Here is a 56767-nt window from a genome sequence, read left to right on the forward strand (position 1 = left end):
CCGACCGCCTGGCCGGCGGCGTGGCCGCGTGGCTGACCGCGCGCGGCCTGCCGCCCGGCTCACGCGTCGCCATCGCTGCGCTGAACCGAGCCGAGTACCTGCTGGCGTACTTCGGCATCATGCGGGCCGGTCACGTGGCCGTGCCGATCAACATCAAGCAGTCGCAGGAGAACATCGACTACGTGCTGCGCGATGCGGACATTGCGCTCGCGTTCGTGGATGGGCCCCGCCGCGCCGGTTTCGAGGCTACCGTGCCGGTGCTGGATTTCGACGACGCCGGCCCGCAGGGGTTTGCGGCGCAGATCGTCCCCACCGCGTTCACGAGTGCCACGCCCGCGCGTGAAGACATCGCGCAGATGCTGTACACGTCGGGATCCACCGGCAAACCCAAGGGCGTGCCGCTGACCCATGCCGGACAACTGTGGGCGCTGACCGCCACGTCTGGCCCCGCGAATCCGGACGCGCCGCAAGCGCGTTATCTGCTGGCGCAGCCGCTCTTTCACATGAATGGTCTCTTCATGTCCAAGCGCGCATTTGCCAGCAACAGCCTGCTGGTGATCCAGCCCGGGTTCGACGTGGCCGCCTACGCCGATGCGCTAGCGCGCTATCGCATCACCATCCTGACCGCCGTGCCCACGATGTTTGCGCGGCTGGTCAAGGATCCCGCCTTGCTGCAGGACCGCGACCTGTCGGCGCTGGAGCGCGTGATGCTGGGCTCCGCGCCAATGACGACGGCTCTGTTCGACCGCATCCAGTGTGCTCTGCCGCACGTGCGCATCACGCACGGCTATGGCACGACCGAGGCCGGTCCCGCCGTGTTCGGACCGCATCCCGACGGCTTGCCCACGCCGCCGCTGTCGGTCGGCTATCCGCTGGACGCCGCGCAGGTCCGGTTGACGGGCGGCGCCAGCCCGGACGAAGGCGTGCTGGAAATGAAGAATCCCGCTGTGCTGGGCGGCTATCACAACCTGCCTGAGAAGAGCGCGCAGGTGCTGAACGACGGCTGGTACTACAGCGGCGACGTGATGCGCCGCGACCCCGACGGGTTCCACTACTTTGTAGGCCGCGCGGACGACATGTTCGTCTGCGCGGGAGAGAACATCTATCCCGTTGAAGTCGAGAAGCTGCTGGAATCGCACCCCGACGTGCGACAGAGCTGCGTGGTGCCACTTGCCGACGAAGAGCGCGGCCACATCCCGGTCGCGTTCGTCGTGCGGCGTGCAGGCAGCACGCTGGACGCCGACACGCTCAAGCAGCACGCCCTCGATAACGGCCCGGCTTACCAGCACCCGCGCCGCATCCGCTTCCTGGACGACCTGCCGTGGGCGGGCACCAACAAGGTCGATCGCAATGCCTTGCTGCTGGAGGCGCGCGCATTGGAAGCCCGGCATGCCTGGACACAACCGGAAAAGGAGGCCGCATGAGCGCCGCACCGGATTCCCTGGCGGGCAAGACCGCCCTCGTCACCGGCGGCAGCCGGGGCATTGGCCGCGCGATCGCGGTGGCGCTGGGCCGCAGCGGCGCGCTCGTCGCCGTGCACTACAACGCGCGGGCCGACGCCGCCCATGAAGTCGTCGGCCATATCCAGGCGGCCGGCGGTCAGGCGTGGACGTTGCGGGCCGACCTGGCGGACCCGGAGGCGGCCGAGCGGTTGGCGCAGGATGCACGCGCCAGCCTGCGCGAACGCACCGGCGACGAGGGCCTGGACATCCTCGTCAACAACGCGGGCGTAGGCCTGCGCGCCCGGCTGCCCGAGGTGACGCCGGCGGACTTCGACCGCGTGCTGCAGGTGAATCTGAAGACCCCGTTCTTTCTGATCCAGCATTGCCTGCCGTTCGTGCGCGATGGCGGCCGCATCATCAACATCTCGTCGATGGGAACCCGCGCCGCGTATGCCGAAATGAGCGTCTACGCGCCGGCCAAGGCGGGCCTGGAAGCGCTGACGCTGCTGCTGGCCAGCGAACTGGGCGCACGCGGCATCACCGTAAATGCGGTCTTGCCCGGCGCAACCGCCACCGACCTGAACCAGCGCGCCCGCGATCCGGAACTGAGCCGCGTCATCGCGCAGAGCATCGCGCTGGGCCGCGTCGGCCAGCCCGAAGACATCGCGGACATCGTGGCATTCCTGGCGTCCAACGAGGGCCGCTGGGTCACGGGACAGCGCATTGATGCAACGGGAGGACAGCGGCTGTAGCCACGCGCGATACCGGCGCGGCAACGCTGCAGGGCCGTCCGGGACGCCGGCATACCCATATACATATGTGATATCGGTATTTTTCACGCGGCCGCATGTCTCTTAGGATTTCAGCGTTCTTCTTCCCTACGCTGGAATTGCCTTGTCACGCCTTACTCCTCTGGATCCCGCCAAGCTGGATCCCGCGACCGCCCAACTCTTCAATCAGCTTCTGCAGGACTACGGCCCGTACGCGAACATGCTGAGCGCGTTCGCGCCCCGCCCGCCGGCCTTGAAGCACTTCTTTTCGTACCTGGTGCAGTCGCGCGAAGACGGGCTGATCTCGCCGCGCCACCTGGAAATAGCGCTGCTCACCGCGTCCAAGGCGCATGCCTGCCATTACTGCGTCACCCTGCACACCCCCAAGCTGGCTGCCCACGGCATCTCGCAGGAAGCCATCGACCGCCTGCTGGAACCGCAGGTGCCGGGCCTGGACGAGAAGGATCTGGTGGTCCGCGACTACGCGGTGCTGGTCACACTGACGCCGGCACAGGTTAGCGATGCGTTTTACGCGAAGCTGCAATCGTTCTTCAGCGAGGAGCAGATCGTCGAGCTGACCATCCGCATTGCGCTGTGCAGCTTCTTCAAGCGCTTCAACGAGGCGCTGGAAGTGCCGCACGAAGACGTGGTGGCCCTGGAACTGGAGCCTGGCGCAGCTTGAGGCGGCGTGCAGTCGTTTCGCCATGAGCCCTACCCCACCCCTCAAACTTGAGATCCGCAATCTCTCCAAGCGCTTTCACACCGACACCGGCCCGGTGCAGGTCCTGGACGACATCAGCCTGAACGCCGCCAGCGGCGAGTTCGTCAGCATCATCGGCCCTTCCGGCTGCGGCAAGTCCACGCTGTTCAACATCCTGACCGGCCTTCTGGAACACGACGCCGGCACCATCGCGCTGGACGGCCGACCGCTGCCCAACCTGCGCGGCCGCGTCGGCTACATGCTGCAGCGCGACTTGCTGATGCCGTGGCGCACCGTGCTGGACAACGTCCTGGTCGGCCTGGAAATCCGCGGCGCGCCCAAGGCCGAATCCGTCGAACGCGCACGCGAGTACCTGGACACCTTCGGCCTGTTGCCCTTCCAGGACATCTATCCGAAGGCGCTGTCCGGCGGCATGCGACAGCGCGTGGCCCTGGCGCGCACGCTGCTGCCAGATCCGGACGTGCTGCTGCTGGATGAGCCCTTCTCGGCGCTGGATTACCAGACCCGCCTGTTCCTGGAATCGATGCTGGCCGACACCGTCAGCAAGCAAGGCAAGACCGTAGTGCTGGTGACCCACGACATCGACGAAGCCATCGCGCTGTCCGAGCGCATCTTCGTCCTCAGCGCCCGGCCCGGCCGACTGAAAAGCGAGCATCGCATCGAGCTTGGCACCCGTTCGCCGCTGCATGCGCGCCACGACAGCCGTTTTCCCGGCTACTTCGACCTGCTGTGCCAGGAACTCGACATACAGACCGCCCGCAAGGACGGCACCCACGCATGACCCAGACCTCCGCATCTCTTGCCCAGGGCGTCGCTTCGCCCGCGCCCGCACTTCCGCGTCCGGGCGTTCGCGTTCCCGTCCTGGCGACGCAGCTTCTCATTCTTGCCGTGCTGTTTGGCGCGTGGGAAGCCGCCGTGCGCACCGGCGCCGTCTCGGGATTTCTTTTTGGATCCCCGGCCGGCGTGGTGCAGGCGGGGTGGAAACTGATCGTGTCCGGCGAACTCTGGGAGCACGCCAACTACACGCTGTGGGCGTCGGCCGCAGGCTTTGTCGTCGGCACCGTGGTGGGCACCATTCCGGGTCTGGCGCTGTGGTATTCGCCCTATGGCGCCAAGGTGGTCGAACCCTTTCTGGTCGCGATCAACAGCGTGCCGAAGATCGCCTTCGCACCGCTGGTGATTCTGTGGTTCGGCACGGGCCTGATCTCCAAGGTGGCGCTGTCGATCTCGCTGACGTCCATCGTCGCGCTGCTGGCCGCCTTTCAGGCCGCCAAGGACGCAGACCCGGACATTCAGAAGATGCTCGTGTCGCTGGGCGCCACCAAACGGCAGATCTTCGCCAAGGTCGTCGTGCCGTCGGCGCTGCCCGCCATCATCGCCACATTCCGCATCAACATCGGCTTCGCGCTGGTGGGCACGGTCGTGGGCGAATTCATCTCGTCCAAGTACGGCCTGGGCCACATCATCTTCGTCGCCTCGTCGCTTTATGACCTGAACACGGTCTGGGTCGGCATCTTCTCGCTGATGGCGCTGGGCTTCGTCCTGTACGCCGGCGTGGACATCGCCGAAAAGCGCCTGTTGCGCTGGAAAGACCAGACCTACGCCACTCAATTCAAACTGTGAAGCGCACATTGCGCCGCTGCAAACCCATGAAAATCCGTACCACCCTGCGCATCGCCGCCGCCGCGGCCGCCTCTCTGCTGTCCGTGTCGGCGATGGCCAATGACAAGGCCGTCGTCTCGGCCGCGTTCAAGTCTGTGTTCTACCTGCCGGTGTATTTCGCCGAGGAACACGGCTACTTCAAGGACGAAGGCTTGGACGTGCGCATCGACGTCGCATCGTCGTCTACGAACGCGCTGGCCGCCGTCATCTCCAAGAGTGCTGACTTCTCTCTGCACGGCCCCGAATGGACCGCAATCTCCTTCGGCCGCGGCGCGCCCGTCAAGGTGGTGGGCGGCACGCTGAACCGCCTGGGCGTGTGGCTGACCTGCAAGCCGGCCTTCGCGTTTGACGGCTTCAAGAGCCTGAAAGGCGCCACCATCGCCACCGGCGCCATGCCGACCACCAGTTCATCTGCGTTCATCAAGCTGGTCAAGAACGCCGGCCTGGACCCCAAGCGCGACGTGAACCTGCTGGAAGTGCCGCTGGGTAACGAGATCGGCCCGCTCAGTTCCGGCCAGGCCGATTGCGCGGTGCTCTACGAGCCGGGCGCCTCGCAGGCGCAGGCACAGGGCTTCAAGGTGGTTTCCGCGTTTTCGCGCGAGATCGGCCCGTACACGTTCTCGGCCATCTCCACGCGCCAGGACATTGCCCCCCAGGTCTCGCAGAAGTTCGTCTCCGGCATTGATCGCGCGCTCAAGGCGATCCGCAAGGACCCGGCCGCCGCCGTGGCCAGCGGCCTGAAGCTCTTTCCCAACCTGGATCCCGCCGTCGTGCGCGCGTCGGTGCAGCGCCTGATCGACGACGGCGTGTTCGCCGATTCCGTTGCGGTGCCCGAGCAGGCGTTGAAGGACGCGCTTCAGACCCAGATCGACCTGGGCAATCTGGACCGCATCCCTGCCGATGGCAAATGGCTGGATCTCGGCTATGCGGATTCGATAGCCGGAAAGACGTACTGACGCGCAGTCAGAAGCGGTGGCGCATACCCACCGCGTACTGGGACTGATGCCAGGACGGATCGTCCCAGGCGCCCCGCATATAGCCGTAGATGGCGTACACGTTGGTGCGCTTGGACAGGTCGTACACGTAGCCTGCCGAATAGATCTGCTGGGAATGCGTGGCGCCATCGCGTTCGAGCGCACCGCCGCCGGGCAGGCTGCCCTGCCACGATGCCATCACGGTGCTCGCGCCCGAGCGCCAGGCAGCGCCCGCCATCACGCCATGCACGGTGCTGCCCGGAAAGTAGACGCGCTGCCCGGGTGACGGCACGGCCGGAATGGTGGAGCCGTTGCGCATCACCGACCAGCCGGCATAAAGCGTGAACGCATCCACCGTCGCGCGGCCCGCAAGCGTGTACGCGTACGGACGGCGGTCGGCCCCGGCGTTCGCCATGGCGGCCGATTGCACCGTTCCGTCCGCCCAGCTCGCGCCCTCATAGGTTGCGGCGATCGAATAGCCCGGCTGATCGAACACAACGGCGGCGCTGTACAGCTTGTTGGTGGACGCGGTCTTGAATCCGCCCCCGCCGTCGTAATCCATGCTGGCATCTACACCCGCACGCAGGCCGCCCACGGAGGGACTCCAGTACGACACCGTGTTGTCGGCGCGATTGGCGTTGTACGGCAGCAGCGCGGTCTGCGCGCCGGTGATCAGATACGACGCCAGGAACGCATCGTAGTCCGCCAGCGTGGCGGACGACACCGAGGTCTGCCGCCCCAGCCGAAGGTCGCCGAAACCGCCCGACACGCCCACCCACGCCGCGCGTCCAAACAGGCGTCTGCCTTGCGCCGAGTTGCCGTTGTTGGCCAGAAAGCCGCTTTCCAGCTGGAAGTTCGCGCGCAGGCCATTGCCCAGGTCTTCGCTGCCGCGCAGCCCCCAGCGCGAGCCGGACTGCACACCCGACTGCATGTTGATGGCCGTGCCGCGTTCCTGCGTGGAAAACCCCGCGATGCTCAGGTCGACGACGCCATACAGCGTCACCGCATTTTGCTGCGCGTCGGCCGCCCATGGCGCCATCAATGCCGCGACGCCCACGGCAAACTTGCGTGCTGCCATCGCCTGCCTCACAGGTACTTGAGCCAGGCGATATCGCGGCGCGCGGCCTTCAGGCGTCCGAACCAGCGCACGGGCCAGAACAGCGCCACGGCCAGCAGGATCGAAATCAGCCACACCGACGCCATGCCATCCACGCCGAAATACTTGCCCTGGTTCAGGCCCCAGATGGCTTCGCCGCCCAGGTACAGCGCCTTCAACACGTACAGGTGCAACAGGTAGAAGAACATGGGCGCGGCGCCAAACACGCACAGCGCGCGGACCCAACCGGCCGATTGCGCGCGTTCGATCAGGACCAGCAAGCACAGTCCCAAACCCAGTGTCAGCAGCAGGAACATCAGCGACGGCGGGTATTTGGTGATGTTCACAAAGCTCATGACGGTATGGAGCGTGTCGTCCTGCACCGCCCACTTTTGCGACTGCCCGTAGCCATTGAGCGCGCGCAGGACCACAAAGCCCGCCACCGCCGCCAGCCCGGCCGTCCACAAACGGCGCTGGCGCACGGCGGCGTCCGAACCCGGCTGGAACCACGGTCCGGCCGCGTACCCCAGCGCAATCGCGCCGATCCACGGCAGCAACGGGTACGACGTGCGCAGGCGCAGCGTGTCGCTGACTTCGATCCAGCCGCGATCATGCAGCACTGCCCACGGCACGTGCATCACGTGGCCGGCGGCAAAGTGCACGGCATCCAGCGCGTTGTGGCCGGCGACCAGCACCACGCCCACGACAATGAGCGCCCAGCGCGGCAGCCACAGCAAAGCGGCCAACGACAGCATGGACAGGCCGATCACCCAGATCACCTGCAGGTACACGACAGACGGGGGAAACTGAAAGGTCCACGCGAAGTTCACGACGATGACTTCGAGGGCGATCAGGAATGCGCCCCGCTTGGCCAGAAACGCCGCCGTGGCGCTGCGGTCACCAGCCTTCGCGCCATACAGCCAGGCCGACAGGCCCGTCAAAAACACGAACACCGGCGCGCACAGATGCGCCAGCAGGCGCGAGAAAAACAGGTCCGGCGGCGTGGCGGACACGTCCATCGGGTCGCCAACCTGGTGATGCAGGAAAAAGGTCTCGCGCACGTGGTCGAGCAACATGATGACGATGACCAGGCCGCGCAGCGCGTCGATGGAACGCAGCCGGGAGGCGGCGGGAGGGGAAATGAGAGAAGCCATGGAGGAATGCGGGAGATGCTTGGAATGCCGGTCGCACGCCGGGAGGCGCGCGGCGCGAAAAAAGCCAGAATAGTAATGTAATAACATTACTGTTCCAAGACAAATCGCCCGGCTCGTCACCCACCCGGCGGTTGGCCAACCTGCACGATCGTCCGAGTGCGCCCCCGTTCCAGCGTCTTAACAGGATCTTGAGACACGCCTCCCTAGAATCCGGAACGATTCTCATTGAGGCACTCAAGATCGTCATGGCGCAACAACAAAAAACACACTCCCAGGGCGCGTTCGCCCTGAAAGCCTTGGGCATGGCGCTGGGCGCCGCCGCCTCCACGCAGGCCCACGGCCAGACGCCCCCGGCAGACAACGCGGTACTCCTGGCGCCTGTCACCGTGCAGGCCGATGCCCCGCCCTTCAAGGCCGATCGCGTGCAGTCCGGCAAGTTCACCGAGCCGCTGCTCGACACCCCGCAAAGCATCACGGTCGTGCCGCGCGCGGTGCTGGAAGAGCAGCAGGCCAAGAGCCTGCAGGACGTGCTGCGCAACGTGCCGGGCATCACGTTCAGTTCGGGCGAAGGCAATCTCGGCTGGGGCGACATGTTCACGATCCGCGGGTTTTCGGCGGAGCAAAGCATTACGGTGGACGGCATCCGCGACGCGGGGCTGTCCAGCCGCACCGACATCTTCAACCTGGAGCAGGCGGAGGTCTTCAAGGGCACGGGTTCCATCGAATCCGGCATCTCGGCCGTGGGCGGGAGCGTCAACCTGGCCAGCAAGGAAGCCCGGCTGGGCTCGTTCTACAAGATGTCCGGCGGCTTGGGCACGGACCACTACCGGCGCATCACCGCAGACCTGAATCAGGAACTGACGGACAGCGCCGCCCTGCGCGTCAACCTCATGCGCCATCACAACGGCGTGGCCGAGCGCGACGTGACGGAGTTTGACCGGTCTGGCGTCGCGGCCTCGCTGGCGATGGGCCTGGGTTCGCCCACCCGTGTCACGGTGAACTACCTGCATCAGGAAGACGACAACATCCCCGATGGCGGCGTGCCGATTCAGCGCGGCTCGGGCGGCAAGCGCATGCCCAACGTGGCACGCAATGCCTGGTACGGCGACCCCGGCTTGTACACGGAGCAGACGCGCACCGATCAGGCAACGATGAAGGTTGAGCATGACTTCACCCAAGCGGCGCGCGTGACCAACATCAGCCGCTGGCAGCAGACCGACCGCATCGGCGTGCTGGCCCCGGCGCGCTTCAATTCCACGTCGCGCACGTCGTACGGCTACGTGGGCGCCGGCCCGCTGGTGCAGAGCGCGGACGGCATTGCCTCGTACAGCGGTTTCACGCCGCTGCGCGATCCCTCGCCCTATGCCCAGTTGCGCGGCAACGACTTCGGCACGTCCAAGCGCTACACCATCCTGGCCAACCAGACCAACCTGAACCTCGACTTCCATACCGGCGGCATCAAGCATGCCGTGGTGACGGGCGTGGAGTTCTACAAGGAAACCTACGGCGACCATGCGCGCACCATCCGCGCCCCGTCCGTGAATCCCGTGCTTGACCTGCGCAACACCGGCGGCGTGGACATGGGCGGCGTGGATACGCTGAAGGGCGATTCGGGAAACAAGGCCGAAGTATTCAATGCCGGCCTGTACGCCGCGGACACCGTGACCTTCAACCCGCAATGGATGCTGCAAGGCGCCTTGCGTTACGACCGCTACCGCGTCACGCAAACGGCGGGCGCCGCCACGCAACGCGTCACCGACGGCGCCTTCAGCGGCCGCATCGGCCTGACGTACAAGCCCGTGGAGAACGGAAGCGTCTACGTTTCATACAGCCAGGCCGCGCAACCGTCGGCCATGGGCGCGTCCACCAACAACAACATCTATGGCGCCACCGGCTCCGACACCTACAAGCCGGCCGTTGCCCGCACGTGGGAACTGGGCACCAAGTGGGATGTGGCGGGCGGGGACCTGTCGTTGACGGGCGCGATCTTCCGCACGGAACTGACGGACTCATGGGAATACGGGGACGACGCCACCGATGTCGTGCGCGCCCTGCCCGCCAAGCGCGTGGACGGCATCGAGCTGGGCCTGTCGGGCAACATCACGCCGCGCTGGTCCGCCTTTGCCGGCGTCAGCGCCATGAAGAGCCGCATCACCAAGGGCGCGAACCAGGGCGAAGAAGCCAAGAACGTGCCGGACCTGACGTTCAACCTGTGGGCCACCTACGCAGCTACGGAAGACCTGTCGCTGAGCTATGGCGCGCAGTACGTGGGCAAGCGGCGTTACACGGACAACAAGTACGTCGGCGGCAAGAACAACAACAGTTCCACCGTATCCGGTCCGTACGGCACGCATCCGGTCTGGGTGCGCGACAACGAGAAGGCGCCGTCCTACTGGCTGCATTCCGTGGCGGCGCGCTACCGGCTGAACAAGAACGTGACGCTGGGGGTGAACGTGGACAACCTGTTCAACAAGTTCTATTACAGCCGCATCGGCGCCTCGCTGGATGGCTTCCAGCTGTACGGGGTGCCGGGCGCGGGACGCACGGCGCTGTTCACGGCCGACGTCGCGTTCTAACCCGCAGGAGCCGGCGCGGGGCCGGCCAGGTCCACCCGGAACTGGCTGCCCTGCCCGGGCCGCGATTGAAGCGACACGCGCCAGCCCTGGTGCTCGCAGATGCGTTGCACCAGCGACAAGCCCAGCCCCAGATTGCCGTCGTCCGGCTGATCGCCGCGCACGAAGGGGTTGAAGATGGAAGCCTGCCGTTCCACCGGAATGCCAGGACCGTTGTCGTTCACTTGAAGGTAATCAGCCCCTGCCGTGACGACGATGCTGGCCTGCGGGCCTGCGTACTGAAGCGAATTGCGGATCAGGTTGGACAGCACCGCGCGCAGCAGCGGCGCGGGGAACAGCAAGGCCGCTTCCGGGGCACCCGATGCGTTCAGCGTCAACTGCATGCCGCGCCGCTGCGCCACCGGCGACCAGGCGGTCAACTGGCCGCGCGCGGTGTCCGCGGCGCTTTCGCGCGGAAACAGGCCGGCCGCGTCGCCGCCGCGCGCCAGCATCAGGTAGGTGTCCAGCCGCTCGCCCATGTCGGCCGCGGCTGCCTCGATACGGCCAAGACGGGCCTGTCCTGCCGCGTCCAGCGTCTGTTCTTCGCGCAGCAGCTCGCAGGAACTGGAGATCACCATCAGCGGCGTACGCAATTCGTGCCCCACGTCGGCCGTGAAAAGCTGCTCTCGTCTGAGCGCCTGTTCGAGCTGGTTGTAGGTCGAGTCGAAGGCGGCCGCAAGCTGGCCGATCTCGTCCGGCGGATAGTCTTCGGCCAGCCGGGTCTGCGGCGGCTGCGCGCCGCGCGTATTGACCTGGGCGGCCAGCCGCGCAAGCGGGCGCAGCAGACGCCGCGTTGCCAGGATGCCCAGGACAAACGCCAGCGCCAGGCTGGCCGCCAGTCCCGTCACCGCGGTCCAGTGCGACGCCGACTGGTTCTGCTCGTACTCGGTGTAGTCGCGCAGCAGCATGTAGCGCTGGCCCTTGAAGTCGTCGACCATCACATGCCAGACGCGATCGTTGCGCTCGATCTTGTGAAATCCCGGCGCCAGCGGGCGCAGCCAGTCAGGAAACGCCGCGCTGCCCGGATCGCCATGAAAGAAGCGATTGGGCCGCCCGGGATCGATGCCCGCCAGGAAATCGCCCCGCACCCGCTCCACCGCCATGCCCATGTCGATGCGCTGAAGATGCGCCTCCAGCTTGCCGACGCTCCACACCGACAACCAGGTCAGCAGGCCCGCCACCAGCAGCGCCAGGGCGACATAGGTCAATACGAGATGGCGCGCCAGCCCGCGCCGCGCCGCGCGTCTGCCCCGGTTAACCATCGTTCGCGGCCCGCAGCTGGTAGCCGATGCCATGCACCGTGTGCAGCAGCGGCGTGTCGTAGGGCTTGTCGACCACGTGGCGGATCTGGTGGATGTGGGTGCGCAGGCTGTCGCTGTCAGGCGGCGAGTCGCGCCACAGCGCCTCTTCCAGCCGGGCGCGATGGACCACTGCCGGGCTGGCGCGCATCAGCAGGGTCAGCAGTTGCAGCGGAGACGGCGGCAAGCGCAGCGGCTGGCCCGCCCGCGCTAGCGCCAAGGTGCCGGTGTCCAGCGTCAGGTCGCCCACGCGCAGCACGCGGGCCGCGCCCGCCCCGCTGGCGCGATGCAGCAGCGCCTTGACCCGCGCGGCCAGTTCGGCCAGCGCAAAGGGCTTGACCAGGTAATCGTCCGCGCCTGCGTCAAAGCCGGTCAGGCGGTTATCCAGCGTATCGCGGGCCGTGACCATGATGACGGGGGTGTTGCACGCCGCCTCGGTGCGCAGCCGGCGGCACAACTCGTAGCCGTCCAGCCGCGGCAGCATCAGGTCCAGCACGATCAGGTCAAATTCGCCGGACGCCGCCATCGCATAGCCGCGCTGGCCGTCTTCGGCGCAATCGACGATGTAGCCGCGCCGCGTCAGGTGATGGGTGATGTTGGCAAGAATGTCGGGGTCGTCTTCGATGACGAGAACGCGCATGGCGGGATCGCTCGGCGAATAACAATCAATCTCACATTGTAGGGGCGCGGCCAAAAGCGCGGCGGCGATGCGGCGGCATTGCCACAGCCGCTGCGCGTCTTAACGAATTCTTGAGGAGGGTTGGCGGACACTGCCCGGCGATAAGAATGGTTCGCGTTACCTGCACCCCGCGGCTGACGCCCCTGAAGGATTCGCCATGCGTTCGATTGCCCTTTTCCGTGCGGCCGTGACCGCCGCCGCCCTGATCTGCGCCCTGCCCGGCGCCCATGCCCGCGAGGTCACCGACCTGGCCGGCCGCGTCGTGACGGTCCCCGACCACCCGAAACGCATTCTGCTGGGCGAGGGCCGCTTCGCTTTTGCGATGGCGCTGCTGGACCGGCACGATCCCGTGGCGCGCGTGGTCGGCTGGCAGGGAGAGCTGAAGCAACAGGATCCCTATTCCTGGAACCAGCTCGTCAAGCGCTTCCCCAAGGCGGCCGATGTGCCGCTAATCGGCAAGACGTCGGAGGCCAGCGTCAGCCCGGAAAAGATCGTCTCGCTGCGGCCCGACGTGGCGATCTTCAGCGTCAGCGGCCATGGGCCGGGCCGCAACAATCCGATGATCCCGGCGTTGCAGGAAGCCGGCATCCCGATCGTTTTCATCGACTTCCGTCAGCACCCCGTGCGCAACACCGTGCCCAGCATGCGCATCCTGGGCCAGGCGCTGGATCGCGAAGCCGAGGCGGAAAGCTACATCGCCTTCTATGAAGACCACCTTGCCCGCGTGCGCACGGTCGTGGAACCGGTGCCGCAGGCGCAGCGGCCGCGCGTCTTTGTGGAGATGCTGGCGGGCGTGTGGCCGGCCTGCTGCCACACCACCGGCAACGGCAGCTTCGGCGACCTGCTGGAAGCCGCGGGCGGCGTCAATGTCGCGGCGCCCGTGCTGCCCGGCGCGATCGGCGACGTGAGTCTTGAGTTCGTCATCGACGCCAAGCCGGATGTCTACATCGCCACCGGCAGCCGTTCCGAACCCGGCCGTCCGGGCCTTCTGGCCGGTCCCGGCGCCGATCCGAAGGTATCCGCCGACAGCCTGACCACGCTGCTGGACCGCGACGGCATCCGCGATCTGGACGCCGTAAAGCAGCATCGCGCCTACGGCATCTGGCATGCGTTCTACAACTCGCCCTACAACGTTGCCGCCATCGAGGCGATGGCCAAATGGCTGTACCCCGAACGCGCCGCCGCGCTGGATCCGCAAGGCACGCTGGACGCGCTGTACGGCCAGTTCCTGGATCTGGACAACGCGGGCGCCTTCTGGACGTCTCCGGCCGCATCTGCAAAGTAGTCCGCCATGACCGGATTCGCCCCCGCCGCCGCATCGCCCGCGGCGTCAGTGCCTGACGACCCCATCGCCGCGTACCGGCGCGCGGTGCGCAAGCGCCTGCTGCTGACCGTTGTACTGGTGCTGGCCATCGTGGCCAGCCTGCTGGCTGATATCGCGAGCGGACCGGCCTCGCTGTCCTTGCCCGAGCTGCTGCACACGCTGCTGCACCCCGATGTGTCAGACACCGGCACGCGCGTCATCGTCTGGCAATTCCGCTTGCCCTATGCGCTGATGGCGTTGCTGGTCGGCGTGGCGCTGGGCCTGGGCGGCGCCGAGATGCAGACGATGCTGGACAACCCGCTCGCCAGCCCCTACACCCTGGGCGTCTCGGCCGCAGCGGCGTTCGGCGCGTCGCTTGCCATTACGTTGGACTGGCATCTGCCCGCGCTGCCGGCCGGCATGACGGTTTCCGTATCGGCGTTCGCCTGCACGCTGCTGTCCGTGCTGGTGCTGGAACGCGTGGCGCGCTGGCGCGGCGGCTCGACGCTGGGCGTGGTGCTGTTCGGGATTGCGCTGGTGTATTCGTTCCAGGCGCTGGTAATGCTGCTGCAATTCGTCGCCAGTGAGGAAGCCCTGCAAGGCATCGTCTTCTGGACGATGGGCAGCCTGGCGCGCGCCAACTGGACCACCGTCGGCGTCATGGCCGCAGCGCTGGTCCTGGCCATTCCGTTTTCGATGCGCGACGCCTGGAAGCTCACCGCCGTGCGGCTGGGCGAGGAACGCGCGGCCAGCTTCGGCATCGACGTCAAGCGCCTGCGCCTGGTCAGCCTGCTGCGCGTGAGCGCGCTGGCGGCGCTGGCCGTCTCGTTCGTCGGCACGATCGGCTTCGTCGGCCTGGTCGCGCCGCACATCGCCCGGCTGCTCTTGGGCGAAGACCACCGCTACTACCTGCCGGGCAGCGCGCTGGCCGGCGCGCTGATCCTGTCGCTGGCATCCGTGGCGTCCAAGACCGTGCTGCCCGGCGCGCTCATCCCGGTCGGTATCGTGACCTCGCTGGTCGGCATTCCCTTCTTTCTCACCATCGTCGTGCGCGCCCTCAAGCGCGCCTGACGGCATCAACCGCAACTAGGAGACACCCCGATGAAATTCCGCCTGACGCTGACGCTCGCAGCCCTGATGATCGCCGGCACGGCCCACGCCGCCCCCGCTTGCTCGATCGACGTCGAAGGCCGTCCCGGCAAGCAATTCGGCCCGGACCACATCGTCGTGCCCGCGACCTGCCAGGACTTCACCGTTCGCCTGATTCACACGGGCAAGAACAGCAAGGAAAAGGCCGGCCACAACTGGGTGCTGACCAAGACGGAAGACATCGACGCGGTGATGGTCGACGGCATCAAGGCCGGCGCCAGCAGCGACTTCCTGGCGCCGGGCGACGCCCGCATCCTGGCCAAGACGCCCATGCTGGGCGGCGGCGAAACGGCCACCGTCACCTTCCCCGTCAGCCGCCTGCGCGCGGGCCAGTCGTACACCTACTACTGCTCGTTCCCCGCGCACGCGCAGCACATGCGCGGCACGCTGGTGCTGCAACCCTGACGATGACGAAGCTTCGCATCCAGGCCCTGTCCGCCGGCTATGGCGGGCGGCCGGTGCTGCGCAACGCCAGCGCCGGCCCCATGCCCGAAGGCGCCGTCACCGCGTTGCTGGGGCCGAACGGCAGCGGCAAATCGACGTTGCTCAAGACGCTGGCCGGTTTGCACCCGGTAATGCAAGGCGTGATCTGGCTGGACGGAGAAGACCTGGCCAACGCCAGCCCGGCCCGCCGCGCCGAATGCGCGATGTACATGCCGCAGGCCCTGCCGAAGGGCGTGCACATGACCGTCTTCGAATCCGTGCTGGTAGCGGCACGATCCGGCCGGCATGGGCAGCCGGGCCATGCGCTGATGGAAGACGCGATGGCGGTCATCACCGAGCTGGGCATCGCGCCGCTGGCCAGCCGCCACCTGGACGAACTGTCCGGCGGGCAGAAGCAGCTGGCGTCGCTGGCGCAGGCACTGGTGCGGCGTCCGCGTCTGCTGCTGCTTGATGAACCCTTGTCGGCGTTGGACCTGAACTATCAGTTCCACGTCTTGGACGTGCTGCGCCGACAGACGCGACAGCACCGCCTGATCACGTTGGTGGTGCTGCACGACTTGAACATCGCGCTGCGGCACGCCGACCACGCGCTGCTGCTGCACGCTGGCGCGATCGAAGCCGAGGGCCTGCCGGGCGATGTCGTGACGCCCGACACGCTGCACCGCGTGTACCGCGTGCGAGCGCGTGTCGAACATTGCCCGCAGGGCCAGGCGCAGATCCACGTGGATGGGCTGTCCGAACGGTCAGCCACTTAGGTTTCCAACACTCGCGCAGCTGCCTTGACCCGCATGGCCTCGCGGGCCGATGCCCCGGCCGGCGCAGACGCACCGGTATATAGTCACCCCTTGTGCCATTCAGGGAGTCCGCCGTGACGAGCCGCCGCGCCTTTGCATTTCTGCTCAGCCTGCTTGCCGCGCCCTCTGGCGCCGCGATCGTCTACAACAATCACGGTCTCGTCGTCGACGTGGCAACTGGCAGCCGCAGTGACTGGAACACCGGTCAGCGCCAGACCACGCGCGCCACCAGCATCACCTTCCAGGGCAAGCCCTTGTGCGGCACCGACGTCGGCGCGCTGCTCTATCCTGGCAGCAATGCGCGGCAGGCTCGCGCGTTCTTCTGCCCCGGTCCGGTCGCCATGCTGGAAACCGATGCGGTGCTGGCGTTCTTCACCAGTTCCAGCGCCAGCACCGTGCTCGCGCATCTGCAGGTCGTCAACGGCTCACTACGTGTGCAGCGCCTGCCGCTTTCCGACAAGCCGGACCGCGACAGCATCCACGGCACGCGGTTCGAGGACGCGCGCCTGCCCGGCTGGACGCGCGTGAACTCGGCCTGGAACGAAACCGTGATGATTCGCCACGCGCCGCTGAACGCGCTGAATCTCGGCCCCGGAAAGCTGCTGGACATTGCCGGCGACGTGGCCTATCTGGTTATCCCGCCGGGCCGTAAGGTCGTCGTGCTGCAGCCAGCCGCCCGCGTGAAGGACGCGCACGGCGATCTGCAATACGTGCCAGAGATCACCAAATTCGTGGATGCGCCCCTGGCGTTCCGCGCGGTGCGCATGAGGGATGGGCGCGAGGTGGCGCGGCTGGATTTCGACGACACGTGCGTGGGTCTGCCGGCCCTGCAATTCGAAAGGTCCGACGCAAAACCCGCTTCCAGCGCCACGCCCGCCATCGCGTTTGACGACGTGCCGGCGTGGCGCGCAAGCGCTTTGGAACTGACCCAGACGAATGGCCGCGCGACGCTGCGCTTGAAACCGGGCGTGCAATTGCCGCGCAAGCCGGGCTGCCAAGCCGGCGGAACGCCCGGTTGAACTTCAGATCAAGAACTGCCGGTAAGCCTCGTTATCCGTTTCTTCGGCGTGCGCATAACCGAGCTGCCGCAAGAACCCATCCAGCGCTGCATCATCGGCGACCGGCGCCTGAATGCCCACCAGCGCCGAACTGAAGTCCGTGCCTTGATTGCGGTAATGGAACAGGCTGATGTTCCAGTTGGGCGCCATCGCCGACAGGAACTTCATCAGCGCGCCCGGCCGCTCGGGAAACTCAAAGCGAAAAAGGCGCTCGCCGCCCGCCAACGGCGAACGTCCGCCAACCATGTAGCGGATGTGCTGCTTGGACACCTCGTTGTTCGTCAGGTCGCTGGCCGAGAACCCTTCTGCCTGCAACGCGGCCAGGATTTCGGCGGCTTCGCCGCGCCGCGCAATCTGCACGCTGACAAAGATGCGGGCGGTACGCGCGTCTGCGATCCGGTAATTGAACTCCGTCACGCTGCGCTGGCCGATCACCCGGCAGAACCGGCGGAAGCTGCCACGCTCTTCCGGGATGGTGACCGCGAACACCGCCTCGCGCGCCTCGCCCACTTCGGCGCGGTCCGCCACAAAGCGCATGCGGTCAAAATTCATGTTCGCGCCCGACGTGATCGCCACCAGCGACTGCCCGCGCGCGCCTTCGCGCTCCACGTACTTCTTCAACCCCGCCACCGCCAACGCACCCGCGGGTTCCAGCACGCTGCGCGTATCCAGAAACACATCCTTGATCGCCGCGCAGACCGCGTCCGTGTCCACCAGGATCACCTCATCCAGATATTCGCGGCACAGACGGAAGGTTTCCTCGCCCACCAGCTTGACGGCCGTCCCGTCCGAGAACAGACCGACATCGGCCAGGATGACCCGCTCGCCCACGCGCAGCGATTGCGCCATCGCGCAGGAATCCTCGGTCTGCACGCCGATGACCTTCACGCCGGGATGCACCGCCTTCACATAGGTCGACACGCCCGCCGCCAGACTGCCGCCGCCGATCGGCACGAAGATGGCATGCAGCGGCTCGGGATGCTGGCGCAGGATCTCCATGCCCACTGTGCCCTGCCCCGCGATCACGTAGGGATCGTCGAACGCGGGCACGAACGTCAGGCCCTGCTCCTGCGCCAGCGTCTGCGCATGGGCGTAGGCGTCGTTGTACGAATCGCCCGCCTGCACCACCGTCACGGTCGGGCCGCCATGCGCGCGCACCGCGTCCACTTTCACCTGCGGCGCCGTCTGCGGCACGACGATGATGGCCCGCACGCCCAGCTTGGCCGCCGAAATCGCGACGCCCTGCGCATGGTTGCCGGCCGACGCCGTGATGACCCCGCGTTCCAGCGCGGCGCGCGGCGTGTTGCGCATCTTGTTGTAAGCGCCACGCACCTTGAACGAGAACACCGGCTGGTTGTCTTCGCGCTTGAAATGAACGGTGTTGCCCAGCCGGGTGGATAGCCCACGCGCCAGGTCCAGCTCGGTTTCACGGGCAATGTCGTATACCCGGGCGGTCAGGATCTGCCGCAGGTACTCCATCGGCGTGGCGGCGCCGGCCTGGAATGCCGAGGGTGCGTGGGAGGATGAATCGGACATGTTTTCTCTGCTTGGGTTGCTTGCCCGGCAGAGGCGGCCACAAAAAACCCGCCTCGTGGGGCGGGTGGCTTGTGACTGTTGCGGTCGCGCGCTAACCCACCATTCCAGGAATGATGGTAATAATCAGCGAAATGCGGACGGCGCGGAAATTCATGGGGCGTACTTTCCTCCTATCGCCCGGCTTTGTCAAACGCCGATTGCCGGCGCTTTGATGCCAAATTCCGCCCGCCCGTGCAATACGTCCCCCAAAAACCGTCATAAGCATATTGCGGCGCCATCAAGAAATAGAACCATTTCCCGGCGCAATGCGTAGCACGGTATTACAATGGAAGGTTCGTGGCGGTCGCACCTTCCAAGGCGGACCCGGATACGGCCCATTTATCGGCCGGCCGGTCCAGCCAAACAATAGGACGGGCGGCAGTCATGTTGGTGGGACGGCTTGCCTGCGCGTCCCGCCATACGAACCCACTCTCGACAACATCTACCGGCGTACGCCGCATAGCATGTTCGGGTTTGCGCGTTAATCGCCTGAGCCGAACAGATTCAAGGATCATGTCTCTTACTCCGAAGATTATCTATACCCTCACCGACGAAGCTCCGGCACTGGCAACCCGTTCGCTGCTGCCCATCGTCCAGGCATTCGCCAAACCCGCAGGCATCACGGTCGAGACCCGCGACATTTCGCTGGCAGGCCGCATCATCGCCCTGTTCCCGGATTACCTCGACGACAGCCAGAAGCTGTCCGACGCCCTGGCTGAGCTGGGCGCTCTCGCGGTCAAGCCCGAAGCCAACATCATCAAGCTGCCCAACATCAGCGCCTCGATGCCCCAACTGAAGGCGGCCATCAAGGAACTGCAAGACCAGGGCTACAAGCTGCCGGATTACCCGGACGCCCCCGCCAACGACACCGAGCGCGACGTCAAGGCCCGCTACGACAAGGTCAAGGGCAGCGCCGTCAACCCGGTCCTGCGCGAAGGCAACTCCGACCGCCGCGCTCCGCTGTCGGTCAAGAACTACGCCCGCAAGCACCCGCACAAGATGGGCGCCTGGACGTCCGACTCCAAGTCGCACGTCGCCCACATGAGCGAAGGCGACTTCTACGGCACCGAAAAGTCGGCCCTCATCGCCGACGCCGGCGACGTCAAGATCGAACTGACCGCTGCTGACGGCACCAAGACCGTCCTGAAGGAAAAGACCCCGGTCAAGGCCGGCGAGATCATCGACGCCGCCGTGCTGTCGACCGCCAAGCTCAAGTCCTTCCTGCAGGCCCAGATCGACGACGCGCGCGCCAACGGCGTGCTGTTCTCGGTCCACCTGAAGGCCACCATGATGAAGGTCTCTGACCCCGTCATCTTTGGCCACGTGGTCTCCGTGTTCTACAAGGACGTCCTGGCCAAGCACGCCGACGCCCTCAAGCAGGCCGGCTTTGACCCCAACAACGGCATTGGCGACCTGTACGCCAAGATCCAGTCGCTGCCCGCCGACCAGCAGGCCGCGATCACCGCCGACATCGACGCCGCCTACAAGACGCTGCCGCAACTGGCCATGGTGAATTCCGACAAGGGCATCACCAACCTGCACGTGCCCAGCGACGTCATCGTCGACGCGTCCATGCCCGCCATGATCCGCGACTCCGGCAAGATGTGGAACGCCGAAGGCAAGCTGCAGGACACCAAGGCCGTCATTCCGGACCGCAGCTATGCCGGCGTGTACCAGGCCGTCATCGACGACTGCAAGCGCAACGGCGCCTTCAATCCGGTCACGATGGGCAGCGTGCCCAACGTCGGCCTGATGGCCCAGGCTGCCGAAGAATACGGTTCGCACAACAAGACCTTCGTCATCCCGGCCGCCGGCACCGTCCGCGTCACCGACGCCGCTGGCGCCGTGCTGCTGGAACAGGCCGTCGAAGCCGGCGACCTCTGGCGCATGTGCCAGACCAAGGACGCCGCGATCCAGGACTGGGTCAAGCTGGCCGTCACCCGCGCTCGCGCCACCAAGACGCCCGCCGTCTTCTGGCTGGACGAAAAGCGTGCCCACGACGCCCAGGTCATCGCCAAGGTCAAGCAGTACCTCAAGGACCACGACACCAGCGGCCTGGACCTGCGCATCCTCGACCCCGTCGAAGCCACCAAGTTCTCGGTCAAGCGCATCCGCGAAGGCCTGGACACCATCTCGGTCACCGGCAACGTGCTGCGCGACTACCTGACCGACCTGTTCCCCATCATGGAACTGGGCACCAGCGCCAAGATGCTGTCGATCGTGCCGCTGGTCGCCGGCGGCGGCCTGTTTGAAACGGGCGCGGGCGGCTCGGCCCCCAAGCACGTGCAGCAGTTCCTGGAAGAAGGCTTCCTGCGCTGGGATTCGCTGGGCGAATTCATGGCGCTGGCCGAGTCCCTCGACCACCTGGGCCGCACGTACAAGAACCCCACCGCCCAGATCCTGGCCAAGACGCTGGATCAGGCCACGGCCAAGTTCCTGGACGAAAACAAGTCGCCCGAGCGCAAGGTCGGCGGCCTGGACAACCGCGGCAGCCACTTTTACCTGGCGATGTACTGGGCCCAAGCCCTGGCCGCCCAGACCGAAGACCGCGCCCTGGCCGCCCAGTTCGCCCCCGCCGCGATCGCGTTCTCCGAAGGCGAAAACAAGATCCTGGACGAACTCAAGGCAGCCCAAGGCAAGCCCCTGGACATCGGCGGCTACTACCAGCCGAACGAAGCCAAGGCCAGCCAGGCCATGCGCCCCAGCGCCACGCTGAACAAGGTGCTGGCCTCGATCGGCTAAGCCCACTGCCCTTGCTGGCCAGTGTTTGCTGGCTGGCGGGCATGTGAAAAACCGGCAGTCCCGTTGGGGCTGCCGGTTTTTTTTGGCGGCGGGTTATGGAGGGGGCTTAATAAGTTTTCTGACCCCTGCAACATCCGCGACTGCTAACTATCGCCAAAATCCGACTGACTTACGGTCTGCCAGACCACCTCCTTCGCCTCTTCCGAACGTATGTTCTAGCGAACGCTCGCGTGAAGAATGCGCGACACAAACATACCCGTTACGGGTATACTTCGGAGTGTTCGTCGATGGTGATTTTGAAGCGAAAGGATTTTTCCCGGTGGCAAGTTACGGAAAGGCTCTCTGATGCCGTGCTGTGCAGCGCAGTCCGTGAAATGGAATGCGGTCTTATCGACGTGGATCTGGGCGGCCACCTTTATAAGATGCGTATTGCCCGTCCCGGGGGAGGCAAACGCGACGGATACCGCACGGTGTTGTCCGCGTGTATTGGGAGCCGATACGTGTTCCTGCACGGTTATCCGAAAAACGACAAGGCCAACATCACCGCCTCTGAGAAAAAAGCCCTGCAATTCGCCGGCAAGGTCTTTCTCAGCCTGACGGAATCCGCCCTTTTCAAAGCGCTGCAGGCAGGCGTATTGTTGGAGGTGAACTGTGACCAAACTCATTGAATCTTTGCGCGACGATCTCGCCGCGCTTTACCGGGCCGGGGCTATAGACAAAGTCACGATGCGCGACTTTGACGCGATCTGTCCGGCGCCCGTCCGCCACTTCAGTCCGGGCGACATCAAGCGACTCCGCGAAGACCTACGGTTTAGCCAACCTGTCTTCGCCCTGCATCTGCACACCAGCGCTTCGACCGTCCGGAAATGGGAGCAAGGCGACACGCGTCCGACCGGCCCGGCCCTTAAACTTCTGAACATCCTGGCGGACAAAGGCCTGCAAGCCATCCTTTGATGCGCCTGATGCGCCTTTACCGACGAGGCGCAGATCCCGACATCAGCCTGTCCAACCGCAGTCTCCCCCGCTCATCCGTCAGACGGCGCATCGCCCCATAAGCCGCGCCCATCGCCGCCATGCCGCTCGCGCCGCACAGCAGAAACATCAATAGGATCTGATACTTGGCCGCGTCCACCGGATCCATGCCCGCAATGATCTGCCCGGTCATGATGCCCGGCAAGGTGATGATCCCGGCCGCCGACATCTGGTTGATGCTGGGCACGATGCCACGCCGAACCGATTCGCGCAGCAAGGCCGAAAACGCCTGATGCACGGTCGCGCCCAGCGCCAGGCGCGCTTCGATGCCCAGCCTTTCGCGGCGCACGCCCGACAGCATTCCGTCCAATGCCAGACTGGCCGCATTCAAGACGCTGCCCAGCACGATGCCAACCAGTGCAATCGTGTACCGCGGATCAAACCAAGGGTCCGGGCGCAGGGCCGTGTTCAAAATGAACATCGCAGTGACGAGCGTGGTGCTGACCACCGCCAACGTCCCGACCCAGCCGTTGCCATGCCCGGCCAGGCGGGCCTTCGGCCGGGCCGCGACTTCGCGTGCGGCCAGCGCCATCATCACCGCCACCACCAGCGCCGTCAGCCACGGCGCGGCATGGGCGAACACAATGCGCAGGATCTGACCGACCAGCAGCAGTTGCACCACCGTGCGCACCGCCGCCCAGAGCACCTGCCGTTGCAGATTCAGGCGCAGCGCAAAGGAAATGCCGGCGCTCAGCAGCACCAGCAGCGACGCGATCACCAGATCCAGCGCCTGCAGCTTGATCACGTCCATAGCGGCTCCATGTGGCCTTGCGTCATTCGCCAACGCCGGCGCGCCAGGCGCTCGGCCTGCTCGGCGCTGTGCGTGACGAGCAGAATGCCTGCCCCGGCCGCCAGGACGCGTGACAGTTCCGCCTCGACTAACGCTGTCGCCTCCTGATCCAGTGCGGCGGTCGGCTCATCCAGCAGCAGCACGCGTGGGTTCTGCATCAGCGCGCGCACCAAGCCCATCCGCTGGCGCTCGCCCGTGGACAGCTCATGAACCAACGCGTCGAACTTGACCTCAGCCAGCCCGAGGCGCGCCATGATGGCGATCGCGCTCGCGCGGTCCGCGTAGTGCGCGGACACATGGTCATCCCACCATCCGGCCTCGGCCTGGCAATACACCACCAGACGTCGCCACTCGAAACCCCGCATGGCAGACCGGCGACGCCCGTCCAGTTCCGCTTCACCATGCCCGGGATCCAGATCCGCAATCTGCCGCAACAGCAGCGACTTGCCCGATCCCGACGCGCCGACCACAGCCGCGCACTCGCCCGCCGCCAGATCCAGGCTAACGGGCGCCAGGCGCTCGCTGTACAGGCCTCGAAGCCTGAGCAACGGCGGCGCGTCAGAAACAACTTGCGAGGAAATCGGCACGGATGGCATGGGTAGGCATCATATAGAAAAGCCCGCGGCAAGGCGGGCTTCACGGTATGCGGCGGCGGCTCGGATCAGAGCATATGCGCCAGAAACTCACGGCTGCGCGCATGCTGAGGCGCGGCAAAGAACTCGGCGGACGGCGCTTCCTCGACGATGCGGCCATCGTCCATGAAAATGACCCGATGCGCCACTTCGCGCGCAAACCCCATTTCATGCGTCACGACCAGCATCGTCATGCGCTCGTCAGCCAGCTGCTTCATGGTGCGCAGCACTTCGCCGGTCAGCTCCGGGTCCAGCGCCGACGTCGGCTCGTCGAACAGCATGATGTCCGGCTCCATCGCCAGCGCCCGCGCAATCGCCACCCGCTGCTTCTGGCCGCCGGACAGGCGCGTCGGATAGTTGTCGCGCTTGTTCGACAGACCCACCTTGCGCAGCAGCTCTTCCGCCTTCGGCACGATCTCCGCGCGCGACATACCCTTCACGGTAATGGGCGCTTCGATGATGTTCTGCAGCACCGTCATGTGCGGGAACAGATTGAACGACTGAAACACCATGCCCATCTTGCGGCAGATGCGGCGCACGTCGCCGTCGCTGGCGTACTGGCTGCGGCCACCCGGTACAGACGCAGCCATCGTCTCGCCTTCGATCTGGATGCTGCCTTCGTCGATGGTCTCAAGATGATTCAAGCAGCGCAAAAATGTGCTCTTACCAGACCCCGACGGGCCGATCACCGCCACGACCTCGCCCTGCTCCAGGTTCAGCGACACGTTGTCGAGCACGCGATTGGAACCGAACGATTTGACGATATTGCGGGCTTCGATCATGACCGGACGCTGGCTAAGCCCGGCCGGGGAATTATTGGTCATATTTTGCATAGCGCTTTTCCATGTGCTGGAAGAACCACGTCAGGAGCAGCGTCATCAACAGATAGAAGGCAGCGGCGACGAGGAACGGCGTGGTTGTGAAATCGCGCTGCACGATGCCCCGCGCGGTGCGCAGGATGTCGTTCAGCGCCAGCACGTAAATCAGCGACGTGTCCTTGACCAGGGTGATGGTCTCGTTGCTCATGGGCGGGAGCACGCGCTGCACCATCTGCGGGAGCACGATGCGGCGCAGCGTCTGCAGGTACGTCATGCCCAGCACCTTGCTGCCCTCGTACTGCCCCCGATCCACCGACTGAATACCGGCGCGGAAGATCTCAGCAAAATACGCCGCGTAGTTCAGCGCAAACGCCACCACCGCCGCCGGAAAATCCGGCAGCCGAATGCCGATCACCGGCACGAACGGCAGCGCGAAGTAGATGAACAGCATCTGGAGCATCAACGGCGTGCCGCGCATCAGCCAGATATAGCCATTGACCGCGCGGCTCAGCAGCGGCCACTTCGAGATGCGAGCCAGGGCCAGCACCAGCCCCAGCGGCACGGCCAAAGCCAGCGTGATGAAAAACAGCGTCAAGGTCACTTTCGCGCCTTCCGCCAAGGGCCCCAGAAGGGAGAGTACGTAGTCCATGCAGTGGGTTCGCGCCGCGAGGGCAAGAGAGAATCATGGGCAAGCCCGCCTGGCCTTGCGGCACTGCGGCGGGCTGCGAACTGCAACGGCAAAGGCGCCGCGGCCGGCTAGGCCATGGGCGCCCTTGCGCTTACTTGATGATGTTGGCGCCGAACCACTGGGTGGCGATGCGGCCGGCAGTGCCGTCCTGCTTCATCGAATCCAGCGTCTTGTCCAGCTTTGCCAGCAACTCGGCGTCGTCCTTACGCACGCCAACGCCGTAGTCTTCCGTACCGAAGTTCTCTTCCAGCACGCGGTATTCGCCCGCACGCTTGCTGATCAGGTAACGGCCAACCACTTCGTCCACCACGATGGCGTCCAGACGGCCAGCAGCCAGGTCCATCAGCGCGGTCACGTTGTCGCCGAACTTCTTCACTTCCTTGATCTGCGCGGCAACTGGATCCTTCGCGATGGCGTCGGTGGCGCTGCTGCCGTCCTGCGCGCCGATGACCTTGCCAGCCAGATCATTCTTGACCTTCACCGGCGACGTGTTGCCCACGATGATGATCTGGTGGTTGGCCATGTACGGCGCGGTGAAGCTGATGTTCTTCTTGCGCTCTTCGGTAATGGTCAGACCGTTCCACAGCACGTCGACGCGCTTGCCGTTCAGCTCGGCTTCCTTGGCGCTCCAGTCGATCGGCTTGAATTCCACTTCAATGCCCAGACGCTTGCTGGCTTCCTTGGCCATGTCGATGTCAAAACCGACGATCTGGTTGCTGGCGTCGCGAAAGCCCATGGGCGGGAAGTTGTCGTCCAGCCCAACAACGACCTTCTTGGGCGTGGCCGGCGCTTGGGCGCCAGCGGCGGGCGCGTTGTCGCTGGGACCGCAGGCCGTGAGCAAAGCGGTTGCGGACACAAGAAGTACAGCAGTCAGTTTTTTCATCGTTGTGAGGGCGCGAGGCGCAGGATTGAAGAAAGCCGGGAAAGCGGGCGGTATGCCGCGAGGCGGTATTTTAGCGTTGTTGGGGGGATTTGCTGGCGGGGCGGTGTTACCAAGGCGTTCCACTACTGGACGGGAGCCCCACAGAATCCCCCTGCTCGACCGCCCGGCACAGCCACCCCAGCTCGTCCTTGATGCGCAGACGCAGGGCGTCGGCCGCGTCGGGTTCCCCATGCACGATGAAAGTCTCTCGCGGCGCGCGGGAAAATCCACTCAGCCAACGCATGATCTCATCGGCATCTGCATGTGCGGACAACATGGACAGGTTGCTAACTTCGGCACGCACGGGCACGTATTCCCCATGGATCTTTATCGTCTGAGCGCCGTCTAGCATCGCAGCACCGCGGGTGCCCATCGCCTGGAAGCCGGCGAACAGGATGGTATTGCGTGGATTGCCAGCATAGTGCTTCAGATGGTGGACAACCCGTCCCCCCGTTGCCATGCCGCTCGCCGACAGGATGATCTTGGGCATGGGCGATCTGTCCAGCGCCTTGGACTGTTCAACGTCGCTGACGCAAGATGCAACGTTGTAGGCAGCGATGGCGTCTTGACGCGCGAGCCGCTGATCAGCGTCGTGCCGCAGATAGATTTCAACGGCTTCGCTCGCCATCGGACTATCCAGATATATTGGCAGGCTGCGGGCGATGCGCCCCGCCTGCTTAAGCCGCCAAAGGTGATACAGGAGGAGCTGTGCACGACCCACGGCGAACGACGGAATCAACAGGGAGCCGCCGCGCGCGACGGTGCGCTCGATGATGTCTGCCAAGGCATTGAGCGCGCTTTCCCTGCTGTGGCGCCGATTACCATAGGTCGACTCCACGATCAAATAGTCCGCCTCGCTCACGGGCGCGGGCGGAGGCATCAGAGGATCGTCATATCGGCCAAGATCCCCCGAGAAGGCCAGTCGCATGCCGGAGTGCGCGATTTCCACGACAGAGGCGCCCAGGATATGGCCGGCACGCGACAGGCTGAGCCGTAGGCCAGGCGCCAGTTCGGTCATCGTGTCAAACGGGATCGGACGAAAGGCGGCGATGGCCCGATGCGCGTCGGCGACGGTATAGAGCGGCAGCGCCGGCCGATGTTTTGTCAGACCATGCCGGTTCATATAATCGGCATCAGCCTCCTGCAGGTGGGCACTGTCCAGTAGCAGCAGCTGGCATAGGTCAAGAGTGGCATTAGAACCATAAATGGGGCCATTGAATCCTTCGCGCACCAGCCGCGGCAAGTATCCCGAATGATCCAGGTGCGCGTGCGACAGCACCACGGCCTCGATGCTGGAGGCCGCAACGGGAAACGGGGCCCAATTACGCAGCCTGAGTGTCTTGACGCCCTGGAATAGTCCGCAATCCAGAAGGATGGATCGCCCGTCCATGCTAAGCAGGTGACGCGAGCCGGTGACAGTGCCGGCAGCGCCCCAGAATTGCAGCCGAAGCTTGCTTTCCATGGCTTTTCTCCGAGGTCTTTTTTCCGAAATCTTCGCTGTATGGCGTTGGTGAGAAGGACCAGACGCAGTGTTTCCTTCAGGTCTTCGACTGCAGTTGTGCTGCCGTCGGGAGGTAAGAGCGTCCGTCTCGGCATCCTGCAAGACTTGCCTTCAGCGTAGAGGGGGGATTTGTGCGCAACTTGACCGGAGTCAATTTCAACCGCAGGACGCGCGCGATGATGGCAGTAAGTGCAGGGTCAGGCGGCCCTGGCATCCACTTCTATCGGAGGCGCCGTGAAAAACGTACTTATTCCCGTGGACGGATCAGGCAATTCGGTGCGCGCCGTGCGCTATATGGTCGACCATGTCCGCGAACACGGCCCTTGCTCCATACACCTGCTCAACGTGCAAATGCCCATAGTCTCCGGAACGGTATTGGCCTTCGTTCAGCCGGAAGCGATCCAGGAATACTACGACGACGAATCGAAGGCGGCCCTGGCGGAATCGGAGGTTCTGCTGGACCAGTCAGGAATTCTCTATCAAAAGGCGGCTCGGGTCGGCAACGTCGCCGAGACCATCAAATCCTATGCCACCGAGCAGGGTTGCGACCATATCGTCATGGGGTCGCGCGGAATGGGCGCCGCCGGCAGCCTGCTACTGGGTTCGACCACCTTGAAGGTGCTGCACACGGTTCACATCCCGGTGGTGCTGGTCAACTAGGCCGATGAGCCATGGCCCCGCCGGATCGTCAGCGCACGCTGATCTCGATCAGCCTGGACCTGATCAAGGATCCCATGTTTGCCCTGCTGCTCGCGGGGGGAGGGCTTTATTCGATTCTGGGAGCCTGGCATGAAGCCGCCTTGCTGCTGCTCTTCGTCCTGGTCATCTTCGCGCTGACTGTCGGGCAGTCCCTGCGTACGTCGCACGCATTGGAAGCGTTAGGACGCCTGGCGGCGCCCCGCGCCCTCACACTGCGCAACGGCAAGCGGTGCTGGGTGGCCTCGGCGGACCTTGCGCGCGGCGACACTGTGCTGCTGGCGGAAGGGAACCGCGTCCCGGCGGATGGTCATCTCATCGACGGCGAAGGTCTGCTGGTCGACGAGTCCGCACTTACCGGAGAGTTCCAGCCGGTGTTCAAGCGGATACAGACCACGCCCGGCAGCGGCGCCGAAATGCTTTGCGGGGCGTTGGTGCTGTCGGGAACGGGCGTCATGCGCGTGGATGCCGTCGGGGACGACACCAGATTGGGAGCGTTGGGTCAGGCCATGCGGCAACTGACACCCGAACGCGCCCCCCTGGAATCACAGACCCGCCATTTCATCCTGCGGTTCATGTGGGTTGGCTTTATCCTTTCCCTGGCCACGTGGGCCTTGTATGTCTACATGCGGGGAGGATGGTTTGAAGGGCTGTTGGCAGGCATCGCGCTGGCGATGAGTCTGCTTCCGCAGGATTTCCCGGTCATCGTGACAATCTTCTCCGCGATGGAAGCAAAGCGCATCGCGGGCGACGGCGTACTCGTCCGGAAGCTGAGCGTGGTCGAGACGTTGGGCAAGACGACTGTGTTGTGCGCCGACAAGACAGGCACCATGACAACCAACACGATGGCCGTGCGGCAACTGTACATCGGGTCCATCAGCATGGACACTTCCGATCTTGTGGCCGTCACCGGCGCCAAACCAGTACCCGAGGTCTGTAACCTGGCTGAAACGCTCGCGCTGGCAAGCGTGCCCGATTCCGGCGACGCGATGGAGGACGCCTTCCGCAGCTTCGCCTCGGAACTGGTGGGCCGTCCGCCCGCACCAGGCTCCCTCAAGCTGACGAAAGCCTATCCGTTCTCTGGCGCTCGACTGGCCGTCGTCCACGCCTGGACAGCCGCACCGGAGAACCTCATCCGGATCGCGTGCAAGGGCGCGCCGGAAACCGTGTTCAAGCTTTGCCAACTGACGCCGGACCGCAAGGCGGAACTGGAGGCCGAGGTCCGCCGCATGGCCGGGGAAGGCCTTCGTGTGCTGGCGGCAGCCAGCGCACGAAGGCCGAATTCGCCGCTACCCGATAACCCGGAAAATATCCCTCTGCAGTTTGCCGGTCTGGTCGGTCTGGAAAACCCGCTCAAGGAAGGCGTGAGCCGATCAGTCGCCGCCTGCGATGACGCGGGCATACGCGTGCTGATGCTGACGGGAGACCACCCCGCCACCGCCAGGGCCATCGCCCGCCAGGCTGGCATACCGGCCGACCTCGTGGCCGAAGGTGATGTCCTGGAGCGGGAAAGCGACGAATGCCTGTCCGAACTGGTCAAGCGCGTATGCGTTTACGCCCGTGTGAAGCCTGAGCAGAAGCTGCGCCTGGTCCAGCTCCTCAAACAGCAGGGGGCAATCGTCGCAATGACCGGGGACGGCGTCAACGACGCGCCCGCGCTGCGCGCGGCGCACGTCGGCATCGCCATGGGCGGGCGCGGCACCGATGTCGCGCGGGAGGCGGCGGACCTGATCCTTACCCGCGATGATTTTTCCGACATCTTGAATGCGATCCGGCAAAGCCGCCGATTGTTCGACAACCTGTCCAAGGCCATCGTCTATATCGTCGCGGCGCATGTCCCGATAGCAGGGCTGGTGATTTTGCCCCTCCTGATGGGTTGGCCGGAACTGCTGCGCCCAGCTCATGTGGCATTCCTGGAGATAGTTATTGGTCCCCTGTGCGGACTGGCATTCGAAACCGTCGCAGGAGAGCCGGACCTCATGCGCCGCCCTCCTCTGCCCGTGGCAAGGCCGCTCTTTTCATTGACGACGTTCCTGCTCGGCTTTGCCCAGGGGCTGGCGCTTCTGGCATCGGTGGGGATTCTCTATGGGTGGCTGCAACAAAGCCAGTCGCCTGCAGATAGCGCTCGATCCACCGCCTTCTGCGCCTTGGTTTTGGGCAATCTGGGTCTGATGATCAACAACCGCACAACCCACCAGCGCCATGCCGGCGTGTGGGACGGAGCGACCCGACTTGCAATAGCGGCAACGCTGGTGCTGCTCGTGTTGACTGTGGAATGGCCAGCTCTGCGTCGCCTGTTCGAATTCGGCCCCTTGGACGTCAGAGGCTGGGCAGCGGCCTTGCTCGCGGCGGCGACGGTGTGGCTGGTCGCGCGGCGACTGCGCCCACCAAGCCACCCGCTGACGACACCAAAAAAGCTGCACAGCAAGGCAGCACGATGATTCCCTTGCTTACGAATTGGCGCATGCTTGATCAATACCAAGGATCTCTCCCTTCCATGGCAGGAATGAAGGCCGCCAGCGCTCATGGCCCTGGGTTGCATGACCCCAACGCCAGGGCATTGCCACTCATCTGCACATAGAGGTGGGAGCGAGGACCTGCAGCCATTCCGGGAAAGTTGGCCGCGAATTGAGTTTCGTCAAGCATGGCTGGGCACGCGATCCTAACCTGAACAGGTCGCACCCGGCGTATGCCGCTGAGGTGTCTTTATTGCCTTTCCGGAGGAACTGGTCATGCAACCCGATTACGCACCCTATGTGGCACTGTACAAGTACGGCCTGAATACTGCGCTAGCCATGGCCGAAAACTACTTCGACAGCGCCCGGCAGCTACGCGCCCTGCAACTGAAAACCGACAAGGAAATGCTCGCCTTGGCGCAGCACGTGCAAGCGGAAATCGAATCCATGTCCACGGTGGCAGCAGTTTGCTCCTATCAGCAGAAACTGACCGCCGAATTGCTGGGACGTGAGCTGAACTACCTGCGCGAGATCGAGAAGATCGCACGCGCCGCATCCACCTCCGCGTCCGCCGCCTTGAGGGACAGCAAGAATCCTTGGCAGGAACGCGTCTCGGAGGTTGCGTTCGGCGCCGGCCAGTTTCTGGCCGGCGGCAACGCGGCAAGCTCCGCCGGCGGCAACAATGCGTAGCGTAAAGAATTGGCAAACTGCAGAAGGACCGTTGTGGGCGATAAACCAAAGGAAAGAAGCGCTGATCGCGCAGGTTACGGGCGGTGGCTCGCCGGCCGCGTTCGCGCTCGCGTTCGCCGATTGGTGGATGCACCTTTGCACCGCGCCCGGCAAGCAGATCGAACTGGGGATGATGTGCGGCGCTGAAGCCGCGGTGCTGTGGCGGCGCGCCGCCCTTCCCTGGACCGGTGTGAACCGGACCGCATCCGCGCCAGCCGTCGACAACGCGCAAGCGCTGCAGGCCTGGCAGCGCGAACCGTTCAACCTGTGGTGGCACACATTCCAGTCGGCACGGCGATGGTGGATGAACGCCACCAGGGATGTTCCCGGCGTCGCTGCCCATCATGCGGATCTGATGTCGTTTTGCGGCGCCCAGTGGTGCGATATGTTCTCGCCAGCCAACTTCGCGTGGTCCAATCCTGTCGTGGTGGAACGCTCCCTGGCCGAAGGCGGCCGCAACCTGATTGCCGGCCAGATGAATTTTCTCGCCGATCTGCAGCGCAAGCTCAGCAATGCCCCCGAGGAAGGTGCGGAACGCTTTCAGGTTGGCAAGGACGTCGCTATCACGCCCGGTGCGGTCGTCTTCAGGAATCATCTCATCGAGTTGATTCAGTACGAGCCTTCGACGACCACGACGCACCCCGAGCCGATACTCATCACCCCTGCGTGGATCATGAAGTACTACGTGCTGGATCTGTCGCCGGGAAATTCTCTGATCCGGCATCTGGTCGCGCAGGGCTACACGGTCTTTTGCATCTCCTGGCGCAATGTGGATTCTCGGGACCGGGACCTGTCGCTGGACGATTACCTCCATATGGGCTTCATGACTGCGTTGGACGCGGTTTGTCGCATCACGCCAGGCCGCCGCGTGCACGCCGTGGGCTACTGCCTGGGCGGTACCCTGCTGTGCATCGCCGCCGCCGCGATGGCAGGAAAAAAAGACGACCGCCTGGCCACGCTCACACTGCTGGCGGCGCAAACCGACTTCACCGAACCGGGCGGACTGGGCATGTACATTGATGCCAGCGAGGTGTATTTGCTGGAAAGTCTGATGTGGGCCCAGGGCTACCTGTCAGCCGGCCAGATGTCCGCCGCATTCCAGTCGCTGCGGCCCGTCAGCGATACGGCCGCGCGCGCCGTGCGCAGGTATCTGCTGGGCGAGCGTACGGCGCCTAATGACCTGATGGCATGGAACGCGGACTCCACGCGCATGCCTTACCGCATGCATGCTGAGTATTTGCGAAAGCTCTTCCTGAACAACGAGTTGGCGGGCGGCCGCTATCAGGTCGACGGCCGCATAATCGCTTTGCGCAACATCCGCGTGCCCATCTACGCCCTGGGCGCCGAGAACGATTGGATCGCGCCATGGCGGTCCATCTACAAGATTCACTATCAGACCGACGCCGACATCCGCTTCGTCCTTGCCAGCGGCGGCCACAATGCAGGTGTCGTCAGCGAGCCCGGGCATCCGGGGCGCTGGCACCGCGTAAGGGAAGGCGCAATGGACAGCCTGCGCGTCGGTCCGGACGAATGGGCGGCCGGTAGCAGCCTGCACGCCGGGTCCTGGTGGCCCGATTGGCATGCCTGGCTCGATGCCCACTCCGGTCCCGCGCAGCCGGGCCTGCCTCCCCTGGGCGCCCCTTTAACCAACCGCGCCGCCTTGACACCTGCTCCCGGCCGCTTCGTACTTCAGGATTGAACTTCAAGGCGGCCATTTCAAGGAATCAAGACTGCCGTTGCTTGGATGCGGCCCATTCGAACGTCATCCAACGCTTCGTTTGCCGATTCAAGAGGATATAGGCGCACGTCGCACTGCACGTCGGAAGCGACGGCAATATCGAGGAACTCCCTTCCATCAGCACGGGTCAGGTTGGCCACGGACACAAGCTGGCGCTCCCCCCACAGCAGTCGATATGGAAAAGACGGAATGTCCGACATGTGGATGCCGCCGCACACCACGCAACCTCCCTTGTGTACCGCTTTCAGCGCGACAGGAATGAGATCACCCACCGGCGCGAAGATGATGGCGGCGTCCAGTTGCTCCGGCGGGACACTCAAGCTATCTCCCGCCCATACGGCACCGAACGCTCGGGCCTGCTGTTGGGCAGGCAGATCCCCTGCCCGTGTGAAAGCGTAGACGTGCCGCCCCTGCCAGGCACAGATTTTCCCCACCACCCGGCCCGCAGACCCGAATCCATAAACGCCAAGCCGCTGCGCTGATCCCGCCGCCCGCAGCGCACGCCAGCCGATCAACCCGGCGCACATCCATGGCGCCATGGAGGCCGCGCTTCGCTCACGTGGTACCGGGAATAGGTATCGTGCATCTGCGATCAGGTGCGACGCAAAGCCCCCAGCCCGCGTGTAGCCGGTGAACTCCGCGAAATCGCAGAGGTTTTCTTTCCCTGACGCGCAATAGCTGCATTGACCGCAGGCCTTTCCCAACCACGCCGCGCCAACGCGCAGCCCCATCATGCATGGGTCGACACCAGAGCCCGCCTGCTCTATGACGCCGATCACCTCGTGCCCGGGCGTAACGGGATAGCGCAGGCCCGGCAGCTCGCCATCCACCACGTGCAGATCCGTGCGGCAGACGGCGCACGCCTCGACCCTCAGCCGGACCTCGCCATTGCCTGGAACGGGTGTAGTGCGACGCTCCAATGTCAGGGGCTTGCCAGCGGCCAGTTGCGACATGCTTTTCATGTAATACCCGATCAAGCCGGCACGACGGCAACCTTCAGAACGTTGTCCCGCTGGTTTGCGAAAAGATCATATGCATCTGCAATCCGATCCAGCGTGAACCGGTGCGTGACCATCTTCGCCAAATCCAGGCGCCCTGAATCCAGCACGCTCATGAGGCGGCGCATACGCTCCTTTCCGCCGGGACAGAGCGCGGTGTTGATCCTATGGTCGCCCAAACCAGCCGCGAACGCGGACACGGGAATCTTCAGGTCGCTCGAGTAAACGCCCAGGCTGGACAAGGTCCCCCCCGGCTTCAGTACGCGCAATGCGGATTCAAAAGTGCTTTGCTGCCCCAACGCTTCAATCGCGCAGTCCACTCCTCTGCCGCCCGTCAGCCGCAAGATTTCCTCGACGACGTCGCACTCATGGAAGTTCAGGACGATGTCCGCGCCCCACAAGCGGGAAACCTCCAGACGCTGCGCATTACCGTCCACGCCGATGACCGTTGTCGCCCCCAGCAGCCGGGCGCCTGCCGCCGCGCAAAGCCCAATCGGGCCTTGCGCGAAGACGGCCACCGTGTCGCCTATGCGGATATTGGCGTTCTCTGCCCCTTTGAACCCGGTCGACATGATGTCCGGACACATCAGCACCTGCTCGTCGCTCAAGCTGTCCGGTACCGGCGCCAGATTGGCCTGCGCATCGGGAACCAGCAGGTACTCGGCTTGGGCGCCATCGATCAAGTTGCCGAAACGCCATCCCGCGGTGGCGCGGTACCCATGGCATCCACACAGGCCGCTGACCACCAGATAGCTGCCATCCTGGGAAGGGGCGCCGTCTTGAGCAGCGTAGGAATTGAAGTTCGGACAGATGGCGCCGGCGATCACGCGCTGGCCCTCTGCATAGCCCGTGACGGCGCTTCCCAGCTTTTCGATGACGCCAACCGGTTCGTGTCCGATGGTCAGACCTGGCTTTACGGGATACTCGCCCTTGACGATATGGATGTCGGTGCCGCAAATGGTCGTGGTCGTGATTTTCAAAAGCGCGTCATTCGGGCCGACGTCCGGGATGCGCTTTTCCCGTATTTCAATGCGCCCTTTCCCGGCAAACACAACTGCTTTCATCATGGAGGTCATGGGAAGTCTCCTGTGCTGAAATGAGTCAATCGTCAGTGGGAAAACAAGACCGGCACGGTCATCGCAGCCAGCAGCGAACGCGTGGCGCCGCCCATCACCCATTGGCGCATGCGGCTGTGTCCATATGCGCCCATGACGATCAGATCCGCGTCGAAATCCGCGGCCGCATTTAAGATGGCGGAGCCCACGTCTATGTCCCTCGTGCTGCGCGATACGTGTTCCAGTTGAGGGAAGCCGTGGCAGGCGCAATACGCCGCCAAGTCCTCGAACGGCACCTCTGTGTTCCCGCTCTCACCCTCCCTATCCGTCGTCAGAATGGCCAGGGCATTCGCACTGCGCAAAAGCGGCGCAGCGTCGGCGATCGCACGTGCGGCCTCCCGTCCACGGTTCCAGCAATACAGCACACGGGCACCCGCCCCATTAAACTTGCCGGCCGACGGCAAGACGATCACGGGCCGCCCTGCGGACATCAATACTTGCTCGACGAAGTCATTGCCGACAGCCGCTTGCACGTCTTCCGGATTCTGTTGACTGATGATCAGGACATCGGAACAGCGGGCATGGCTGACGACACATTCCGCCGGCTCACCTTCCCCCTGCCGCCATGATGCCGCCACGGCGCTGTCGCGCGCGGCCTGACTGAACGCCAGCTCCACCGCAGTGCGCGCCTTTTCATTGATCTGCCGGGCTACATCCATTGCCCGGACCCAAAGACCTGCTTCGTCGTAGAAATAACCGGGCGAGACGAAACTGGCGAATATTCCAGTCAGATGCGCGCCATTGGCGCGGGCAAGTTGCAGGGAGAATTCGACCCGCCGAGAACAATCGAACCCGCGGTCAAGATGAACGGCAATTCGGCAGTACATGATTACCTCCACGGAAAGCGAAGGGACTTGCTGGACGGGGTCCGCTTCATTCGATCTGCAGCGTTCTGTTCTTGCTTCCGGCGATCTTGGGCAAGGTCAGGATCAGGACGCCGTTCTCGCAGACGGCCTTGGCAGCCGCCTGATCAATGGCGCTGGCCAGCGACACGGATCGTTGAACCTGCCCCCAGAAGCGCTCCTGGCGTATGACCTTCCCCGCCTCTTTCGTTTCGCTGCGCCTTTCCTTGTTGGCTGAGATCATGACGTTGTTGCCATCGATCTCTACCGAAATGTCCTTCTTGTCTATCCCCGGAACGTCAGCCTTCAGGACATATGCGTCCCCTGCCTCGGTCACGTCGATGTCCATGCGAGGTGTTTGTTCCTCCGGGTTCTGCCGGATCGGCCGCAGGAACGCTTGAAATACGTCGGCAAATGGATCATTGGTGAATGGGCTGTATTGCGTCACGCGCGACATGGTTAGCTCCTTTTCATGCTGATGAAAGGCAGGTGACCTCACCCGCCTTTCCATGCTGCTCCTGCCTGTGACGCCCAAATTGACCTTTGTCATGCAGAAATCAGGGACAAGAATTCAGTCCTTACGTAAATCGCCACGGCGTCGTCGAAGGAAAATCGCTCGATTGACCAATATCAACGAGCCTTGGCTCCGCAGGCTCAACATGGAAACGTCGAATTCGACCAACGAGTTGCACCTTGACGTCCTGGAGAGCGACATGCGCGCGCGAAACCTTATGACCCCCGACCCATACTGCGTCACGGCGAGAACGCCGGTTTCCCAGATCATGCGGGCGATGTTGGACAAGAACATCAGCGCGGTGATGGTGATGGGCGATGATGGAAAACTGGTCGGACTCGTCAGCGAGGGCGATCTGGTCAGGCGCCAGGACAGCACGCATCAAAAAAAGATGGACCATTGGCTGGCGCTCCTCGCCGAAGGCGAGGCCTTGAACTTGGAGTTCCTGCACAGCCTTCAACTGGGTGAGCAGACCGCTGCATCTGTCATGAGCAGTCCCGTCATTACGGTGGAAGAAGACACTGAACTGGCGCAGATCGCCGACCTTATCCTCAAGCGCGGCATCAAGCGCGTGCCGGTTACCCGCGGCGGAAAACTCGTTGGTGTGGTGAGCCGCAGGGACATTCTGCGCGCGCTGCTGGACCAGGAAAATTGAGCATCCAGGGAGAGGCATCATGGAGCGCATAGGAATTTTTTATTATTCGCGCATAGGCACCGCCCGCGCCACTGCGGAGCGCCTTTCATCCCTCAGCAACTGGCCGGCATATGAAGTACGTGACGCCGTCCCAAGATTTGGATTGAGCGGCGATTGGCGCTGCATTGTCGACAACCTGCTTAAGCGCTGCCCGGATGTTCGCTATGACGGGCCGCCCGTAGACGACTTCGACCATGTCATTCTGATCGCCCCGGTCTGGCTTCGATCCTTGGCCGCCCCCATGCGCGCCTTCCTGAAGATGCAGGGACGCCTCATCAAGGCCTACTCCGTCATTTGCGTCATGTCCGGCATCGGGGGTTTTCGCGCGGTGGACGATATTGCCACCCTGGTCGGTTCCAAGCCGCGCTCGATCCTGCTCCTGAAACAATACGACGTGCTGGCCGAGGAATGTGATGCGTCCCTTTGCCGCTTCCGCGAGCAGACACGCGCGGCGGCGCCTGCCGCATGGGACGATCCGGTATTGCCTGCCGTCGATTGAACAGCCTCTTGCCGATTCGCTAGTACTTTCAGATTAGCTTGCTCTCACCAGTGCGCCGTGCGGGAATGTGTGCTGCAATGATTTGCCACCTGTCTCGGGGATGGCAAATCGCACGCTCCCGCAATGAAGCAATCGCTTAACGCGCCGCCGCTGCTGGACATCATCCAATCCGCCACCGAACCGATCATCACGATAGACGAGCGCATGCGCATCGTGATGTTCAATCCGGCGGCCGAGCGTGTATTTCTTTGCCGTGCGGACGAGACCATCGGCGCGAACCTCGACACTCTCATTCCCGCCCGGTTTCGCGCCGCCCATTCCAGGCATGTCGACCGGTTCAAGCAAACCGGCATTTCCGAACGCCAGATGGGTTTGGGCGCACCGCTCTGGGGCCTGCGCGCCAACGGCGAAGAATTTCCCATGGAAGCCTCCATTTCTCAAACGCACTCGGAGGCGGGCGTGTACCTGTCCATCTTCCTGCGGGACATCACCGAGCGGCAGCGGGTCGATCAAGCGCTGCGCGCCTCCCGTGACGAACTTACTCGTCTTTCAAACGCACTGCTGCATGTCCGGGAGCAAGAGAAAAAGCATATTGCACGGGAGTTGCACGATGATCTGGGTCAGACACTGACCGCGCTGACCATGGAACTGTCCCAGATGGAAGCGGGCTTCGCGCCTGACGACACTGCCATGCGCGCCCACGTGCGTGCCATGCGGCGGCTGATAAAGAAGACATTCGCTTCGTTGCGGCGCATCGCCTCTGACCTGCGGCCCGTCATGCTTGACGACCTTGGACTCGCCGCCGCGGTCGAATGGCTGGTGGCGGATTTCGTTTCCCGGTACGGCATCGACGTGGAGGCGGAAATCGACATTGGCCCGCAGGAACCTGGTAAACCGGTCGCGACAACGCTGTTTCGCGTCGTCCAGGAAGCGCTTACCAACATTGCCAAGCATGCGCAGGCCAGCAAGGTCCAGGTGCGACTCTGCTGCACCGAATCGATATGCGAATTGACCGTTCAGGATAATGGCGCAGGCACGTCGCCTGAAGCCCTGGCCAGAAAACTTCCCTTATCGCTGGGCCTGCAAGGCATACGGGAACGGGTCCGCCTGTTGAATGGCGAGGTCACGATCCATACACAAAAAAGGGCCGGGTTCCGCCTGAATGCGCGCGTGCCTGCGTACCCGCCGCAATCCCGTTCGGAGGCAGCATGATCGCTGTCATGCTCGCCGATGACCACACGCTGCTACGCGCAGGGCTGCGGCGCCTGCTGGAGCATGCAGGCGGCATCTCGGTGGAGGGCGAGGCGAGTAACGGCTTGGAAGCAGTAAAGCTCCTTGGCCAGCGTCCCTGGGACCTGCTGGTGCTGGACATGTCCATGCCCGGCCGGGACGGCGTGGATCTGATCCGGCAGATACGGCACGAATACCCGAAAATCCCGATACTGGTGCTGACCATGCATGGAGAGCAGCAATACGCCGTACGAGCGATCAAGGCGGGGGCATCGGGATATCTGACCAAGGACAGCGCCGCGGAGGAGCTGGTCGTCGCGGTTCGCAAGGTCGCCGCCGGAGGCAGGTACCTGAGCCAGTCCTTGGCGGAAAGCATCGCTTTCGAACGGCAAGTAGATGCCGACACCCTTCCCCATCTACTGCTGTCCGATCGAGAATTGTCCGTATTCCGTTACCTTGCCTCGGGCCTGAGCAATTCGGACATCGCCCGGCTGCTGTTTCTAAGCGTCAAAACCGTCAGCACCTACAAGTGCCGCATCCTGGTCAAAATGCAGTTGCGCAACCAGACCGATCTGGCGCGGTACGCAATCCGGCACCGATTGATCGACGACAAGGATACGCCGGAAGGTTGACCTGCCGCCGTACAAGCCGGCGTGCCAACAGGGTAGGAAATTTCCTACAGCGGTAGGTAAAACCCACGCCAATCTGACGAGAAACGCTGATAGCGCGCCGCCGCCCCGCCAAGCATACTGAGGCCGCATATCCGCTCGGGCCTGCACCGCCACGCCCACGCAGATCCGGCAGTCCGACCCAGTGAGGTGCGCCATGGAAACCCTCTCGCCGACTTCCGCAGCCCAACCGCCCTTACCCGCAGAGGCGATGGGCAAATGTGAAACCTGTGCTCTCAACCGCATCTGCCACGCGCGCCTTGACGCCGAACCGGTCCCGGTGGGCATGCCCCGCGCCCGGCGACTCGTCCGGCAGGGCGAAGCCATTTATCGCGCGGGCGACGCTTTGCATAACCTGTACCTGTTGCGATCCGGTTCGGTGAAGATCCGAGCCACTAATCCTGCCGGCCTCGAACAGATCACCGCCTTTCCCGTTGCGGGCGCCGTACTTGGGCTAGATGCGATTGAGACTGGCACTCACACCAGCGATGCGATCGCCCTCGAGGATTCCCTCATATGCATACTGCCCTTCTGCGACCTGATGAGGAATTGCAGACAGGACTTCATCGCCGCCCAGCAGTTCAATCGGCTGATCTCCCACGACATCAATGAGAGCCGTGACTTGCTGATGGCCCTGGGATGCATGACCACCGAGGAACGGGTCGCGCACTTTCTGATAGGAATCTCCGAGAAAATGTCTGCCAACGGATACTCTCCCCGCGAATTCATCCTCAAGATGACACGCCAGGATATCGCCAGTCATCTGGGCATGAAGGTGGAGACCGTGTGTCGCGTTTTGGCGCGACTGCAAACTGCAGCCGTGGTCCGAGTGCACAGAAGGCAACTGCAAATCCGCAACATCGACGCGCTCCGCGAGATTAGCTGCGGATGAATGCACATTAGCCGCACCGTGTGCCGCTTGACCAGCATTCAGCCGACGGCCAATTTGTCCTGCACGTCGACAACCCCTGGAACAGCCCAGGCAGCTCGCTCCGCGGCGCCACGTTCAACCCAGCTATCGACCCGCCCGCTCAACACGACCTTATGATCCTGCACACTGACCTCCACACGCTTTGCTTCAACCAGCGCGCTGCGCAGCAGCGCTTCTTCGATCTTGCGCTTGATGTCGCCCGCATGCACAACAGGAACCACTTCGATCAAGTTTGATATGCCGGTCACCCCTGAGAGTTTGTGGACCGCGTTCTCGGCAGCCTGCCGTTGAAAAAACCACTCAACCGTACCATTCAATGTCACCCACCCCTTGTTCACGGTCACCTGCACCTTGCGGTCAGGGATCGTCGAATCCCAGGCAATAATATTTAGCGCCCGAGCGGCAATCTGATCGTCCGCGAGTTGTTTGTCAGCGGCCCTCCTCACCTCTATCTCTTGCGCGATTCCGCGAACTCCTCTGACCCGCTGAACCACGTCTTCGGCGGCCAGCTTCTGCGCAAATGTGCTGACATGTCCGGTCAAGGTCACCACGCCGCTTTCCGCCACTACACCTATATGCTCATCTTCGACACTGGGCTCGAACGCCAGCGCTTTTAGCACTCTATCCCGCAGTTCCGTATCGCTCATGATGACCTCCTGAGTTTCCGATTTCCCGTGTTTTGGGCCAGGCCTCTGGGCATATTGAGCGCTGTTTGCGAAATCCTGTTGACTTTTGTCATCCGGATTTGGGGTCGAATTTCAGTCAGCCGCCATCGCCAGGACGTGCCGTCTTCCGGCGAAATTCATGACAACAATCAATGTTTCGCCCGCGAGGCCGCCGATACTGAGCGTCAACCCCAACACTTCGCGGAGTTGCACCATGTATCAGAAAATTCTAGTTCCTATAGACGGGAGCCCGACATCCGAGTCGGGCCTGAGGGAAGCGATCCGGATCGCTCAGACCACGCACGGTCGCCTGCGCCTGATTCATGTCGTCGATGAACTCTCGTTCGCGTTTACCGCCGATGCTTACAGCTATCACGCAGGTCAACTGCTGGACTTGGTCAGAAGGAACGGTGCAGAGGTACTCGAACACGCATTGGCGCAAGTCAAGGCGGCGGGAGTGGAAGCAGACACCGTGCTCCACGAGAATCTCGACAGGACCGTCAAACAGCGAGTACTGGACGAATCCCTGTCATGGAAGGCAGACCTGATAGTTATCGGAACGCATGGACGCCGAGGGCCGAGCCGACTGGTTCTTGGAAGCAGCGCCGAGGGCATCATGCGTGGCGCTACCGTGCCTGTGCTGCTCGTGCGGGCTCCTGCAGGCGATGCATAGGCCTCTAAAACGTGCGGGCATTACCCTCCAGGCCTCACGCCCGCGCGTGCCCTCACGCCGCCCGGACCAGCAAGACCGGAACAGGAGACAGTCTTGTAACGCCTTCAGCGCTACTGCCGATCATCGCGCGCTGGACACCCCGCCGCCCATGTGTACCCATCACGATCAAGTCCGCCGGCCAGTCTTGCGCCGCTTCAATAATCCGCTCTTGCACCGGCAGTCCCAGATCGTCAGCAAGGATTGTTTCAGCCGGCACTTCCGCCGATGCCGCGCGCTCTCGCGCCTGGTTCAGGATCTCCTGGCCACCTCGCCGCAGTGTCTCGATGAGTTCTCCCATGTAGTATCCCGCATAGGGATTGGCGGTGAGTGAGATTGATTGATCATCCAGCACATGAATAATGCGCAACGTTGCATTGAATGCCTTTGCAATCTTTATTGCTTCATCTAATGCGCGATTCGAAGCGTGGCTGCTGTCAACGGCGACAATTATGTGTGAGTACATGGGCTTTCCCCCGTAATGTGGGCGTGGACCCACACGCTGAACAGCTAAGAGAGGCCAGCATAAATCCACCGAGTACTCGGTAATTGATAAGCGTCAACTTGATAAGTTTGGATCGATACCATACGGCTTGCGCTGCGTAGGCCCAAATGTGGATATGTACAGCGACACGCTCGTTTGGCTGTTCGACCTTACTCAACGCCAGAAAAAAAGGCGCACAGCCCCGGATACCCCGGCCGTGCGTCACATGCCTTCAAGCATCCCGCCTTTCCTCCTGGAAACCCAGCCTCCACCGACATCCCAAACCCATAAGTCGGCGTAGTCACATCAAACCGGCTCTCGCAAACCTTCTTCGCGCTATAAGCAAACGTCATCCTCTCGCGCCGCCCATTGACCGCGAACGACACCTGGAAGCTGTTCATACTGCTCCACCCTGCCCTGGGCAAGACCACGAACCGGTAATGCTTAGCATCCAGGCGCTCACCAAAGATCTTCAATTGCGCGGACGTCGTGCGCGTCGTAGGCGATGGATACGGCAAGGCCAGCAACGCCCGCGGATCGCCTACCACGCCCAAGTCGAAGCCCACGCCCTTTTGATAGAACGGAACCTCGATACTGGGATAGCCCGAATACTCCACGCGCTTCACCGTGGACCCGTGCTCAAGCGTCCGAGGGTCGTAATCCGGCGCCCGTGCGAACTCGACATCCAGCGTCATCACCACGTCTGCCGGATTGGCGTCTTCGGTGCGCACATGTTTTTCATACACGTCGGCGGTGCTTGCGCAGCCCGCAAGGGCCACCACGAGCGAGAGCGCCAGCCACCGCAACCCACTGACCGCGGAAATCGGCGTCATCTCATTGCTCCTTTCGCGGTTGAACCGGCAACGGCACTGGCTTCAACCCCTGCCCACTAAATTGCCAGCCGCCCTTCCCTTCTTGCCATCGAAAATTCCGGTTGATCCATTCCGCCTTCAGGTTGTCGTAGAGCCGCCGCTGGTCGATATGCTTACCTTCTTCGAGCGCCTTGCGCGCACGTGCGGCGCTTTGGTCCCACGCCGATTTGAAAGCATCGCGCTGCATTGCCTTGGTGAATGCGACGCTGGCGTACGGACCTTCGTCCGCCACGCTAAGGCGGATCTCGTTGTCGAGCAGCACCGCGCCGTGGCGATTGTCTGGCGACACCGACACCAGTAGCGGGGTCGACTGCTGGCGTTCCTTGGATTGCAGGTGTTCAAACCACAGCACCTTTCCCGTCGACGTCACGAGCGCCCGCGAACCGGCGGTGAACAGCAGCAGGTCTTGACGTCCGGGCTGGGGCAGACCCATGTCGGGGTCGCGCACATCGACGGAGGGACTTAGCACTCGCGCGAGCGGGGTATCGTTCTGCACCGCGATCAGGATGGTGCCCACGCCCATGGAATCGTTCGAGACCGCAAGGAGGATCGGCTGACCGCCCTGAGTCGGACCCAGCGCCCTGACGTGCGCAAACTTGTACGCGTTCAGAGGCCGGTATGGCTTGCCGCGGAATTTGAGCTGGTGGAGGGTCGAACCCGACTCGCCTACTAATTCAAAGTCGCCGCCTAGCGGCGGCAAGGTGTTCGGAAGGGAATCAGTGACCGTTGCTGGCCTCGCCTGCGCGTGCGCCAGTATCGGCAGCGCCATGAATAGCGACATCCCTAGCGCGACGGTTGTGCATATCCGCGCAAGGCGGGCATCCGGTGAAACAGTTTTCGTAGGAGGCAGCAAAACGGCATCGGCGGCGGCGCCGCACATGAGAATGATGCGGGCATTCTAGGTCAAATGCACTATCCGCAGCAGGGCCGCCGCCCAATGCCCCCGCGTGACCTTCCACCCAATCCTATGTGACCAGGTGTGCGAATCGGCTGGACGCGCTTTGGTACGCTAAACCCATCTCGGAAGGGGCAACACTAGGCGATTCCCCTGTTGGCGCTCTCGCGCAACACATCAGCCCCCGCGTGCTGCAGAAATCCCGCGCCCAACTCCTTCAAATCAACCACCCCCAACAGCCCCATATTGCGCCGCACTTCTTCGGTGATAAGTGCTATCGCGTGCGCCACGCCGCGTTGGCCGGCCACCGTCGCGGCATAGTTGAACGGACGGCCGACGAACACGCAGCGCGCCCCCAGCGCCATCGCCTTCAATACGTCCGTGCCCCTGCGCACGCCGCTGTCCAGCATCACTTCCATCGGGCCCGCGGCATCCATGATGGCGGGCAAAGCGTGCAGGGGCGACACACTGCCGTCAAGTTGGCGCCCGCCGTGGTTGGAGACGATGACCGCGTCCATGCCCAACGCGCGCGCGGTGCGCGCATCGTCCGGATGAAGAATCCCCTTCAGCACCATGTGCCCTTTCCAGCGACGGCGGATGGCCGATACATGCTGCCAGTTCAGGTGACCTCGGTCAGAGAAGTCCCGCAGGACGCTGGACGACATGATGGGCGCGCCGCGTGTGGCGTAATTGTTTTCGAAGTGCGGCATGCCATGGCGCGCGAGCGTTCGTAGAAACGTGCCAAACAGCCATCGCGGATGCGTCACCCCCTGCCAGGCGAGGCCGAGACTGGGCCGTAGCGGCGTGGAGAAGCCTGCCCGCACATTGTTCTCGCGGTTGGCGGCGACGGGCGTGTCTACCGTCAGGACCAGCGTGTTGACGCCGGCGGCCGCCACGCGGTCGATCAGTGCGGCGATCTGCGCATCGTCGCCGGGAAGGTATGCCTGAAACCAGGTGTCAGGCGCCGCTTCCATCACGGTCTCCAGGCGGATGAGCGACGAGCCGCTCATGATGCAGGGCACGCCGGCCTCGGCCGCCGCGCGCGCCAGGACGACGTCGCCCCGATAGCTGGAGATCGCCGAAATGCCCATGGGGGCCACGCCTACGGGCGCCGCATAGTCGCGGCCGAGCACCGTGCACCGGGTGCTGCGTGCGGACACGTCCACCAGCACCTTCGGCCGGAAAGCAAATTCGGCAAACGCCTCACGGTTGCCGCGCTCCGACTGGCCGTCCTCCACGGCGCCCGACACATACGCATAGATGGGCGCAGGCAGGAGCGCTTTGGCTGCGGCTTCGAAGTCGTGCAGGCTGAGCATTCGGCGCAAGGGATCGGACATGTCGGGCTCCTCCGGCGGCCGCTGCGGCGAGCGGCCGTCTATTGTTGTCGGTGTCGGCGGGGACTATAGGCGCGCAAGCCGTTTGAAGAAAGTGACTTTATCGACGGCGTTTCATACACTTTTGTTCACTCTTGATATCGTCCAGTCCACCACCTCCCATGACGCTAAAGCAACTTGAGGCCTTTTACTGGGCCGCCACGTGCAAGAATTTTGCGATCGCCGCGAATCGCCTCAATATTTCGGTTTCGTCATTGTCCAAGCGCATTGGCGAGCTGGAATCGTCCATCGGCGCTGAGCTCTTCAGCCGCAGCGCGCGCAGCGCGACGTTGACGGCACTGGGCGAACAACTGGTGCCGCACGCCAAGGATCTGTTGCGCAACGCCGACCAGTTCATGCAGCAGGCCAGCAACAACCTCAGCTACTCGGGCCGCTGCCGGTTTGGCGCGGGCGAGCTGACGTCGCTGACGTGGATGTCCCAGCTGATCGAAGTCATCCAGCGGGCCCATCCCAACCTGCTTGTCGAGCCATTTGTGGGCGTCGGCGAATTGGTCGAGCGCGGTCTGGAGGAAGGCGAACTGGACTTCGCCGTGATTGCCGGCCCATCGTCCCGCCCCGCCATCGCGTCCCGCGTTATCGGCAGTGCGCAATTCGAATGGGTCGCTGCGCCAAGCGCCGTGACGAATCCCGCCGCGGTCACCCCGGCCGACCTGCCAGGCTTGACGCTGATCACGCTCCCGCAAAGCTCGGGCGCCATCCGCATTCTCGACGACTGGCTCACCGAGCAACGGGTATCGCCCGGCCGCAACCAGTGTTGCAACGGCTGGGGCGGCATTGCGGCGATGTTGCAGCAAGGTCTGGGGCTGGGTTTCCTGCCGTCAGCGTGGGCGCAGATTCTGATCGAACGGGGTCAGCTGCAATCCCTGCCTGCGTTTCCGCCGCTACGCCCTCTTACCTACACCTTCCAATGGCGCCGTGACGATACCCGGCCAATGCTTGAGACGTTGCGCATGCATGCCGAGGCATGCCTGGATTTCCACGCGCCCACCGGCATGATCTGAGTGCGAATCACGCCGGCCGCGCATCTTTACTGTTTCCGAAAAGCGTTGTTTCCGAAGTCAAATTATTCGCTTTATCTCCTGAATTTGCGGGCGTAGAGTCGCCACAAACAACCACTCTGGAGACAAGGCGACATGCCGGATTTTGGATTTACCTTGCACGACTGCCCGCCCGGCCCGAGCCGCGAAACGCTCGCGGCTTACCAAGACCTGGCGGTGGCAAACATCAGCGATGCGATGAGCCGCGGCACAGGCACGTCGTCGCTGCGGCCGATGCACCGGACCCGCCGGATCCTCGGCCGCGCCTTCACGGTGCGCACCCGGCCGGGCGACAACCTCATGGTGCACAAGGCCATCGATACCGCACAGCCTGGAGACGTCATCGTGGTTGACGCGGGCGGCGACATGAGCAACGCCATCATCGGCGAAATCATGGTGGGCTGGGCTGCCAAGCGCGGCTTGGGCGGCTTTGTGATTGACGGCGCCCTCCGCGACAGCGAAACCATCGGCGAGGGAGATTTCCCCGTCTATGCCCGCGGCGTCGCGCATCGTGGGCCCTACAAGGACGGTCCCGGCGTCATCAACGTGCCCGTCACCGTGGACGGCATGGTTGTGATGCCTGGCGACCTGCTGGTAGGCGACGCCGACGGATTGTTGGCCATCCGCCCGGACGAGGCTCCGGCCATCGCGGAACGCGTCCGCGCCATCGCCCAAGCCGAGGCGCAAGTCCTGAAGGACATCGAGCGCGGCACGCTGGACCGCAGCTGGGTCGACGCGGCCCTCAAGTCGCGAGGCGTGCTGTGACGACCGCTACGCCCCGCCACTCGGCACGCCTTTGCAGGCTGGATCTCTGGCTCAATCCGGTGTTCGACGAGATCATCGGCGCCACGCCCGGGATCGCGTTGTCGGTGCTTCCTGCGACCGGCGACGACGCCCGCACGCTCGCTGGCCTGAAAACCGCCCACGCCTACCACGTGTCCGCGGCCAAGGATGAGCTGCCGCGCCAGTGGTTCGTCAGCGCCGAGTTGATTGCGCAATGCCCTGACCTCGTGTGCGTATCGTCTGGCGGCGCCGGTTACGACACCATCGACGTGGCGGCCTGCACTGCGGCCGGCATCGCGGTCGTGAATCAGGCCGGCGGCAACGCGGAATCCGTGGCCGAGCACACGTATGCGCTGCTGCTGGCCGTGCAACGGCGAATTGTCGAATCACACAACCGCCTGCGCCAGGACACGGGCTTTTCCCGCGAAGATCTGATGGGCCATGAAATCCACGGCAGCGTCATCGGTCTGGTGGGCATCGGAAAGATCGGCACCAGCGTCGCCCGCATCGCGCAAGGCTTCGGCCTGCGCGTCATCGCCCACGATCCGCTGCTGGACGCCGCGACCATCCGCAGCCGTGGCGCCGAACCCGTCGGACTGGACGAGTTGCTGGCGCAATCGGACATCGTGTCGCTGCACTGCCCGCTAGACGCATCCACGCGAGGGCTGATCGGCGCGAAGGCCTTTGCGGCGATGAAGCCCGGCGCGGTGTTCGTTTCGACGGCGCGCGGGGGCATCCACGAGGAGGACGCATTGCATGACGCGCTGCGTAGTGGGCATCTGCGTGGCGCGGGGCTGGACGTCTGGGAACAGGAGCCGCCCGATCGCTCGGCCCCGCTGCTGGCCCTGGACAACGTGGTCGCCACCTTCCACACCGCGGGCGTCACGCACGAGGCGCGACGCAGCGTCGCCCGCTCATCGGCGACGCAGCTTGCCGCGATGCTGCGCGGCGAGCGACCGCCGCAACTCGTGAATCCGGAGGTGTGGCCTCTGGCCGCCAAGCGTATCGCCACGCTGACATAACAACGCGGCACACGCGCGGGTCCAGATGCAAAGGCCGGCGCGATGACCGCCAGAACCCCTGAGGAGACAACCATGCAACAACAAAACAAACGCCGCACGCTGCGCACCCTGGCCACCCTGCTTGCGGGCGCCGCATTGTTTTCGGGCGCCGTGCAGGCCGCCGGCTATCCGGAACGTCCGATCAACCTGATCGTGTCTTACGGCCCGGGCGGCGGCACCGATCTGGTCGCGCGGATGATGGCGCCTTACCTGCAAAAGCATCTGGGCGGTGACGCGCGCATCGTCGTGCTGAACCGGCCGGGCGCGGGCGGCGCGATCGGCTTCGCGGAACTGGCTCGCGCCCAGCCGGACGGCTACACCATCGGCTTCATCAACACGCCCAACCTGTTGACGATTCCCATCGAACGCAAGACCGCCTTCACCTGGCAGAGTTTCGACCTGCTGGGCAATCTGATCGATGATCCCGGCGCATTCACGGTCCTCAACGACAACCCGGTCAAGAACCTTGCGGAACTGTCCGACTACGCGAAGAAGAACCCCGGCAAGGTCACCGTCGGCACCACGGGCACGGGGTCGGACGACCACCTGGCCATGCTCCGGTTCGAGCGGGCGTCGGGCACGAAGCTCAGCCACATCCCGTACAAGGGCGCCGGTGAGGTGCGCGGTGCGCTGGCAAGCGGCGAGATCACGATCGGCGCCATCAACGTGGGCGAGGCGCTTCAATATCAGAAAGGCGGCACGCCGCTACGCTTCCTGGGCCAGATGGGCAACACGCGCTCGGCCGCGCTGCCGGACGTGCCCACGTTCAAGGAACAGGGATTCGATTTTGAACTGGCTTCACTGCGCGGGCTGGCCGCGCCCAAGGGATTGCCGGACGACGTGCGCGCGAAGCTGGTCACGGCGGTCAAGCGTACGGTCGACGATCCGGAATTCCAGGCCAAGGCCCGGGACATGTTCGCACCGCTGCGTTACTTGCCGCCCGCTGAATATGCGAAAGAGCTGAAGGCGGGCGAAGCGCAGTTCCAGCAGCTCTGGAAAGAAGCGCCCTGGCTCGACAAGTAGACATGTGTTCCCGGGGCCCTGCCCAGTCCCGGCCGCCGGCAAATCCAAGCGGCCGGCGGCTGTAGCAGGGACTAAAACGAGGCCTAAAACGTAGACTAAAACGCCGCGGCGCCCGATGGCTCGGACCGCAGCCATCGGCATCAACGCATCGCCGCCAGCATCAAATCGAGATTCTGGACCGCCGCGCCCGAGGCGCCCTTGCCCAGGTTGTCGAACACGGCCGTCAGCAGCACCTGGCCGTGCTGCGCATTGCCGTAGACGCCCAAGCGAAGATCGTTCGTGCCGTTCAGCGCCTCGGGATTCAGGTTCGTGTGCGCGGCGGCCTCGTCGTGCGGCACGACCTGCACGTGCTTCGCGCCGGCATAGTGCTGTTGCAGGCAATCGTGCATTTTCTCGGCATCCACGCCGTCAGGCAGCAGGCGCAGGTGCAGCGGAATGGTCAGGACGATGCCCTGGCGGAAAGCCCCATAAGACGGCACGAACACCGGACGCTGCGTGAGACCCGCGTGCCGCTCGATCTCGGGGGTGTGCTTATGCCCCAAGCCCAGACCGTAGACCTGAAACGCGGGACCGCGCGGGCCATCTGCGCCTTCGTAGGCATCGACGCTGGCCCGGCCGCCGCCCGAGTAGCCGGACACTGCATTGATCACCGCCGGATAGTCGGCGGGCACGAGGCCTGCCTGGACCAACGGCCGCAGCAGCGCGATGGCGCCAGTGGGGTAGCAACCGGGGTTGCTGACCCGCAGGGCGTGGGCGATGCGCTCGGCCTGGCCGGCGCTCATTTCCGGAAACCCGTACACCCAGCTCGCATCCGTGCGATGCGCAGAGCTTGCGTCGATGATGCGGACATTTGGATTGACAACGGACGCGGCCGCCTGGCGCGCCGGCTCGTCGGGCAGGCAGAGAATCGCGATGTCGCTGGAATTGATCGCGTCGGCGCGGCGCTGCGGATTCTTGCGGTCGGACTCGGGCAACTTCAACAGTTGCAGGTCGCTGCGGCCATTGAGCCGTTCGTGGATCTGCAGACCGGTCGTGCCCTGGTCGCCGTCGATGAAAACAAGAGGTTGGGTCATGATGCTGTCCGGGTGGTTCGGCGTTGCCTGATTCGTTCAGGAATGGAGCTTATCTTCGATCTGCGGGCGAGATAAGAAAAGTCGAATATCATGATCGTTTGATTCAGGTTTTCTGAACCAAGCCGACGCGTTTGGGGTGCGGACGCTTTGGAACACCGCATCCGTAACCGAAATCCAACCGGAAACTGCCATGCGCGAAATCAGCCTGGACCGTCTGCGCACCCTGGTCGCCATTGCCGACCTCGGCTCGTTCGCCGACGCCGCGCGCGCGCTGCATCTGGCGCCGCCCACGGTCAGCTTGCACGTGTCGGACCTGGAAACCCGTGTCGGCGCGCCCCTACTGACGCGAAAGCGCGGCCAGGTCCGACCCACTACCATCGGTGAAACCTTGCTGGAACGCGCGCGCCGCTTGCTTGCGGAGGCGGACCAGGCGTTGGACGACGTGCAGCGGCAGGTACAAGGATTGGCGGGCCGTGTGCGGCTTGGCGCGTCGACCGGGGCCATCGCCCACCTGCTGCCGCAGGCGCTGGAAACGCTGGGTCGCGACCACCCCGGCATCGACGTGCACGTGGCGGTGCTGACTTCGCAGGAGACGTTGTTGAGGCTGGCGGACGGCACGCTGGACGTGGGTCTGGTCGCGCTGCCTCAGCCGCCCATCGACGGTTTGGTGCTGCGTCCGTGGCGCCGCGACCCGGTGATGGCATTTCTGCCTGCCGCCTGGAAAGCGCCGGCGCGCCTCACGCCCGCTTGGCTGGCCGGACGGCCCCTGATCCTGAACGACGCCAGCACGCGGCTGTCGCGCCTGACCGGAGAATGGTTCGCGGCCGCTGGCCTCAACCCTCGCGCGCGCATTCAGTTGAACTACAACGACGCGATCAAGAGCCTCGTGGCCGCGGGCTACGGCGCGACGTTGCTGCCGCACGAGGCCACCGCGCCGCAGCCCGATCCGCGCGTCATCATGCGGCCGGTGCGGCCCGCGCTATGGCGTCCGCTCGGCATCGCGCATCGCGCGGGGCAAGTGGAAGCGGCCACGCAGCACGTGCTGAACGTGCTGTGGGAATTGCGTGCATCGGGCGGTAAAGGCGCCGCTGCAGAGTAGGCAGTCCGAAATCTGGGCTTGCCGGCCAGGTATCGCAGCTGCCGATCGCCGTCCTCACCCTGTCTTTCCCAGCCTCTCGGGAGCAGCCGGCGCCCGGCGGAAGAACGCTGCCCGCTGGCTTTCCTCGCGCAATCGCCGCGCGCGCGAGCGGAACAAATCCTTGCGTCCAACGATGCCCAGCAACCGGCCATTATCCCGATCAAGAATAGGCACGCGCCCCGCCCCGGACAATGCCATCCGGTCGGCGATCTGACTGGCCAATTCATCCGGGTGCCCATACACCAGCTCGCGCCCATCGAGCGCCTGCGCCAGCGTCCGTTCGTCCGGCGCACCTTGCAGCGCCCACGCCAGGGTGTCGGCGCGCGTCACTTCGCCGACCACGACGCCCTGCCCGTCCAGCACCGGATAACTCGTATGCACCGGCTGCGCGGTCGTGAAATGCGCGACGGCCTGCGCCACCGTCATCGTGTCCGGCAACGTCTGCACCGGCGTCGTCATCACATCGGCCACGCGCAGCAGATCGAACGGATCCACGCGGTATTCGCGGCTGATATGGTGGCCGCGACGCGCGATCTTCTCGGTCAGAATCGACCGTTTGAGCAACAGCACCGTCACGCCATAGGCAAACACGCAGGCCGCCAGCACCGGCAGCAGCGCTTGCATGTTGCCGGTCAGCTCGACGGCAAACAACGTGGCCGTCAGCGGCGCGCGCATCGTTCCGCCCATCATCGCCGCCATGCCCACCAGCGCCCAAAAGCCGGGATCTGCCTGCGGCAGCACGGGCGACGCCAGCGCACCGATCGCACCGCCGAAGATCAGCAGCGGCGCCAGCACGCCGCCGGACGTGCCGGAGCCCAGCGCGATCGACCAGATGGCGACCTTGACCACCAGCAGCACCAGCACGGCCTGGAAAGCGAGATCGCCCGCGAGCATGTGCCGGATGTTGTCGTAACCGACGCCCAGCGCGGCGGGCTCGATCAACCCGCCGATGCCGATCGCCAGCCCGCCGATGGCCGGCCACCACATCCAGTGGATCGGCAGCTTCTCGAACAGGTCTTCGGCTGCGTACACCAACGAGGTCAGCACGCCTGACCCCAAGCCCGCCAGCACACCCACGGCGGCGCAGGCCACCAGGTGCCACGGCGTGAAGGCCAGCGCGCCGGCATACGAAAAGATCGGGCCGGGTTCCATGATGAAGGCGCGCGTTGCGGCCGCCACCAGCGCCGCCACGGCCACGGGCAGGAAGCTGCGGGGCTTCCATTCGAAGAGCAGCAGCTCGACCGCCAGCAGCACTGCGGCGAGCGGCGTGCCGAAGATCGCGGTCATGCCGGCGGCCGCGCCCGCAACGAGCAGCGTCTTGCGTTCGCCGTCGTCCAGGTGGATCGTCTGCGCGAGCAGCGAGCCGATCGCGCCGCCGGTCATGATGATCGGCCCTTCGGCGCCAAACGGGCCGCCCGTGCCGATGGACACCGCTGACGACACGGGTTTAAGGACCGCCACCTTTGGTTGGATGCGGCTCTTGCCGATCAGGATGGCTTCCATGGCTTCGGGGATGCCGTGGCCACGGATCTTCTCGGAACCGTAGCGCGCCATGAGGCCGATGATGAGACAGCCAATGACCGGAATGAACACGGAGCCGAGTCCGAGCCGCCCCGTCGAAATGGGCAGGTCGGCAAACGAAAACAGGCCGTGATAGGCCAGATTGGTGCACAGTGCGATGAGGCGAAGGAGCAGCCAGGCGGCTGCGACACTGGCCAGTCCGACCGGAATGGCAAGGCCCATCAAGAGGACGACACGACGGTCGGTGGTGAAGTCGCCAAGCCGCAGTCCGGGCTTGGCGGAAGAGGAAATGGGGGGCATGGTCAAGGAGAGGTTGGAAGTATTCGCACGGAGTTTGCGAAAAGTCATATATATCGTAGCACGACATATATTAGAATCGCCGGGTGAACGCCTCCCCGACACCCACTCGCTTGTCTCCCGCCGACTACGAACTGCTCGCGGATTTCCGCTATGCGCTGCGAAAATTCGCGGCGTTCAGCGAAAGCGCGGCCGCGGGCCTGGACCTGATGCCGCAGCAGCATCAGGCGCTTCTCGCCATCAAGGGCACGCGCAAGACCGCGCCCGGACGGCGCGGACTATATGTCGGCGAAATCGCCGACCGACTGCTGATCCGGCCGCACACCGCCGCCGAACTGGTAGGCCGTCTGGCGCGGCTGGATCTCGTCAGCCGCGAAGCCGACCCCGAAGACGGACGCCGCGTCGAGGTCGTGCTGACTCCCAAAGCCGAGCGCATGCTCGAAGATCTGTCCGCCTCTCACCTCGAAGAACTGCACGCCATGCGCCCGCTATTGACGCGGCTGCTGACACGCATGGGCGCCGAAACCGGCAAGGACTGACCCACCCGTTTTTCACCCTCGACTGCGTCCACGCGACATAAGCTCATGCCGCCAGGAAATAAGCGGCGTGATAAATTGTCGCCCCGCGACATATCAATGCGTCGCGAGGAGAGATTGTCTTGGGTGTTGCATTCAAGCGCTGGCTGGGATCGTTCGCGCCAGCGCCCGTGGGCGTCAACGGACGCGAAAAACTTTACGGCGCGGTAGGCGCCCTGCTCGGCCTGTTCTGCACCGAGTGGGTGGGACGTCACGCGTTGGGCGCCGACAATCCGTGGTTCATCGCCCCGATGGGCGCGTCGGCCGTGCTGCTGTTTGCAGCACCTGCCAGCCCGCTTGCCCAGCCCTGGTCGCTAATGGCCGGGAACCTGGTGTCTGCCCTGATTGGCGTCTTCTGCGCCCAATTCATCCCTGTCCCTGGTATCGCGGCGGCCGTGGCCGTGGCGCTTGCCATTGGCGCCATGTTTTCGCTGCGCTGCCTGCACCCGCCCAGCGGCGCCGTCGCGCTGACCGCCGTGCTGGGGGGGCCCGCGGTCGCCAAGCTGGGCTACGCCTTCGCCCTGTGGCCCGTTGCCCTGAACTCCGTCATCCTGCTGTGCATTGCCGTGGTTTTTAACGGCGCGCTGAAACGCAACTATCCCCGCCGCCACGCGGAACCGGCTGCCGGCCACAACACGCGCGATCCGATTCCCAGTGCACGACTGGGCTTTTCGCGAACCGACCTGGACGAAGCGCTGAGCCAGCGCGGCGAGCTGCTGGACATCAGCAAGGAAGACCTGGAAGAGATCGTGCTGGCTGCGGAATTGCGCGCCAGCGTCCGCCGTTTTGGCGACGTGCGTTGCGCCGACATCATGTCGCGCGATGTGGTGACCGTGATGGAAAAGGATCCGCTGGACTACGCGGTCCGCCTTTTCGACAAGCACCGCGTGCAGGCCCTGCCCGTGCTGGATTCAGCGGGCCGCTACGCCGGCATGATCGCTCAGGGCGATGTGCTGGCAAGAAAGAGCCGTCTGACCCCGGTCCCCACGGATGCCGAATCCGCGCCCGACCTGCTGGTGGCCGACTGCATGCGCAGCGAAGTGCCGTTCGCCACGCCCGGCCTGCCCGTGATCGAACTGGCTCGCCCGATGTCGGACAGCCTGCATTGCGTGCCGGTGCTGGACGAATCGCGCCATCTGCAGGGGCTGTTGACGCAATCGGACCTGGTGGCCGCGTTGTATCAAATGGCGGTGTCCGCGAACTCGCAGCCCGCAGGCGGTGCGGGACCGCACAAGCTGGCCGCCTGACCTCCGTAACCCTACGGATTCCGGTGCGCATTTGCCGCAAGGCATAATTGCCGGCGTGAATCCCCTCTCGCGCATGCGCGCCTTCATCTGCTGGCTGGTCCTGTTCTTTCTGGGCGCAATCTGGATCGCGCGGCAGGAATACGTGGACCAGTTCGAGCGCTTCTTCCAGAGCACCAGCATCGCCCAACGCATGCTGAGCCAGAAGACGGTGCAGCATGAAGCCGTCCTGGCCACGCTGGCCGCGTTGTCGCATCCTCCCGCTCCCGAACGTCTCTTTCCCAGCCTGCAGCCCGCCATGCCGCAGTTACTGGGGCTTGGCCATCTGCCGGGCGGCGTCTGGGCGGGCAGCTTGCCCGCGCCGGCTGGCCTGCAACAAGCGGTGGAGCGCGCCCGGCAACTGGGTCGCCCCGTGACGATTGCCGTGGACGACGCGCGCTACTGGCTGGTGTCGCCTTCCGGGTGGAGCCTGCTGATCGACGCGCGGCAGCTCGTGCCGGCTGCCGACTTTCCGCCGGGTCTGGGCAACCTGACCCTGACGGTGGATCGCACCCCGCTACCGCTGCTGGACAAGCAACCCAATGATGCACTGCCCGGCTGGACGCTGGCGCTGCAAAAGCCGCTGGGCGCGGCCAGCCAGCCGTTTCAGATGCGCAGCACCCGCACGTTGACGCCCGGATTCTGGCCGTGGACCGCCTGGCTGGCATGGGCCGTGGCCAGCGGCTTGCTGGTGGCCGGCGCCGCTGCCTGGCATCGCTCGCGCGCAGAAGCGCGCCGGCAGCAGGAACAGGTGCGTCTGGCGGCCATGGCGCGCCTGAGCACGCTGGGCGAAATGGCCGCCGGCATCGCGCACGAGCTCAACCAGCCACTGACCGCCATCCTGGCGCAAACCCGCGCCGCCGCACGCCTGCTGGATGACGAGGACGAGCGTCCGGTGGTGCGCCACGCGCTGCTTGCCAGCGCCGAACAAGCCAAGCGCGCCGCCGACATCATCAGCCGCATGCGCGCGCTGGTGCAGCCCAGTTCGCCC

The 56767-nt window shown here is 64.3% G+C and carries 55 protein-coding genes (1 of these 55 cut by a window edge); 33 read left to right on the forward strand and 22 right to left on the reverse strand.

What is annotated here, in order from left to right; genetic code table 11:
* The 6 genes from B3446_RS12895 to B3446_RS12920 all read left to right on the forward strand — a co-directional run.
* The coding region (locus B3446_RS12895) for a class I adenylate-forming enzyme family protein (RefSeq protein WP_291381539.1) at positions 1-1424 on the forward strand (1424 nt) is incomplete at its 5' end.
* Positions 1421-2194: an SDR family oxidoreductase gene (locus B3446_RS12900; protein WP_291381541.1), complete on the forward strand. Its 774-nt coding sequence runs from the start codon at positions 1421-1423 to the stop codon at positions 2192-2194. The genes B3446_RS12895 and B3446_RS12900, both read left to right, overlap by 4 nt.
* 142 nt (positions 2195-2336) lie before the next feature.
* The gene (locus B3446_RS12905) at positions 2337-2894 is read left to right on the forward strand and encodes a carboxymuconolactone decarboxylase family protein (RefSeq protein ID WP_175121445.1); all 558 of its coding nucleotides are present in this window, start codon (positions 2337-2339) and stop codon (positions 2892-2894) included.
* A 22-nt stretch (positions 2895-2916) separates the two neighbouring features.
* Positions 2917-3714 (forward strand): ABC transporter ATP-binding protein, encoded by a 798-nt coding sequence (locus B3446_RS12910; protein WP_291381544.1) that lies wholly within the window; start codon positions 2917-2919, stop codon positions 3712-3714.
* Positions 3711-4556 carry an ABC transporter permease gene (locus tag B3446_RS12915; protein ID WP_291381545.1) on the forward strand — a complete coding sequence of 282 codons (846 nt, stop codon included), beginning with the start codon at positions 3711-3713 and terminating at the stop codon, positions 4554-4556. Before B3446_RS12910 ends, B3446_RS12915 begins: the two co-directional genes overlap by 4 nt.
* A 26-nt stretch (positions 4557-4582) precedes the next feature.
* A complete protein-coding gene (locus B3446_RS12920) occupies positions 4583-5551 on the forward strand; it encodes an ABC transporter substrate-binding protein (RefSeq protein WP_291381547.1) in 969 nt (322 codons plus the stop codon).
* Between the two features lie 7 nt (positions 5552-5558).
* On the opposite strand, the gene B3446_RS12925 is transcribed toward B3446_RS12920, so the two are convergent.
* Both B3446_RS12925 and B3446_RS12930 read right to left on the reverse strand, forming a co-directional pair.
* A complete protein-coding gene (locus B3446_RS12925) occupies positions 5559-6647 on the reverse strand; it encodes a porin (RefSeq protein WP_291381549.1) in 1089 nt (362 codons plus the stop codon).
* An 8-nt stretch (positions 6648-6655) separates the two neighbouring features.
* Positions 6656-7819, reverse strand: coding sequence for a DUF1624 domain-containing protein (locus tag B3446_RS12930; protein WP_291381551.1), 1164 nt, complete (start codon positions 7817-7819; stop codon positions 6656-6658).
* Between the two features lie 245 nt (positions 7820-8064).
* Between B3446_RS12930 and B3446_RS12935 the strand changes: the two genes are divergently transcribed.
* Positions 8065-10395, forward strand: coding sequence for a TonB-dependent receptor (locus tag B3446_RS12935; protein ID WP_291381553.1), 2331 nt, complete (start codon positions 8065-8067; stop codon positions 10393-10395).
* Here the strand turns inward: B3446_RS12935 and B3446_RS12940 are convergent.
* Together B3446_RS12940 and B3446_RS12945 are read right to left on the reverse strand one after the other, a co-directional pair.
* On the reverse strand, positions 10392-11639 hold the full coding sequence (locus B3446_RS12940) for a sensor histidine kinase (protein WP_224776818.1): 1248 nt from the start codon (positions 11637-11639) through the stop codon (positions 10392-10394). The two genes, B3446_RS12935 and B3446_RS12940, sit on opposite strands and share 4 nt — an antisense overlap.
* A gap of 46 nt (positions 11640-11685) precedes the next feature.
* Entirely contained in the window at positions 11686-12369 is a 684-nt protein-coding gene (locus tag B3446_RS12945) for a response regulator transcription factor (protein ID WP_291381555.1), read from the reverse strand.
* A 196-nt stretch (positions 12370-12565) separates the two neighbouring features.
* On the opposite strand from B3446_RS12945, the gene B3446_RS12950 reads away from it, so the two are divergent.
* From B3446_RS12950 to B3446_RS12970, 5 genes are all read left to right on the forward strand, one after another.
* Positions 12566-13693 (forward strand): ABC transporter substrate-binding protein, encoded by a 1128-nt coding sequence (locus B3446_RS12950; RefSeq protein ID WP_291381557.1) that lies wholly within the window; start codon positions 12566-12568, stop codon positions 13691-13693.
* Between the two features lie 6 nt (positions 13694-13699).
* A complete protein-coding gene (locus tag B3446_RS12955) occupies positions 13700-14782 on the forward strand; it encodes a FecCD family ABC transporter permease (RefSeq protein WP_291381559.1) in 1083 nt (360 codons plus the stop codon).
* A 30-nt stretch (positions 14783-14812) separates the two neighbouring features.
* Positions 14813-15265 carry an azurin gene (gene azu / locus B3446_RS12960; protein WP_291381561.1) on the forward strand — a complete coding sequence of 151 codons (453 nt, stop codon included), beginning with the start codon at positions 14813-14815 and terminating at the stop codon, positions 15263-15265.
* A gap of 2 nt (positions 15266-15267) precedes the next feature.
* Positions 15268-16059 carry an ABC transporter ATP-binding protein gene (locus B3446_RS12965; RefSeq protein WP_291381563.1) on the forward strand — a complete coding sequence of 264 codons (792 nt, stop codon included), beginning with the start codon at positions 15268-15270 and terminating at the stop codon, positions 16057-16059.
* Positions 16060-16172: 113 nt separating this feature from the next.
* Positions 16173-17117: a hypothetical protein gene (locus B3446_RS12970; RefSeq protein ID WP_291381565.1), complete on the forward strand. Its 945-nt coding sequence runs from the start codon at positions 16173-16175 to the stop codon at positions 17115-17117.
* A gap of 3 nt (positions 17118-17120) precedes the next feature.
* On the opposite strand, the gene ilvA is transcribed toward B3446_RS12970, so the two are convergent.
* The gene (gene ilvA / locus B3446_RS12975) at positions 17121-18692 is read right to left on the reverse strand and encodes a threonine ammonia-lyase, biosynthetic (protein ID WP_291381567.1); all 1572 of its coding nucleotides are present in this window, start codon (positions 18690-18692) and stop codon (positions 17121-17123) included.
* A gap of 552 nt (positions 18693-19244) precedes the next feature.
* Between ilvA and B3446_RS12980 the strand changes: the two genes are divergently transcribed.
* The 3 genes from B3446_RS12980 (at position 19245) to B3446_RS12990 (ending at position 22427) form a co-directional block, all read left to right on the forward strand.
* Positions 19245-21473, forward strand: a complete 2229-nt coding sequence (locus tag B3446_RS12980) for an NADP-dependent isocitrate dehydrogenase (protein ID WP_291381569.1) — start codon at positions 19245-19247, stop codon at positions 21471-21473.
* A 287-nt stretch (positions 21474-21760) separates the two neighbouring features.
* Positions 21761-22141, forward strand: coding sequence for a type II toxin-antitoxin system RelE/ParE family toxin (locus B3446_RS12985; protein WP_291381571.1), 381 nt, complete (start codon positions 21761-21763; stop codon positions 22139-22141).
* Complete coding sequence (locus B3446_RS12990) at positions 22125-22427, forward strand: helix-turn-helix domain-containing protein (RefSeq protein WP_056561475.1); 303 nt, start codon at positions 22125-22127, stop codon at positions 22425-22427. Before B3446_RS12985 ends, B3446_RS12990 begins: the two co-directional genes overlap by 17 nt.
* Before the next feature lie 16 nt (positions 22428-22443).
* Here the strand turns inward: B3446_RS12990 and B3446_RS12995 are convergent, their stop codons facing one another.
* The 6 genes from B3446_RS12995 to B3446_RS13020 form a co-directional block, all read right to left on the reverse strand.
* The gene (locus B3446_RS12995) at positions 22444-23256 is read right to left on the reverse strand and encodes an ABC transporter permease (RefSeq protein ID WP_291381575.1); all 813 of its coding nucleotides are present in this window, start codon (positions 23254-23256) and stop codon (positions 22444-22446) included.
* Positions 23247-23891 (reverse strand): ABC transporter ATP-binding protein, encoded by a 645-nt coding sequence (locus B3446_RS13000; RefSeq protein WP_291381577.1) that lies wholly within the window; start codon positions 23889-23891, stop codon positions 23247-23249. The genes B3446_RS12995 and B3446_RS13000 overlap by 10 nt, the downstream gene beginning before the upstream one ends.
* Before the next feature lie 65 nt (positions 23892-23956).
* Positions 23957-24709: an amino acid ABC transporter ATP-binding protein gene (locus tag B3446_RS13005; RefSeq protein ID WP_175121977.1), complete on the reverse strand. Its 753-nt coding sequence runs from the start codon at positions 24707-24709 to the stop codon at positions 23957-23959.
* Positions 24710-24740: 31 nt separating this feature from the next.
* The gene (locus tag B3446_RS13010) at positions 24741-25394 is read right to left on the reverse strand and encodes an amino acid ABC transporter permease (protein WP_175121427.1); all 654 of its coding nucleotides are present in this window, start codon (positions 25392-25394) and stop codon (positions 24741-24743) included.
* A gap of 130 nt (positions 25395-25524) precedes the next feature.
* A complete protein-coding gene (locus B3446_RS13015) occupies positions 25525-26316 on the reverse strand; it encodes an amino acid ABC transporter substrate-binding protein (RefSeq protein ID WP_291381580.1) in 792 nt (263 codons plus the stop codon).
* Between the two features lie 106 nt (positions 26317-26422).
* The gene (locus B3446_RS13020; protein ID WP_291381582.1) at positions 26423-27817 is read right to left on the reverse strand and encodes an MBL fold metallo-hydrolase RNA specificity domain-containing protein; all 1395 of its coding nucleotides are present in this window, start codon (positions 27815-27817) and stop codon (positions 26423-26425) included.
* Between the two features lie 273 nt (positions 27818-28090).
* On the opposite strand from B3446_RS13020, the gene B3446_RS13025 reads away from it, so the two are divergent.
* The 4 genes from B3446_RS13025 to B3446_RS13040 all read left to right on the forward strand — a co-directional run bounded on the left by B3446_RS13025 (position 28091) and on the right by B3446_RS13040 (position 33436).
* Complete coding sequence (locus B3446_RS13025; protein WP_291381584.1) at positions 28091-28516, forward strand: universal stress protein; 426 nt, start codon at positions 28091-28093, stop codon at positions 28514-28516.
* An 11-nt stretch (positions 28517-28527) separates the two neighbouring features.
* Complete coding sequence (locus tag B3446_RS13030; protein WP_291381586.1) at positions 28528-30993, forward strand: cation-translocating P-type ATPase; 2466 nt, start codon at positions 28528-28530, stop codon at positions 30991-30993.
* A gap of 291 nt (positions 30994-31284) precedes the next feature.
* Positions 31285-31698: a hypothetical protein gene (locus B3446_RS13035; protein ID WP_291381588.1), complete on the forward strand. Its 414-nt coding sequence runs from the start codon at positions 31285-31287 to the stop codon at positions 31696-31698.
* Entirely contained in the window at positions 31691-33436 is a 1746-nt protein-coding gene (locus B3446_RS13040) for a PHA/PHB synthase family protein (RefSeq protein ID WP_313492340.1), read from the forward strand. Before B3446_RS13035 ends, B3446_RS13040 begins: the two co-directional genes overlap by 8 nt.
* Positions 33437-33453: 17 nt before the next feature.
* Here the strand turns inward: B3446_RS13040 and B3446_RS13045 are convergent, their stop codons facing one another.
* Genes B3446_RS13045 through B3446_RS13060 form a run of 4 tightly spaced genes read right to left on the reverse strand, consistent with a single transcriptional unit; the run spans position 33454 to position 36887 of the window.
* Positions 33454-34437, reverse strand: coding sequence for a zinc-binding alcohol dehydrogenase family protein (locus B3446_RS13045; protein ID WP_291381592.1), 984 nt, complete (start codon positions 34435-34437; stop codon positions 33454-33456).
* An 11-nt stretch (positions 34438-34448) separates the two neighbouring features.
* Entirely contained in the window at positions 34449-35549 is a 1101-nt protein-coding gene (locus B3446_RS13050) for an NAD(P)-dependent alcohol dehydrogenase (protein ID WP_291381594.1), read from the reverse strand.
* Positions 35550-35581: 32 nt separating this feature from the next.
* Complete coding sequence (locus B3446_RS13055; RefSeq protein WP_291381595.1) at positions 35582-36415, reverse strand: universal stress protein; 834 nt, start codon at positions 36413-36415, stop codon at positions 35582-35584.
* A 46-nt stretch (positions 36416-36461) separates the two neighbouring features.
* Positions 36462-36887 carry an Hsp20/alpha crystallin family protein gene (locus B3446_RS13060; RefSeq protein ID WP_291381597.1) on the reverse strand — a complete coding sequence of 142 codons (426 nt, stop codon included), beginning with the start codon at positions 36885-36887 and terminating at the stop codon, positions 36462-36464.
* A gap of 163 nt (positions 36888-37050) precedes the next feature.
* Between B3446_RS13060 and B3446_RS13065 the strand changes: the two genes are divergently transcribed.
* The 5 genes from B3446_RS13065 (at position 37051) to B3446_RS13085 (ending at position 40927) form a co-directional block, all read left to right on the forward strand.
* On the forward strand, positions 37051-37599 hold the full coding sequence (locus B3446_RS13065; RefSeq protein WP_291381599.1) for a CBS domain-containing protein: 549 nt from the start codon (positions 37051-37053) through the stop codon (positions 37597-37599).
* 19 nt (positions 37600-37618) lie between these two features.
* Positions 37619-38137, forward strand: coding sequence for a flavodoxin family protein (locus tag B3446_RS13070; protein ID WP_291381601.1), 519 nt, complete (start codon positions 37619-37621; stop codon positions 38135-38137).
* 123 nt (positions 38138-38260) lie between these two features.
* Positions 38261-39349: a PAS domain-containing sensor histidine kinase gene (locus B3446_RS13075; RefSeq protein WP_291381603.1), complete on the forward strand. Its 1089-nt coding sequence runs from the start codon at positions 38261-38263 to the stop codon at positions 39347-39349.
* On the forward strand, positions 39346-39999 hold the full coding sequence (locus B3446_RS13080) for a response regulator (RefSeq protein ID WP_291381605.1): 654 nt from the start codon (positions 39346-39348) through the stop codon (positions 39997-39999). Before B3446_RS13075 ends, B3446_RS13080 begins: the two co-directional genes overlap by 4 nt.
* 193 nt (positions 40000-40192) lie before the next feature.
* Positions 40193-40927, forward strand: coding sequence for a helix-turn-helix domain-containing protein (locus B3446_RS13085; protein ID WP_291381606.1), 735 nt, complete (start codon positions 40193-40195; stop codon positions 40925-40927).
* 38 nt (positions 40928-40965) lie between these two features.
* Here B3446_RS13085 and B3446_RS13090 read toward each other — a convergent pair whose 3' ends face one another.
* A complete protein-coding gene (locus tag B3446_RS13090; protein ID WP_291381607.1) occupies positions 40966-41613 on the reverse strand; it encodes a BON domain-containing protein in 648 nt (215 codons plus the stop codon).
* Between the two features lie 232 nt (positions 41614-41845).
* On the opposite strand from B3446_RS13090, the gene B3446_RS13095 reads away from it, so the two are divergent.
* Positions 41846-42304, forward strand: a complete 459-nt coding sequence (locus tag B3446_RS13095) for a universal stress protein (RefSeq protein WP_291381609.1) — start codon at positions 41846-41848, stop codon at positions 42302-42304.
* Between the two features lie 52 nt (positions 42305-42356).
* Here B3446_RS13095 and B3446_RS13100 read toward each other — a convergent pair whose 3' ends face one another.
* From B3446_RS13100 to B3446_RS13115, 4 genes are all read right to left on the reverse strand, one after another.
* Positions 42357-42806 (reverse strand): universal stress protein, encoded by a 450-nt coding sequence (locus tag B3446_RS13100; RefSeq protein WP_291381611.1) that lies wholly within the window; start codon positions 42804-42806, stop codon positions 42357-42359.
* Positions 42807-42994: 188 nt separating this feature from the next.
* Positions 42995-43657, reverse strand: coding sequence for a hypothetical protein (locus B3446_RS13105; protein ID WP_291381613.1), 663 nt, complete (start codon positions 43655-43657; stop codon positions 42995-42997).
* A gap of 1 nt (position 43658) precedes the next feature.
* Positions 43659-44465, reverse strand: a complete 807-nt coding sequence (locus tag B3446_RS13110) for a hypothetical protein (protein ID WP_291381615.1) — start codon at positions 44463-44465, stop codon at positions 43659-43661.
* A gap of 266 nt (positions 44466-44731) precedes the next feature.
* Positions 44732-45928: an alpha-hydroxy acid oxidase gene (locus B3446_RS13115; RefSeq protein WP_291381617.1), complete on the reverse strand. Its 1197-nt coding sequence runs from the start codon at positions 45926-45928 to the stop codon at positions 44732-44734.
* Positions 45929-46086: 158 nt separating this feature from the next.
* Here B3446_RS13115 and B3446_RS13120 point away from each other — a divergent pair, with 158 nt between their 5' ends.
* From B3446_RS13120 to B3446_RS13135, 4 genes are all read left to right on the forward strand, one after another.
* Positions 46087-46986, forward strand: a complete 900-nt coding sequence (locus B3446_RS13120) for a LysR family transcriptional regulator (RefSeq protein ID WP_291381619.1) — start codon at positions 46087-46089, stop codon at positions 46984-46986.
* 132 nt (positions 46987-47118) lie between these two features.
* A complete protein-coding gene (locus tag B3446_RS13125; RefSeq protein WP_291381621.1) occupies positions 47119-47787 on the forward strand; it encodes an RraA family protein in 669 nt (222 codons plus the stop codon).
* Positions 47784-48827 carry a hydroxyacid dehydrogenase gene (locus B3446_RS13130; RefSeq protein ID WP_291381623.1) on the forward strand — a complete coding sequence of 348 codons (1044 nt, stop codon included), beginning with the start codon at positions 47784-47786 and terminating at the stop codon, positions 48825-48827. The genes B3446_RS13125 and B3446_RS13130 overlap by 4 nt, the downstream gene beginning before the upstream one ends.
* A gap of 72 nt (positions 48828-48899) precedes the next feature.
* Positions 48900-49889 carry a tripartite tricarboxylate transporter substrate binding protein gene (locus B3446_RS13135; RefSeq protein WP_291381625.1) on the forward strand — a complete coding sequence of 330 codons (990 nt, stop codon included), beginning with the start codon at positions 48900-48902 and terminating at the stop codon, positions 49887-49889.
* A 140-nt stretch (positions 49890-50029) separates the two neighbouring features.
* Here the strand turns inward: B3446_RS13135 and argC are convergent, their stop codons facing one another.
* Positions 50030-50962 carry an N-acetyl-gamma-glutamyl-phosphate reductase gene (gene argC, locus B3446_RS13140; protein WP_291381627.1) on the reverse strand — a complete coding sequence of 311 codons (933 nt, stop codon included), beginning with the start codon at positions 50960-50962 and terminating at the stop codon, positions 50030-50032.
* 190 nt (positions 50963-51152) lie between these two features.
* On the opposite strand from argC, the gene B3446_RS13145 reads away from it, so the two are divergent.
* Positions 51153-52061: a LysR family transcriptional regulator gene (locus tag B3446_RS13145; protein ID WP_291381629.1), complete on the forward strand. Its 909-nt coding sequence runs from the start codon at positions 51153-51155 to the stop codon at positions 52059-52061.
* A 54-nt stretch (positions 52062-52115) separates the two neighbouring features.
* Here the strand turns inward: B3446_RS13145 and B3446_RS13150 are convergent, their stop codons facing one another.
* On the reverse strand, positions 52116-53921 hold the full coding sequence (locus B3446_RS13150) for a chloride channel protein (RefSeq protein ID WP_291381631.1): 1806 nt from the start codon (positions 53919-53921) through the stop codon (positions 52116-52118).
* An 83-nt stretch (positions 53922-54004) separates the two neighbouring features.
* Here B3446_RS13150 and B3446_RS13155 point away from each other — a divergent pair, with 83 nt between their 5' ends.
* The 3 genes from B3446_RS13155 to B3446_RS13165 all read left to right on the forward strand — a co-directional run.
* Complete coding sequence (locus B3446_RS13155; protein ID WP_191577271.1) at positions 54005-54457, forward strand: MarR family winged helix-turn-helix transcriptional regulator; 453 nt, start codon at positions 54005-54007, stop codon at positions 54455-54457.
* Between the two features lie 119 nt (positions 54458-54576).
* Positions 54577-55740, forward strand: a complete 1164-nt coding sequence (locus B3446_RS13160) for an HPP family protein (protein WP_291381634.1) — start codon at positions 54577-54579, stop codon at positions 55738-55740.
* Positions 55741-55795: 55 nt separating this feature from the next.
* Positions 55796-56767: the 5' portion of a sensor histidine kinase gene (locus B3446_RS13165; protein ID WP_291381636.1), read on the forward strand. The gene runs 468 nt beyond the window's last position; only the first 972 of its 1440 coding nucleotides appear in the window; it begins with the start codon at positions 55796-55798; the stop codon falls past the right edge of the window.

This window comes from Achromobacter sp. UBA5777 (assembly GCF_002418565.1).
GTDB lineage: Bacteria > Pseudomonadota > Gammaproteobacteria > Burkholderiales > Burkholderiaceae_B > Achromobacter > Achromobacter animicus.

Excerpts from the sequence above, each read along its gene's own strand:
- B3446_RS12995 (WP_291381575.1), bottom strand. The coding sequence starts at position 23,256 with ATGGACGTGATCAAGCTGCAGGCGCTGGATCTGGTGATCGCGTCGCTG.
- B3446_RS13110 (WP_291381615.1), bottom strand. The coding sequence starts at position 44,465 with ATGGCGCTGCCGATACTGGCGCACGCGCAGGCGAGGCCAGCAACGGTC.
- B3446_RS13055 (WP_291381595.1), bottom strand. The coding sequence starts at position 36,415 with ATGTACTGCCGAATTGCCGTTCATCTTGACCGCGGGTTCGATTGTTCT.
- B3446_RS12965 (WP_291381563.1), top strand. The coding sequence starts at position 15,268 with ATGACGAAGCTTCGCATCCAGGCCCTGTCCGCCGGCTATGGCGGGCGG.
- B3446_RS13035 (WP_291381588.1), top strand. The coding sequence starts at position 31,285 with ATGCAACCCGATTACGCACCCTATGTGGCACTGTACAAGTACGGCCTG.
- B3446_RS13015 (WP_291381580.1), bottom strand. The coding sequence starts at position 26,316 with ATGAAAAAACTGACTGCTGTACTTCTTGTGTCCGCAACCGCTTTGCTC.
- B3446_RS12955 (WP_291381559.1), top strand. The coding sequence starts at position 13,700 with ATGACCGGATTCGCCCCCGCCGCCGCATCGCCCGCGGCGTCAGTGCCT.
- B3446_RS13040 (WP_313492340.1), top strand. The coding sequence starts at position 31,691 with ATGCGTAGCGTAAAGAATTGGCAAACTGCAGAAGGACCGTTGTGGGCG.
- B3446_RS13075 (WP_291381603.1), top strand. The coding sequence starts at position 38,261 with ATGAAGCAATCGCTTAACGCGCCGCCGCTGCTGGACATCATCCAATCC.
- B3446_RS13095 (WP_291381609.1), top strand. The coding sequence starts at position 41,846 with ATGTATCAGAAAATTCTAGTTCCTATAGACGGGAGCCCGACATCCGAG.
- argC (WP_291381627.1), bottom strand. The coding sequence starts at position 50,962 with ATGACCCAACCTCTTGTTTTCATCGACGGCGACCAGGGCACGACCGGT.
- azu (WP_291381561.1), top strand. The coding sequence starts at position 14,813 with ATGAAATTCCGCCTGACGCTGACGCTCGCAGCCCTGATGATCGCCGGC.
- B3446_RS13115 (WP_291381617.1), bottom strand. The coding sequence starts at position 45,928 with ATGTCCGATCCCTTGCGCCGAATGCTCAGCCTGCACGACTTCGAAGCC.
- B3446_RS13090 (WP_291381607.1), bottom strand. The coding sequence starts at position 41,613 with ATGAGCGATACGGAACTGCGGGATAGAGTGCTAAAAGCGCTGGCGTTC.
- B3446_RS13080 (WP_291381605.1), top strand. The coding sequence starts at position 39,346 with ATGATCGCTGTCATGCTCGCCGATGACCACACGCTGCTACGCGCAGGG.
- B3446_RS12945 (WP_291381555.1), bottom strand. The coding sequence starts at position 12,369 with ATGCGCGTTCTCGTCATCGAAGACGACCCCGACATTCTTGCCAACATC.
- B3446_RS12915 (WP_291381545.1), top strand. The coding sequence starts at position 3,711 with ATGACCCAGACCTCCGCATCTCTTGCCCAGGGCGTCGCTTCGCCCGCG.
- B3446_RS13010 (WP_175121427.1), bottom strand. The coding sequence starts at position 25,394 with ATGGACTACGTACTCTCCCTTCTGGGGCCCTTGGCGGAAGGCGCGAAA.
- B3446_RS13030 (WP_291381586.1), top strand. The coding sequence starts at position 28,528 with ATGGCCCCGCCGGATCGTCAGCGCACGCTGATCTCGATCAGCCTGGAC.
- B3446_RS12935 (WP_291381553.1), top strand. The coding sequence starts at position 8,065 with ATGGCGCAACAACAAAAAACACACTCCCAGGGCGCGTTCGCCCTGAAA.
- B3446_RS13145 (WP_291381629.1), top strand. The coding sequence starts at position 51,153 with ATGCGCGAAATCAGCCTGGACCGTCTGCGCACCCTGGTCGCCATTGCC.
- B3446_RS12925 (WP_291381549.1), bottom strand. The coding sequence starts at position 6,647 with ATGGCAGCACGCAAGTTTGCCGTGGGCGTCGCGGCATTGATGGCGCCA.
- B3446_RS13125 (WP_291381621.1), top strand. The coding sequence starts at position 47,119 with ATGCCGGATTTTGGATTTACCTTGCACGACTGCCCGCCCGGCCCGAGC.
- B3446_RS13020 (WP_291381582.1), bottom strand. The coding sequence starts at position 27,817 with ATGGAAAGCAAGCTTCGGCTGCAATTCTGGGGCGCTGCCGGCACTGTC.
- B3446_RS13060 (WP_291381597.1), bottom strand. The coding sequence starts at position 36,887 with ATGTCGCGCGTGACGCAATACAGCCCATTCACCAATGATCCATTTGCC.
- ilvA (WP_291381567.1), bottom strand. The coding sequence starts at position 18,692 with ATGTCCGATTCATCCTCCCACGCACCCTCGGCATTCCAGGCCGGCGCC.
- B3446_RS13105 (WP_291381613.1), bottom strand. The coding sequence starts at position 43,657 with ATGACGCCGATTTCCGCGGTCAGTGGGTTGCGGTGGCTGGCGCTCTCG.
- B3446_RS13000 (WP_291381577.1), bottom strand. The coding sequence starts at position 23,891 with ATGCCATCCGTGCCGATTTCCTCGCAAGTTGTTTCTGACGCGCCGCCG.
- B3446_RS12950 (WP_291381557.1), top strand. The coding sequence starts at position 12,566 with ATGCGTTCGATTGCCCTTTTCCGTGCGGCCGTGACCGCCGCCGCCCTG.
- B3446_RS13005 (WP_175121977.1), bottom strand. The coding sequence starts at position 24,709 with ATGATCGAAGCCCGCAATATCGTCAAATCGTTCGGTTCCAATCGCGTG.
- B3446_RS13045 (WP_291381592.1), bottom strand. The coding sequence starts at position 34,437 with ATGAAAAGCATGTCGCAACTGGCCGCTGGCAAGCCCCTGACATTGGAG.
- B3446_RS12930 (WP_291381551.1), bottom strand. The coding sequence starts at position 7,819 with ATGGCTTCTCTCATTTCCCCTCCCGCCGCCTCCCGGCTGCGTTCCATC.
- B3446_RS13120 (WP_291381619.1), top strand. The coding sequence starts at position 46,087 with ATGACGCTAAAGCAACTTGAGGCCTTTTACTGGGCCGCCACGTGCAAG.
- B3446_RS13070 (WP_291381601.1), top strand. The coding sequence starts at position 37,619 with ATGGAGCGCATAGGAATTTTTTATTATTCGCGCATAGGCACCGCCCGC.
- B3446_RS12985 (WP_291381571.1), top strand. The coding sequence starts at position 21,761 with ATGGTGATTTTGAAGCGAAAGGATTTTTCCCGGTGGCAAGTTACGGAA.
- B3446_RS13085 (WP_291381606.1), top strand. The coding sequence starts at position 40,193 with ATGGAAACCCTCTCGCCGACTTCCGCAGCCCAACCGCCCTTACCCGCA.
- B3446_RS12980 (WP_291381569.1), top strand. The coding sequence starts at position 19,245 with ATGTCTCTTACTCCGAAGATTATCTATACCCTCACCGACGAAGCTCCG.
- B3446_RS12920 (WP_291381547.1), top strand. The coding sequence starts at position 4,583 with ATGAAAATCCGTACCACCCTGCGCATCGCCGCCGCCGCGGCCGCCTCT.
- B3446_RS13150 (WP_291381631.1), bottom strand. The coding sequence starts at position 53,921 with ATGCCCCCCATTTCCTCTTCCGCCAAGCCCGGACTGCGGCTTGGCGAC.
- B3446_RS12900 (WP_291381541.1), top strand. The coding sequence starts at position 1,421 with ATGAGCGCCGCACCGGATTCCCTGGCGGGCAAGACCGCCCTCGTCACC.
- B3446_RS13100 (WP_291381611.1), bottom strand. The coding sequence starts at position 42,806 with ATGTACTCACACATAATTGTCGCCGTTGACAGCAGCCACGCTTCGAAT.
- B3446_RS12910 (WP_291381544.1), top strand. The coding sequence starts at position 2,917 with ATGAGCCCTACCCCACCCCTCAAACTTGAGATCCGCAATCTCTCCAAG.
- B3446_RS13135 (WP_291381625.1), top strand. The coding sequence starts at position 48,900 with ATGCAACAACAAAACAAACGCCGCACGCTGCGCACCCTGGCCACCCTG.
- B3446_RS13050 (WP_291381594.1), bottom strand. The coding sequence starts at position 35,549 with ATGACCTCCATGATGAAAGCAGTTGTGTTTGCCGGGAAAGGGCGCATT.